This is a genomic window from Ruthenibacterium intestinale (assembly GCF_040096265.1).
In the GTDB taxonomy this organism is placed as follows: Bacteria; Bacillota; Clostridia; order Oscillospirales; family Ruminococcaceae; genus Ruthenibacterium; species Ruthenibacterium komagatae.
Map to the genome: position 1 here is coordinate 1 of NZ_JBBMFA010000082.1, position 44,559 is coordinate 44,559.

The 44,559-nt window shown below is 60.7% G+C and carries 40 protein-coding genes and 1 riboswitch; of the genes, 16 read left to right on the top strand and 24 right to left on the bottom strand.

The window, feature by feature from the left end; translation table 11 throughout:
* Positions 1–28 precede the first annotated feature (28 nt).
* The 4 genes from hemW to WMO24_RS06810 form a co-directional block, all read right to left on the bottom strand.
* The gene (gene hemW, locus WMO24_RS06795) at positions 29–1,114 is read right to left on the bottom strand and encodes a radical SAM family heme chaperone HemW (RefSeq protein ID WP_349215572.1); all 1,086 of its coding nucleotides are present in this window, start codon (positions 1,112–1,114) and stop codon (positions 29–31) included.
* A gap of 36 nt (positions 1,115–1,150) precedes the next feature.
* Positions 1,151–1,777: a type A chloramphenicol O-acetyltransferase gene (gene catA / locus WMO24_RS06800; RefSeq protein WP_349215573.1), complete on the bottom strand. Its 627-nt coding sequence runs from the start codon at positions 1,775–1,777 to the stop codon at positions 1,151–1,153.
* Between the two features lie 72 nt (positions 1,778–1,849).
* Positions 1,850–3,286 carry a proline--tRNA ligase gene (proS, locus tag WMO24_RS06805; protein ID WP_349215575.1) on the bottom strand — a complete coding sequence of 479 codons (1,437 nt, stop codon included), beginning with the start codon at positions 3,284–3,286 and terminating at the stop codon, positions 1,850–1,852.
* A gap of 79 nt (positions 3,287–3,365) precedes the next feature.
* Entirely contained in the window at positions 3,366–3,593 is a 228-nt protein-coding gene (locus WMO24_RS06810) for an acyl carrier protein (protein WP_349215577.1), read from the bottom strand.
* Positions 3,594–3,875: 282 nt separating this feature from the next.
* Here WMO24_RS06810 and WMO24_RS06815 point away from each other — a divergent pair, with 282 nt between their 5' ends.
* The 3 genes from WMO24_RS06815 to WMO24_RS06825 all read left to right on the top strand — a co-directional run bounded on the left by WMO24_RS06815 (position 3,876) and on the right by WMO24_RS06825 (position 7,349).
* Entirely contained in the window at positions 3,876–5,147 is a 1,272-nt protein-coding gene (locus WMO24_RS06815) for an adenylosuccinate synthase (protein WP_349215578.1), read from the top strand.
* A gap of 145 nt (positions 5,148–5,292) precedes the next feature.
* Positions 5,293–6,117, top strand: coding sequence for a diaminopimelate epimerase (gene dapF, locus WMO24_RS06820; RefSeq protein WP_349215579.1), 825 nt, complete (start codon positions 5,293–5,295; stop codon positions 6,115–6,117).
* A gap of 44 nt (positions 6,118–6,161) precedes the next feature.
* Complete coding sequence (locus tag WMO24_RS06825) at positions 6,162–7,349, top strand: LL-diaminopimelate aminotransferase (RefSeq protein ID WP_349215581.1); 1,188 nt, start codon at positions 6,162–6,164, stop codon at positions 7,347–7,349.
* A gap of 42 nt (positions 7,350–7,391) precedes the next feature.
* On the opposite strand, the gene WMO24_RS06830 is transcribed toward WMO24_RS06825, so the two are convergent.
* The gene (locus tag WMO24_RS06830) at positions 7,392–8,024 is read right to left on the bottom strand and encodes a hypothetical protein (protein WP_349215582.1); all 633 of its coding nucleotides are present in this window, start codon (positions 8,022–8,024) and stop codon (positions 7,392–7,394) included.
* A gap of 135 nt (positions 8,025–8,159) precedes the next feature.
* On the opposite strand from WMO24_RS06830, the gene WMO24_RS06835 reads away from it, so the two are divergent.
* The 3 genes from WMO24_RS06835 to WMO24_RS06845 are packed head-to-tail and all read left to right on the top strand — an operon-like array spanning position 8,160 to position 10,832.
* On the top strand, positions 8,160–9,200 hold the full coding sequence (locus tag WMO24_RS06835) for an aldose epimerase family protein (protein WP_349215583.1): 1,041 nt from the start codon (positions 8,160–8,162) through the stop codon (positions 9,198–9,200).
* Positions 9,201–9,209: 9 nt separating this feature from the next.
* Positions 9,210–9,926, top strand: a complete 717-nt coding sequence (locus WMO24_RS06840) for a nuclease-related domain-containing protein (protein WP_349215585.1) — start codon at positions 9,210–9,212, stop codon at positions 9,924–9,926.
* Positions 9,927–9,977: 51 nt separating this feature from the next.
* Complete coding sequence (locus WMO24_RS06845) at positions 9,978–10,832, top strand: AAA family ATPase (RefSeq protein ID WP_349215587.1); 855 nt, start codon at positions 9,978–9,980, stop codon at positions 10,830–10,832.
* Between the two features lie 175 nt (positions 10,833–11,007).
* Here the strand turns inward: WMO24_RS06845 and gpmI are convergent, their stop codons facing one another.
* From gpmI to WMO24_RS06920, 15 genes are all read right to left on the bottom strand, one after another.
* Positions 11,008–12,531, bottom strand: a complete 1,524-nt coding sequence (gpmI, locus tag WMO24_RS06850) for a 2,3-bisphosphoglycerate-independent phosphoglycerate mutase (RefSeq protein WP_349215589.1) — start codon at positions 12,529–12,531, stop codon at positions 11,008–11,010.
* 28 nt (positions 12,532–12,559) lie between these two features.
* On the bottom strand, positions 12,560–13,327 hold the full coding sequence (gene tpiA / locus WMO24_RS06855) for a triose-phosphate isomerase (protein ID WP_349215591.1): 768 nt from the start codon (positions 13,325–13,327) through the stop codon (positions 12,560–12,562).
* An 81-nt stretch (positions 13,328–13,408) separates the two neighbouring features.
* Positions 13,409–14,629 (bottom strand): phosphoglycerate kinase, encoded by a 1,221-nt coding sequence (locus WMO24_RS06860; RefSeq protein ID WP_349215592.1) that lies wholly within the window; start codon positions 14,627–14,629, stop codon positions 13,409–13,411.
* 191 nt (positions 14,630–14,820) lie between these two features.
* Positions 14,821–16,044 (bottom strand): GNAT family N-acetyltransferase, encoded by a 1,224-nt coding sequence (locus WMO24_RS06865; protein ID WP_349215593.1) that lies wholly within the window; start codon positions 16,042–16,044, stop codon positions 14,821–14,823.
* A 46-nt stretch (positions 16,045–16,090) separates the two neighbouring features.
* Complete coding sequence (locus WMO24_RS06870; RefSeq protein ID WP_349215595.1) at positions 16,091–16,798, bottom strand: VanW family protein; 708 nt, start codon at positions 16,796–16,798, stop codon at positions 16,091–16,093.
* A 176-nt stretch (positions 16,799–16,974) separates the two neighbouring features.
* Entirely contained in the window at positions 16,975–18,255 is a 1,281-nt protein-coding gene (locus WMO24_RS06875) for a hypothetical protein (RefSeq protein WP_349215596.1), read from the bottom strand.
* A complete protein-coding gene (locus tag WMO24_RS06880; RefSeq protein WP_349215597.1) occupies positions 18,252–19,484 on the bottom strand; it encodes a hypothetical protein in 1,233 nt (410 codons plus the stop codon). Before WMO24_RS06880 ends, WMO24_RS06875 begins: the two co-directional genes overlap by 4 nt.
* Positions 19,485–19,490: 6 nt before the next feature.
* Positions 19,491–20,702, bottom strand: a complete 1,212-nt coding sequence (locus WMO24_RS06885; protein WP_349215599.1) for a hypothetical protein — start codon at positions 20,700–20,702, stop codon at positions 19,491–19,493.
* 13 nt (positions 20,703–20,715) lie between these two features.
* The gene (locus tag WMO24_RS06890; protein WP_349215600.1) at positions 20,716–21,906 is read right to left on the bottom strand and encodes a hypothetical protein; all 1,191 of its coding nucleotides are present in this window, start codon (positions 21,904–21,906) and stop codon (positions 20,716–20,718) included.
* 15 nt (positions 21,907–21,921) lie between these two features.
* The gene (locus WMO24_RS06895) at positions 21,922–22,683 is read right to left on the bottom strand and encodes a hypothetical protein (protein ID WP_349215602.1); all 762 of its coding nucleotides are present in this window, start codon (positions 22,681–22,683) and stop codon (positions 21,922–21,924) included.
* Complete coding sequence (locus tag WMO24_RS06900; RefSeq protein ID WP_349215603.1) at positions 22,665–24,062, bottom strand: sensor histidine kinase; 1,398 nt, start codon at positions 24,060–24,062, stop codon at positions 22,665–22,667. Before WMO24_RS06900 ends, WMO24_RS06895 begins: the two co-directional genes overlap by 19 nt.
* Positions 24,059–24,718 (bottom strand): response regulator transcription factor, encoded by a 660-nt coding sequence (locus WMO24_RS06905; RefSeq protein ID WP_349215605.1) that lies wholly within the window; start codon positions 24,716–24,718, stop codon positions 24,059–24,061. Before WMO24_RS06905 ends, WMO24_RS06900 begins: the two co-directional genes overlap by 4 nt.
* 117 nt (positions 24,719–24,835) lie before the next feature.
* Positions 24,836–26,200, bottom strand: a complete 1,365-nt coding sequence (locus tag WMO24_RS06910) for an NCS2 family permease (RefSeq protein WP_349215606.1) — start codon at positions 26,198–26,200, stop codon at positions 24,836–24,838.
* A 110-nt stretch (positions 26,201–26,310) separates the two neighbouring features.
* Positions 26,311–26,412: riboswitch (purine riboswitch) on the bottom strand.
* A 140-nt stretch (positions 26,413–26,552) separates the two neighbouring features.
* On the bottom strand, positions 26,553–27,449 hold the full coding sequence (locus WMO24_RS06915; RefSeq protein ID WP_349215608.1) for an SPFH domain-containing protein: 897 nt from the start codon (positions 27,447–27,449) through the stop codon (positions 26,553–26,555).
* Positions 27,450–27,483: 34 nt separating this feature from the next.
* The gene (locus WMO24_RS06920; RefSeq protein ID WP_349215609.1) at positions 27,484–27,930 is read right to left on the bottom strand and encodes an NfeD family protein; all 447 of its coding nucleotides are present in this window, start codon (positions 27,928–27,930) and stop codon (positions 27,484–27,486) included.
* A 329-nt stretch (positions 27,931–28,259) separates the two neighbouring features.
* Between WMO24_RS06920 and WMO24_RS06925 the strand changes: the two genes are divergently transcribed.
* A complete protein-coding gene (locus WMO24_RS06925) occupies positions 28,260–29,594 on the top strand; it encodes a zinc ribbon domain-containing protein (RefSeq protein ID WP_349215611.1) in 1,335 nt (444 codons plus the stop codon).
* Positions 29,595–29,681: 87 nt separating this feature from the next.
* On the opposite strand, the gene WMO24_RS06930 is transcribed toward WMO24_RS06925, so the two are convergent.
* Both WMO24_RS06930 and WMO24_RS06935 read right to left on the bottom strand, forming a co-directional pair.
* Entirely contained in the window at positions 29,682–31,496 is a 1,815-nt protein-coding gene (locus tag WMO24_RS06930; RefSeq protein WP_349215612.1) for a glycoside hydrolase family 13 protein, read from the bottom strand.
* A gap of 89 nt (positions 31,497–31,585) precedes the next feature.
* Positions 31,586–34,000, bottom strand: a complete 2,415-nt coding sequence (locus WMO24_RS06935; protein ID WP_349215613.1) for a glycogen/starch/alpha-glucan phosphorylase — start codon at positions 33,998–34,000, stop codon at positions 31,586–31,588.
* Positions 34,001–34,235: 235 nt separating this feature from the next.
* Between WMO24_RS06935 and WMO24_RS06940 the strand changes: the two genes are divergently transcribed.
* From WMO24_RS06940 to WMO24_RS06975, 8 genes are all read left to right on the top strand, one after another.
* A complete protein-coding gene (locus WMO24_RS06940) occupies positions 34,236–34,577 on the top strand; it encodes a cell division protein ZapA (RefSeq protein ID WP_349215614.1) in 342 nt (113 codons plus the stop codon).
* The gene (locus WMO24_RS06945; RefSeq protein WP_349215616.1) at positions 34,577–36,625 is read left to right on the top strand and encodes a U32 family peptidase; all 2,049 of its coding nucleotides are present in this window, start codon (positions 34,577–34,579) and stop codon (positions 36,623–36,625) included. The genes WMO24_RS06940 and WMO24_RS06945 overlap by 1 nt, the downstream gene beginning before the upstream one ends.
* Before the next feature lie 22 nt (positions 36,626–36,647).
* Positions 36,648–37,091, top strand: a complete 444-nt coding sequence (gene dut / locus WMO24_RS06950; RefSeq protein ID WP_349215617.1) for a dUTP diphosphatase — start codon at positions 36,648–36,650, stop codon at positions 37,089–37,091.
* A 15-nt stretch (positions 37,092–37,106) separates the two neighbouring features.
* Complete coding sequence (locus WMO24_RS06955) at positions 37,107–37,373, top strand: DUF4321 domain-containing protein (RefSeq protein ID WP_349215619.1); 267 nt, start codon at positions 37,107–37,109, stop codon at positions 37,371–37,373.
* A gap of 13 nt (positions 37,374–37,386) precedes the next feature.
* Complete coding sequence (locus WMO24_RS06960; RefSeq protein WP_349215620.1) at positions 37,387–37,974, top strand: Maf family protein; 588 nt, start codon at positions 37,387–37,389, stop codon at positions 37,972–37,974.
* A 120-nt stretch (positions 37,975–38,094) separates the two neighbouring features.
* Positions 38,095–38,826, top strand: coding sequence for a nucleotide-binding protein (locus WMO24_RS06965; protein ID WP_349215621.1), 732 nt, complete (start codon positions 38,095–38,097; stop codon positions 38,824–38,826).
* A 36-nt stretch (positions 38,827–38,862) separates the two neighbouring features.
* Positions 38,863–39,264 (top strand): methylglyoxal synthase, encoded by a 402-nt coding sequence (locus tag WMO24_RS06970; RefSeq protein WP_349215622.1) that lies wholly within the window; start codon positions 38,863–38,865, stop codon positions 39,262–39,264.
* A gap of 125 nt (positions 39,265–39,389) precedes the next feature.
* A complete protein-coding gene (locus WMO24_RS06975) occupies positions 39,390–40,058 on the top strand; it encodes a hypothetical protein (protein ID WP_349215623.1) in 669 nt (222 codons plus the stop codon).
* Between the two features lie 59 nt (positions 40,059–40,117).
* Here WMO24_RS06975 and WMO24_RS06980 read toward each other — a convergent pair whose 3' ends face one another.
* Together WMO24_RS06980 and WMO24_RS06985 are read right to left on the bottom strand one after the other, a co-directional pair.
* On the bottom strand, positions 40,118–40,804 hold the full coding sequence (locus WMO24_RS06980) for a peptidoglycan-binding domain-containing protein (RefSeq protein ID WP_349215624.1): 687 nt from the start codon (positions 40,802–40,804) through the stop codon (positions 40,118–40,120).
* A 3-nt stretch (positions 40,805–40,807) separates the two neighbouring features.
* Positions 40,808–43,447 (bottom strand): peptidoglycan-binding protein, encoded by a 2,640-nt coding sequence (locus WMO24_RS06985; protein ID WP_349215625.1) that lies wholly within the window; start codon positions 43,445–43,447, stop codon positions 40,808–40,810.
* 199 nt (positions 43,448–43,646) lie between these two features.
* Between WMO24_RS06985 and WMO24_RS06990 the strand changes: the two genes are divergently transcribed.
* Positions 43,647–44,528 (top strand): aldose 1-epimerase family protein, encoded by an 882-nt coding sequence (locus WMO24_RS06990; RefSeq protein WP_349215626.1) that lies wholly within the window; start codon positions 43,647–43,649, stop codon positions 44,526–44,528.
* Positions 44,529–44,559: the final 31 nt, after the last annotated feature.

Below are 44,559 nucleotides of genomic sequence, written 5' to 3' on the forward strand. Positions count from 1 at the left end.
GCCCGCTGTGTGCGGGCCGCCCGTTTTCTTAAAGCAGTTCTACCAGAATGCTGTTCTGCACCAGCATGCCCCGGGGCGTCAGGGAAAAGACGTCTCCCTCCAGACGGGCCAGCCCGTTTTGACACAGGCGCGCCGCAAAGGCGCGCTTTTTTGCGTCCCACTCCACGCCCCATTCCCGGCGCAGACGGGCCAGAGACAACCCGGAAGTCAGGCGCAGCTGCAGCATGACAAAGTCCTCGGCCGTGCAGGTCCCGTCGTCGGTGTAGTCCGCCGGCGTCCGGCAGAAGGCGGCCGTGCCCGCAGGTGTGTAAAAGCGCCGGCCCCCCATGCAGCTGTGGGCCGTGGGGCCCAGGCCCAGATAGTCCCCGCACTCCCAGTAGTTGCGGTTGTGGCGGCCCTCAAAGCCGGGCCGGGCGAAGTTGGAGATCTCGTACTGGGCATAGCCCAGCTGCGCCAGCCGTTCCACGGCCGCCAGATAGAAGTCCGCTGCCGCGTCATCGTCGGGCAGGTTCTCCGGCGGTTTGCGGCCGAACACGGTGTTCGGCTCGATTTTTAAAAGATAGCTGCTGATGTGGGTGCAGCCCCCTTCGGCCAGCAGCTCCAGCGTGGCGTTCATCTCGTCCAGGGTGTAGCCGGGCAAAGCCAGCATCACATCGCCGCTGACGTTCTCAAATCCGGCCTCACGGGCCCATTGCAGCGCAAGGCGGCTCTGCGCCGCTGTATGGCGTCTTCCCAGCCGGGCAAGCTGGACGTCGGATGCGCTCTGAACGCCGAAAGAAATGCGGTTTACGCCCGCCTGGCGGTATGCTGCGAGGGTTTGGGGCGAAACGGTCTCCGGATTGGCTTCCAGCGTGATCTCCGCACCGGGCACGGGCCCGGCGGCATCGATCAGCCGGGCTGTCTGGGCGGGCGTCAGCAGCGACGGGGTGCCGCCGCCGAAATACAGCGTGTCGGGCCGCAGGGGGGTGGACCCGCAGGGAGAAAAACGGTCCATCTCCCGGCACAGAGCATCCACGTAGGCGTCGGGCACGCCGCCCCGGCACGCGGCGGAATAAAAATCACAGTACCGACATTTGGCGGCGCAGTAGGGGATGTGAAGATACAGGCCGAACACAGTCAGACCTCCTTTCCGGGTTTTGCAAGCATGTTCTCACAACCGGTCCAGCAGCTCCTGGAGTTCTCCCAAAAACCGGCACAGGTGAAACCCGTCGCACACGGCGTGGTGCACCTGAACGGAAATCGGAAGCCGGAGCACGCCGTCCTGTTCGGTGTGTTTTCCCATGGTGAAGATGGGAAGCAGATAATCGTAGCCCTTCTGCAGATTCAGCTGGAACCCGTCGAAACTCGTCCAGGGGATCATGGACACGGGAAAGGTGTTTTCCGGCGGGTTGGGTTTGCCCAGCATGCGGTGCACCTGTCCGTACCGGCGCAGATCCTCTTCGTATGCGGCGGCAAAGGCGTCGTAGTCGGCAAAATACGGGGTCCACAGGTTGGAAAACGTCTCCGTGTCTTTGTGAAAAACAGTGTAGCAGGGCAGCATGTCGCTGTAGATGCCCGGCTGGCCGTCTGCGCCGATGGCCGTGCGGAATTCCTCGTGCCGGTTGACCACGGTCGTGATGGCGTGCAGCATGGCCGGGTACAGCTTGCGGCCGCTTTTTCGCCATGCGCGGATGTCCAGCTTCGCCGTCATGCTGTACGTGCAGGGGACGGCGGAAAAATAGTGAGCGAAATATTCCGCGCGGGGCCAGTCAGCCTTGCGGATGGTCTGAAACGTCATGGTGCGGATTCTCCTTTCCGGGGTATGAAAAAAGGCGGCAGAACAGGATCTGCCGCCCCAATGGGTTTGTTTTTAATAGGCTTTGCCCCAGACCACCATGGTTTTGGCGGGTTTTCCGCAGCAGGGGCACACGTCGGACAGATGCTCCTGTTCGAAGGGCATGCAGCGGCTGGACAGACCGGCCTTTTCTTTCATCAGTTCCTCGCAGGCCTCGTCGCCGCACCACATGGTTTTGATGTAGCCGCTCTCTTTGTCGGCAATGGCCATCACTTCGTCCATGGTGGTGGCGGTGAAGGTGCGGTTTTTGCGGTTTTCCAGCGCGCGGTCAAACAGCTGTTTGGAGATGTGGACCAGCTGCTCGGGGATGACCGTCTCCAGGTCGGCCAGCGGCGTGAACATCTTTTCCCGGTCGGTGCGGCGCACCAGCACGCACTGCTCTTTTTCCATGTCCTTGGGGCCGATCTCCAGGCGCAGGGGAACGCCCTTCATCTCCCACTGGGCAAACTTCCAGCCCGGGCTGTTATCGCTGGCGTCCAGCTTCACCCGGCAGAATTTGGACAGGCGGGCGCGCAGTTCCTCGGCTTTTTCCATGACGCCGGGCTTGTGGGCCGCCACGGGCACGATGACCACCTGATAGGGAGCCACGGCCGGGGGCAGGATCAGGCCCTCGTCGTCGCCGTGGGTCATGATGATGGCGCCCACCAGGCGGGTGGACACGCCCCAGCTGGTCTGATGCGGATACTGCAGGGTGTTGTCGCGGCCGGTGAAGGTCACGTCAAAGGCGCGGGAGAATCCGTCGCCGAAGTAGTGGCTGGTGCCGGACTGCAGCGCCTTGCCGTCGTGCATCATGGCCTCGATGGTGTATGTGGCCTCGGCACCGGCAAATTTCTCCTTGTCGGTCTTTTTGCCTTTCAATACCGGGATGTTCAGCTCTTCCTCGCAGAATTCCGCGTAGGTGTTCAGCTGCTGCTCGGTCTCGGCAATGGCCTCTTCGGCGGTCTCGTGAATGGTGTGGCCCTCCTGCCACCAGAACTCACGGCTGCGCAGGAAGGGGCGGGTGGTCTTTTCCCAGCGGACCACGCTGCACCACTGGTTGTACTTCATGGGCAGATCGCGCCAGGAATGCAGCACGTGGGCAAAATGGTCGCAGAACAGCGTCTCCGAAGTGGGGCGCACGCACAGCCGGTCCTCCAGCTGCTCGCTGCCGCCCATGGTCACCCAGGCCACTTCCGGGGCAAAGCCCTCCACGTGGTCCTTTTCCTTCTGCAGCAGGCTTTCGGGGATGAAGATGGGCATGGCCACGTTCTCGTGGCCGGTGGCTTTAAAGCGCGCGTCCAGCAGTTTCTGGATGTTCTCCCAAATGGCATAGCCGTAAGGGCGCAGGATAACGCAGCCCTTCACCGCGGAATAATCCACCAGCTCCGCTTTCAGGCAGATGTCGGTGTACCACTGGGCAAAGTCTTCGTTGATGGGGGTGATGGCCTCCACCATTTTCTTGTTGTCTTTCATGTGTTCTCCTCACTCACGCGCCCCCGGAAGGGGGCAAATTCAAAAGCCCCCTGGAAACGGGGGCTGAAGGGTCCGAAAATCAGGTGTTCTCTTCAATGTAACGGACGATGTCGCCAACCGTGTGGAAGTTCTCGGTCTGGTCGTCCGGCACCTCGATGCCGAATTCGTCCTCAAAGCTCATCACCAGGTCCACCAGGTCCAGGCTGTCGGCGTCGAAATCTTCCAGAATGTTGGAATCCATGGTCACGCGGTCTTCATCCAGGTCAAGCTGACTGCAAATGATCTCACGCACGCGCTCAAAAATCATTTTTATTCCCTCCATCGAATTGCCCGCCTGCCCGCAGCAGGATCGGGACGGATAGTCTATAAATTTTATAGCGTGTTTTCCGAGCATTGTCAAGAAGATTCACAAAATATTTTCAAACCCTTCGGCACCCGGAAATCCGGCGTTTTCACCGAAATTTTTTTGCGCAGCCCCCGCGCATTTTTCCAGTGTGCGCATGGTGTTTTCGCACCTTGTGTGGTAATATTAAACACTGTAGAGGTTTTTGGCGGAACGCCGCCGTTTTTAGGAAAAGGAGTAGAAAGTATGCTGACTGCAATCACGGGAATCAACTGGGGCGACGAGGGAAAGGGTCGCATGGTAGACCTGCTCAGCCGGGACTACGACATTGTGGTGCGCTACCAGGGCGGAAACAATGCGGGCCACACGGTGGTCAATGAGCGAGGAAAGTTCATCCTGAACCTGTTGCCTTCGGGCATTTTGCGGGAGACCACGGTCAATGTCATGGGCAACGGCATGGTCATCGATTTGGAGCATCTGGTGCATGAGATCGAAAATCTGCGCAAGGGCGGCATTGCCATCAGCCCGGACAATCTGAAAATTTCCGAGCGCGCCGTCATCTGCATGCCCTATCACAAGCTGCTGGACTGCTATGAAGAGGACCGCCTGGCCGATGCCAAGTACGGTTCCACCCGCCGGGGCATCGCGCCCGTGTACGGGGACAAATATATGAAAAAAGCGCTGCGGATGGGCGATTTGTTCCATCCGGAGACCACGAAAAAGCGCCTGGCGGACATCGTGGCCTACAAAAATCTGACCATCACCGGCGTGTACGGCAAAGAGCCGGTCAGCGTGGACGACATGTGGGCCTGGCTGCAGAAATACGGCGATGTGCTCAAACCGTATGTGTGCGACGCGGGCCTGTATCTGGACACGGCGGCCAAGGCCGGCAAGAACATCCTGTTCGAAGCACAGCTGGGCGCTCTGCGGGATATTGATTTCGGCATCTATCCCTACACGTCCTCTTCCAATGTGATCGGCGCTTATGCGCCGGTGGGAGCGGGCATCCCCAACCACAAAATCGATTTGAACATCGGCATCATGAAGGCCTATTCTTCCTGCGTGGGCGAGGGCCCCTTCACCTGCGAACTGTTCGGGGAAGAGGCCGAGAAGCTGCGCCGGGCCGGCGGCGAATACGGCGCGGCCACGGGCCGTCCCCGCCGTGTGGGTCCCTTTGATGTGGTGGCCAGCCGCTACGGCTGCCGCGCCCAGGGCGCCGACGAGATCGCCCTGACCAAGCTGGACATTCTGGACGATCTGGATCAGATCCCCGTCACCGTTGCTTACGAGCTGGACGGAAAGGAGATCCACGACTTCCCCTACGGGGACGTGCTGGAGCAGGCCAAGCCCATCAACAAGATGATGCCCGGCTGGAAACAGGATATTTCCGGCTGCCGCACCAAGGAAGAGCTGCCCGCACAGGCCATGGAGTACATCCGTTTCCTGGAAGAGGCCGTGGGCGTGAAGATCCGCTATGTATCGGTGGGCGCGGAGCGCGACCAGTATATTACGCTGTGAACCAATACCCCAAAAGCAGGCGGGGAGGAAATTCCCCGCCTGCCCTTTTTTTTGCCATTCACACAAAAAAACGTCCGGCCATACATTGGAAAGAAGGCTTTTTTCGGAAAAAAGCAAAAACCGGCAAGGGAGCGCTGATGGTTTTATGAAGCTGAAATTCACCAAGATGCAGGGGTGCAAAAACGATTATCTGTATGTGCGGCCGTCCGCACCCCTGCCCAACCCGGAACTGGCGGCCGTGCGCCTGTCGGACCGGCACACGGGCGTGGGAGCCGACGGGCTGATTCTGCTGGAGGACTCCGGCAAAGCGGATGTGAAAATGCGCATTTTCAACGCGGACGGCAGCGAGGGGCGGATGTGCGGCAACGGTGTGCGCTGCGCGGCGGAATATCTGTTTCTGAACGGCCTTGTGGAAGGCAACATCGCCCGTGTGGAAACGCTGGCGGGGGTTCGCACCGTAGAGCGGCTGGCCCCGGGCCTTCTGCGGGTGGAGATGGGCCAGCCGGATTTCTCGCCCGCGGCGGTGTTTCTGCGCGGCCGCACCCGGCCCGTGGTGGAGGAGCTGATCGAAGTGAACGGCGGCGCTGTGCGCGCCACCTGTTTGTCTATGGGAAATCCCCACTGTGTGGTGTTCGTGCCGGATGTTTTTCGGGCGGAACTGGACCGAATGGGCCCGGGGTTTGCACGCTGCGGGCTGTTCGGCCAGGGAGTGAACGCGGAGTTTGTTCAGCAGACCGGCCCGCTGAGCCTGCGCATGCGCGTGTGGGAGCGGGGCAGCGGTGAGACCATGGCCTGCGGCAGCGGGGCCTGCGCGGCGGTGGCGGCGGCTGTGCGCACCGGGCGCGTGCCCATGGGCCAGGAGGTGCGCGTGGAACTGCCCGGCGGCGCCCTGAGCGTGTGCTGGACGCAGGAGGGGATGACGCTCACCGGCGACGCGGCCCGGGTGTTCACCGGCGAAATCGAACTGTAAGGGCAGGGCCGGGGCACACCCGGCGCAGAAAGGGGGCGGTCCGGTTGGAATTGAACCGGAATTTCCAGCGCCTTGCGCCCAGCTATCTGTTTTCGGGCGTAGGGCGCAAGGTCGCCGCTTTTGCGGAAAAGCATCCGGATGTGGAATTGACGCGGCTGGGCATCGGAGACGTGACGCTGCCTCTGGCATCGCCCGTGGTGCAGGCTCTGCACCGCGCCGCCGACGAGATGGCCCGGCCGGAAACCTTTCGCGGCTATGGGCCGGAACAGGGGTATCCCTTCGCCCGGCGGGCAGTCCGGGACCAGTACGCCCGCCGGGGCGTACTGGTGGAGGAAGAGGAGATCTTTCTGTCCGACGGAGCCAAAAGCGACCTGGGCGGATGGATGGACCTGTTCGGCCCGGACAACGTCGCGCGGGTGCCGGACCCGGGATATCCGGTGTACGGGGACATCAGCCTCATGGCCGGGCACCCGGTCCGCTTTGTGCAGGGCACCCGGGAGAACGGTTTTTTGCCCGGCCCGGACGGACAGGACGGGGACATCATCTACCTGTGCAGCCCGGGCAATCCCACCGGGGCGGTGTACACCCGGGCGCAGCTGACCGCCTGGGTGGAGTACGCCCTGGAGCGGGGCGCGGTGATCCTGTTCGACGCGGCCTATGAGGCCTTCATCCGGGACGACACCCTTCCGCGCAGTATTTTCGAGATCGAGGGCGCCCGGCGCTGTGCGGTGGAGATCGGTTCGCTGTCCAAATCGGCAGGCTTCACCGGCCTTCGGTTCGGCTACACCGTGGTGCCCCGTCAGCTGGAGTGCCGGGGCGTCCGCCTGCGGGATCTGTGGCTGCGCCGCCAGTCCACCAAATACAACGGCGTGCCTTATCCGGTGCAGCGGGCGGCGCAGGCGGCGCTGTCCGACGCGGGCCGTGCAGCCTGCATGCAGGCGGTTGCCTATTACCGGGCCAACGCCCAAACGCTGCGCAGGGCGCTGAAGGGCACAGGGGTGTTCTGCTGCGGCGGCGAGAACAGCCCCTATGTGTGGATGCAGTGTCCCGGCGGGATGGACTCCTGGCAGTTTTTTGACTATTTGCTGGAGCGCGCCCGCATCGTGGGAACCCCGGGCGCGGGGTTCGGCCCCGGCGGAGAAGGGTACTTCCGGCTGACGGGTTTCGGCGACAAAGAGGCCACCTGTGCAGCCGCACAGCGCCTGCGGGACGCAGTGCTGGCAGCGGGATAAACAAAACGGGCGGGGCTGTGCGGCCCCGCCCGTTTTTGTGCTTCAGGAAAAAGATCCGTCCAGATCCACCGGACAGACCAGCGCATCCTGGGGGCGGGCAGGAAGGCGGAACAGCAGAACATCGCCTTTGTGGCAGATGAAGTTTTGATTGGGCTCATTCAGCAAAGAGCCCAGCACAAAGTCTTCCTGGCGCTCCTGCAGGCGCAGCCAGCAGCCTTCGGGCTGCACGCCATCTCCGGTCAGAAACACCAGAACATCGTCCGGGAAAGCGGGGTGCCGGTGCGGGTCCAGAAGACGCAGATCGCGCAGCGCCTCCAGCTTTTGGTCGGCGTCGTAATCGTGCAGCCTCTCCAGCGCTTGCGCGAAGCGTTCGCGCAGCGCTTTCTCTTCCTGTTCCAACCGCAAAAAGCCGCATTCGCTGACAGCGGAAAAGCGGAAAAACAGGCGGCAGTCGTCCGGAAGATTGAAAAAAGACATGCGCTGCCCGTCCAAGTGGCCGGTGGCCAGCACTTCCAGCGTCAGGCCGGCGCTGCGGTCGATATAGCCGTAGACCAGAACGTGGTCCCCTTCCTGCGCACCGGGAAACGAACGGACTGCCTGCCGCAGTTGCTCGTTCAGCTCCAAAATGCCGAAATGATGATACAAACTCCGAAAAACAGAGGCCTTCTGCTCCATGAAAGGTCACCGTCCCTTCTTTTTTCTTCAATATAGCATAAGCGGGACCCGGGGCACAAGCCGTGCGAAATGCTTGTTTTTTGCACGAAAATGCGTTACCATAATAGAATAAATGCTTTCAGAGGGGGCGCCGCCATGTCGATCACCAGCAAGTATTACGGCCGCACAAAAGCCGGTGCGGAAATTTATCAGTATACCTTGGAAAATGCCAACGGGATGAAAGTGTGCGTCATTGAGTACGGCTGCATTGTCACCAACGTTTGGGTGCCGGACAACGGGGGCGTGCTGCGGGACGTGGTTCTGGGCTACCGGGAGCTGGCCGACTACGAGGCGGGCACTGCGTCGCTGGGATCGTTTGTGGGCCGGTATGCCAACCGCATTGAGAAGGCGCAGTTCACCCTGAACGGAAAAACCTATTATCTGGAGCCCAACGACGGGGCCAACCATCTGCATGGCACTTTCGGCCGGCTGACGTATCAGGGCAGCATTGTGGACGACAGCCTGGTGCTCACAGGCCGCAGCCCCGACGGGGACGACGGGTTCCCCGGCAACATGGACATCACCGTCACCTATAAGCTGACGGATGACAACGCTTTGGTGATGGATTATACCGCCGTCACCGACGCGCCCACCATCATCAACCTGACCAATCACACCTATTTCAATCTGGACGGATGCGACAGCGGCGACGTGCTCCACCAGGAACTCTGGCTGGACGCGGACCGCTTCACCGAGGGCAATGCCGAAACCTGCCCCACCGGCCGCATTCTGCCGGTGCGGGGTACGCCCATGGACTTTACAAAGCCCAAAGCCATCGGCCGGGATATGGACTGCGGCGACGAGCAGCTGCGCATGGCCAGCGGCTACGACCACAACTTTGTGCTGAACAAGGACGGCGGAATGCTGGCGCTGGGCGCCATCGCCAAAAGCCCGGTCAGCGGCATCCGCATGGAGATGTACACCACCCAGCCGGGCGTGCAGCTGTACACCGGAAACTTTTTGGCAAACGACGGTGTCCCCGGCAAAAACGGCAAGCCCCACACAAAACATCAGGGCTTCTGCCTGGAGACCCAGCACTTCCCGTGCACACCCTCTCATCCGGAGTTCCCCTCGGTGACACTTGTGCCGGACGAGGAGTATCACGAGACCACAGTTTATCAATTTAAGACGGAGTAACGAGATTTTATGGCGATTCTTCACAAAAAACACAATGCGAATGCCGGCAAGCGGGCCGGTTTTCTGGCCGGGCAGGCTCTGTGTGTGCTGGTGCCTGCAGCGCTGGCTGTCTGGTATGTGGTCGGCCTGGTTCAGAAACAGCCGCTGCAGCCTGTTTTATATGCGGCGCTGGCCTGTGCCGCTGTGGGTGCGGTGCTGTTTCGGGTGTTCGGCAACCGAAGCGAGATTTTGAAAAGCGGCATCGAAGGGGAAAAGCAGGCGGTGGATGCGCTGAAGGTGCTGCCCTATTCCTATCATGTGGTGTCCAATCCGGTGTATTACATCAACGGCCGCAAGGCGGAACTGGACGCGGTGGTCATCGGCAAAAACGGCGTGTGCATTGTGGAAACCAAAAACCATACGGGCGTGATCACCGGGCGCCCCCAGGACGAATGGTGGAGCCAGACCAAGCGCCGGGGCACCAAGCACATGAAGAACCCGCTGCTTCAGGTGGAGCGGCAGGCGTCCATTCTGGAGCAGGTGCTGCGGGAAGCGGGCTGCAAGTGTCCGGTGCGCCAGATGGTGTATTTTGCCAGCAAAAACGCCCGTGTCAGCGTGCGGGACAGCCGCATTTTTGTGGGCGATGAAGCGCTGCGCAAAGCCATCCGGGCCGAGCGGGAAACGCTTTCGCCCTCTGAGGTCAGCGCCATTGTGGACGCGCTGACCTGGCAGAAGGAAAAAATTTAAAACACAGCGCGCTTGGGTTCGAGCGCGCTTTTTTTCAAAGGAGGCAGCGCGGTGCTGTATCTGGAGCGTTTTTCCTTTCCGGATGAGGACACGGAATGGCATGTTTGTTCAGCGGAAAAGCGAACCTGCTACGACTCTTTTTACCCCTTCGGCGTGCTGGGAAGCAAGGAGCTGGACCGGGTAAGTTTTGAGCCGGTGACCATCTTTTACGGCGGCAACGGAAGCGGAAAGACCACGGCGCTGAACGTCATTGCCGACGTGGTGGGCGCGCAGCGCTCGGCCCCTTACAACCGCACGTCTTTCTGGGGGCAGTATGTGGAGCGGTGCCGGGCGCAGGGCGTCTGGCGGCGCGCGGAGCATGTATGCGTGCTCACCAGCGACGATGTGTTCGACTACATGCTGGACGTGCGCAGCCTGAACGAGGGCATCGATACAAAACGGCAGCAGGTGTTCGAAGAGTATTTGGACGCGAAGCATGCCCGTTTTCAAATGCGTTCGCTGGAAGATTACGACCGCCTCAAACAAATGAACGACGCCCGGCGGCACAGCCAGTCCCGCTATACCCGGACACACCTGATGGGCAACGTGCGCACCCGCTCCAACGGGGAGAGCGCATTCTGGTATTTTACGGAGAAGATCACGGAGAAGGGACTGTACCTGCTGGACGAGCCAGAGAACAGCCTGTCGCCCGCCCGCCAGCGGGAACTGGCTGCGTTTCTGGCGGATTCGGCCCGGTTTTTCGGCTGTCAGTTTGTGCTGGCCACGCATTCGCCCTTCCTTTTGGCACTGCCCGGTGCAAAGATCTACGATTTGGACCGAACTCCCGCAGCCACGGCTCCGTGGACGGAACTGGAGAATGTGCGGGTGTACCGGGACTTTTTCAAGGAGCATGAACCGGATTTCTGACGCACAGGCGCCCGGCCCAGGTGGAGAGTGGCGGTGAAGGCCGCCTGTTTGGAAAAACTGTCCCGTCCGGGACGGAAGTTTTAACGAAAAAAAGGTCCAGGCGCACAGTGCCCGGACCTTTTTCTTTGCCAAACAAGGCGGCGGTCTTTGGTGCCCGCCGCCTTGTAAAAAATGTTTATTCGATGATGCTCTTGCCGGTCATCTCCTGGGGCTGAGGCAGCTCCAGAATTTTCAGCATGGTGGGCGCGATGTCCGCCAGAACGCCGCCCTCACGCAGCTTCACATCACCCAGGCCCGCCACCAGGAAGGGAACGGGGTTGGTGGTGTGTGCGGTAAAGGGATGCTCGGGGTCCTCGTCGTACATCTTGTCCGCGTTGCCGTGGTCAGCGGTCAGCAGAACCGCGCCGCCCTTGGCCAGCACCGCGTCGATCACTTTGCCCGCGCAGGCGTCCACGGCCTCCACAGCCTTGACCGCCGCTTCGAACACGCCGGTGTGACCCACCATGTCGCAGTTGGCAAAGTTCAGAATGATCACGTCGTATTTGTCGCTTTCGATGCGCTTGACGCACTCGTCCGCCACCAGGTAAGCGCTCATCTCCGGCTGCAGGTCGTAGGTGGCCACCTTGGGGCTGTTGATCAGGGCGCGGTCCTCACCCTCGAAGGGAGCTTCCACGCCGCCGTTGAAGAAGAACGTCACATGAGCGTATTTCTCGGTCTCGGCAATGCGCAGCTGGGTCTTGCCGTTTTTGGCCAGATACTCGCCCATCACGTTGGTCAGCACCTGGGGTTTGAAGGCCACGTCCACGTTGGGCATGGTGGCGTCGTACTGGGTGAAGCACACATAATGCACCGGGAAGAAGCCCTTTTTGCGCTCGAAACCGGTGAAATCCGGGTCCACAAAGGTGCGGGTGATCTCACGGGCACGGTCCGGGCGGAAGTTGAAGAACACAATGCTGTCGCCCTCGCTGACGCGGCCGCCCTCGCAGGTCACGGCGGGCACCACAAACTCGTCGGTGACGCCCTCGGCGTAGCTGTTCGTCATCACATCCACGGGCGCGCCCTTCACGCCTTCGCCGTACACCATGGCCGCATAGGCTTTCTCCACGCGGTCCCAGCGGTTGTCACGGTCCATGGCGTAGTAACGGCCGGTGATGGTGGCAATTTTGCCCACGCCGATCTCATCCATCTTGGCCAGCAGCTCTTCAATGAAGCCCTTGCCGGAATCGGGCGGAACGTCGCGGCCGTCCATGATGGCATGGACATATACCTCGGTCAGGCCGGCGCGTTTGGCCAGCTCCAGCAGGCCGTACAGGTGTTCGTTGTGGCTGTGAACGCCGCCGTTGGACACCAGGCCGATCAGGTGCAGCGCCTTGCCGGAAGCCTTGGCGCTGTCCACTGCGCCGCACAGGGCCTCGTTTTTGAAGAAGTCGCCGTCCTGAATGGATTTGGTGATGCGGGTCAGCTCCTGATAAACGATGCGGCCCGCACCGATGTTGGTGTGGCCCACCTCGCTGTTGCCCATCTGGCCGTCGGGCAGGCCCACGTTCATGCCGGAGGCGCCGATGGTGGTGTGGGGGCAGCTGGCGAACAGCTTATCCAGGTTGGGGGTTTTGGCGGCTACGATGGCGTTGCCGTAGGTCTCGTTGGGGACCCAGCCGAAGCCGTCCAGAATGCAGAGAAGCAAAGGTCTTTTAGCCATAGGTATTGCAGATTCCTTTCTGAATTGTTTATTTGCTGGCCGCAGCCACAATGGCGCCGAAGGCGTCCGCTTTCAGGGAAGCGCCGCCGATCAGGCCGCCGTCCACGTCTTTTTTGCTCAGCAGTTCGTCTGCGTTGCCGGCGTTCATGCTGCCGCCGTACTGCACCGTGGTAGCCTCGGCCACTTCTTCACCGTACAGTTCACCCAGCACTTTGCGGATGGCCGCGCACACTTCCTGCGCCTGGTCGGCGGTGGCGGTGCGGCCGGTGCCGATGGCCCAAACCGGCTCATAGGCGATGACCACGCGCTTCATCTCTTCGGCGCTGACGCCGCCCAGAGCGATCTTGGTCTGCATGCGGACCAGCTCTTCGGTGACGCCCTGCTCGCGCTGCGCCAGGCTCTCGCCCACGCACACGATGACTTTCAGGCCGGCTTCCAGAGCGGCTTTGGTGCGCTTGTTCACGGTCTCGTCGGTCTCGGCAAAGTACTGACGGCGCTCGGAGTGACCGGTGATCACATACTCCACACCCAGGTCCACCAGCATGTCGGCAGAGATCTCGCCGGTGAAAGCACCGGATTTCTCGAAGTGCACGTTCTCGGCGCCCACATGGATGTTGGTGCCCTTGCATTTTTCCACCGCCGTCACCAGGCTGGTGAAGGGCGTGCAGATGACCACTTCACAGTCCGCGTCTTTCACGGCGGGGATCAGCGCGTCGATCAGTTCGGCCGCCTCGGTGGCGGTCTTGTTCATTTTCCAGTTGCCGGCAATGATGGCCTTACGGGTCGCTTTATTCATACTTGTTTCCTCTTTCCCTTGTATTTTTTACACTGAAAAGAGGCTGCCGCGTGCGGCAGGCAGCCTCTTTTTGAAAGAACGTTATGCGTTGGCGATGCAGTCGATGCCGGGCAGAACTTTGCCCTCCAGATACTCCAGGGAAGCGCCGCCGCCCGTGGAGATGTGGGTCATCTTGTCCGCATAGCCCAGCTGCATCACAGCCGCGGCAGAGTCGCCGCCGCCGATGACCGTGGTCGCGTCGGTCTCGGCCAGAGCCTTGGCCACCGCTTTGGTGCCCGCGGCCAGAACCGGGTTCTCGAACACGCCCATGGGGCCGTTCCAGACAACGGTCTTGGCAGCCTTGACCGCCTGGCTGAACAGCTCCTGCGTCTTGGGACCGATGTCCAGACCCATCATGTCTGCGGGGATCTTGTCCGCATCCACATAGCTCACAGCAATTTCGGCGTCAATGGGGTCGGGGAAGGCGGGCGCCACGGTGGTGTCCACCGGCAGCAGCAGCTGCACGCCCTTCTCCTGGGCTTTTTTCAGCATCTCTTTGCAGTAGTCCAGCTTCTCGTCGTCCACCAGGCTCTTGCCCACTTCGTTGCCCTGGGCTTTCAGGAAGGTGTAAGCCATGCCGCCGCCGATGATCAGCGTGTCCACCTTGTTCAGCAGGTTCTCGATCACGCTCAGCTTGTCCGCCACTTTTGCGCCGCCCAGAATGGCCACGAAGGGACGCACGGGGTCATTGACCGCGTTGCCCAGGTAACGGATCTCTTTTTCCATCAGGTAGCCCACAGCGGTGGTCTTGATATAGTCGGTCACGCCGGCGGTGGAGCAGTGCGCACGGTGCGCGGAGCCGAAGGCATCGTTCACGTAAGCGCTGTTCTCGCCCACCAGGTCCGCCAGGTCTTTGGAGAACTCCGGCAGGTTCTTGGTCTCTTCTTTGCGGAAACGGGTGTTCTGCAGCAGGACCACGTCGCCGTCCTTCATGGCGGCCACAGCGGCCTTGGCGTTTTCGCCGGTCACGTTGTCATCGTTGGCGAACACAACTTCTTTGCCCAGCAGTTCGCTCAGGCGCACAGCCACAGGCGCCAGGCTGAATTTCTCTTCCGGTCCGTTCTTGGGTTTGCCCAGATGGCTGCACAGAACCAGACGGCCGCCGTTCTCGATCAGTTTTTTAATGGTGGGCAGAGCCGCCACGATGCGGTTGTCGTTGGTGATCACGCCGTCCTTCATGGGAACGTTGAAGTCGCAGCGGACCAGTACGTTTTTGCCCTTTACGTCAATATCTTCTACGGTTTTTTTGCCAAGAGTGCTCATTGGTTTAACTCCCTTTCTCGCAAAAATTTGGGTGAGCAGCATTTCTGATGCTCATACATCTTATATTATAGTGCTTTGGGGGATTTTTAGCAAGTGTCGGCATGACAAATTTTTCACAAATCACGGGGCCCGGCTGGGCATTTTGGCAACAAAAATCCGGCTCTGCAAAAGCTGTGCAGAGCCGGGCAAAATCAGAAATAGTCGGAGAAGAAGGGGGTCTGCTGTTCGATGGCGTCTTCCAGCATGTGCACCGTGTCCGGCGCGCACACCAGCCGGCCGATCTTGTGCAGGTAATCCGGCCGCTTGTAGCCCAGGAGCATGGTGGTCAGCGTCTGAATATTGGTGCGGTCGGCACACTTGCAGCTGACCCGGCGGATGCTGCCCCGGCCGTCGGCGCCGATCTCCAGTTCAAAGGTCCCCTGGTTCCAGCTCAGCAGCGGGTCCTCCAGCTGGAACACCCACCGGCGGTCGGCGGTGTCGGGTTTGAAGGGGTACTGACGGATGAACCCTTCCACGTCCACGATGCGGGCCATGTAGTAAGGAGAGATGGTCTCCTTGATGTCTGCATCCTCCAGCAAAAAGGCCAGGGGCTCATCGGTGAAAATGTCGCCCTCCACCTTGGAGATCATGGAGAAGTGCGCGCCGATGAAGTTCCACAGCCCGCTGCGGGCCTCTTCGTTCATGAACACCATGTCCTTGACGTGGAACACATCGTCCACAATGCGGTACATCACGTACCCGGTGGAAATTCCCTCGTCGTTGTAATACACAGCGGCCATCATATCGTCGGGGTCCCACAGGAAGTACTCGTTCCAGGCCAGATCGTCCCGAATCAGAGCGCCGTGGGTCTGCAGGGCAAAGCGGTGGTAGGTGTCCCGCACTTCCGGTCCGTCCACGTCCACGCGCACCACTTCGCCGGATACCGGCCGGCTTTTGGGAAGCTGATAATCGTTGATCTCGAAGGAGATCTTGTCGGAGATGATCTCCCAGCCCTTGCGGCGGTAATAGGGGATGGAATAGGGGAACAGGTAGGAGATGGTCTGCCCCCGCCCGCGCATGTTGGTCAGCGCCTGATACAGCAGCTTGTGCATCAGCCCCTGGCCGGAGTACTCGGGATAGGTGCCCACGCCCGTCAGGCCGCCCATGTCGTAGGTGTGGCCGAAAATGCGCACTTTCATGGGGTATACGGCCACCTGAGAGATCAGCTTGTCACCGTCGAACCAGCCCAGCACGTCCGCCCGTTCCAGCGTGGGGGACTTGGCGCGCATCATGTCTTTTTCTTCCCAGCCGATCTCCTTCAGCTCCTGGTCGGTGACCTGAAACACATAGCGGAGAAGCTGGTTATATTGGGTGAGGTGTTCCAGCCCCACCGGCTGCATTTTGAATTGCCGTTTCCGGCCGAATTTTCTGCCCATTGGCATTTCCTTCTTTCACGGCCGCTGTGCCGCGGCCCTGAAAATATTATACCCCGGCGGAAAAATCCTGTCCAGCGGGCTGCAGATCCAGGGCGGACACATCGTACTGCACGCGGGCGTGGTTGTGTTTGAGAAGCTGCCGGTCCAATGTGTTGCCCGTGCGCTTGTCCACGCAGGTGCGCACAATGTCGTTCACCCGGTACACGCCGTCCGCCTCCTGCACGAAGGCTTCGTTTTGGGCGCGCACATGATACTTCACCGGCTGGGCTGCGCTGCACCGGATCTCGCCGCACAGATAGCCGCCCTCCAACCACACGCACAGCTGCCAGGTGTCGGGGGTGTCGTTGCGCACCCGGTAGTCCAGATAATTGTACAAAATGGAGGTCCCGGTGCCGAAGGGTACCTTGCGGCCGAAGTCCGGGAACAGGTCCACTCCGTCGTGATGATGGTACTCGGTCACGGTCAAAGGCGTGTGCAGCACCATCCAGTGCAAAAGGTTGGTAAACTGGCACATGCCGCCGCCGATGTCCCGGTCCGGCCGTCCCTGCTTGATGATCAGCCCTGTGCGGTAGCCCCGCCGCGCGGTGCACGGCCCCACCAGGCGCCAGAAAGAAAAGGTCTCGCCCGGGCGCAGCAGAATGCCGTCCACCCGGGGCGCGGCCAGGGCCAGGTTCACCGCTTTGTTTTTCTGCAGCACCGGATCCACCTGGCCCAGCGTGCGGCAGATCAGCGACGAGTGGCGGTACACCACCACGGGAAGGCGGCTGTCAGAGTGCGTGAGGGCAAAAGGAATGCGCCGCAGAAAGTCGGCGGCGCGGCGCTGGGCCCGGCACCGCCAGGTGGACAGCGCATAGGCCCAGGGGCCCAGCTGGCAAAACAGCGGGCGGCTTATACCGCCCCATTCAGAAAATTCATGAACGGTTACACCTCTCAGTTGTTTGAAATGGGGGAAAATTCCCGGTACACAGGGCGGGACGCGAAGTAATCCTCCGGGTCCATCAGAGCGTAGATGGAAAAATGGTCTTCATAAGATGCAGTCGTGCCGTCCGAAGAGGTGAAGGGCCGCTGAAAAAATTGATAGGCATTGAGCACCAGAAATTGTCCGTTGATTTGGGCCAGAGGCTGAATCAATTCGGGTTCCCAAATCGGTCCTTCTTCCGGCGCGGGTGTTTCGATGTGCTCTCGAAATTCTTCCATCAACGTCAGCTCGGTCAGAGGTCCGTCCGGCGGAGACAAGGCGAAAAGATGCCGGGAAGCGTATTTGGAGCCCTCCGGCCTGATGAATGCGGACACAACCAAACGATCCCCAAGGGCATACAGCATCCAAGTGTCAGCAGAACTATTTTTCGCGCACGTGTGCAGGATGCTGCTTTTCTCCCTGTGCTCACCTTTGGACAGATCGTAACACAGCAGCATACCATCATTAGAAACGTAATAGACTTTGTCCTCAAACAGTGCGCAGACATTGGGGTAAACAATGCCTTCATAGATGGAAATTTCGTCCAGCTGTGTCAGCGGTGTCTCAATCCCCTCGGGGGACAGAAGGCTCAAATTCACGCCTTGGGTGGGATTTTCATCCCAATGGATTACGACGAATTGACCGTTCCAAACGCCGAGAATTTCTCCGTAAACATAATAGCGGCTTTTGCCGTCGTGAAGCAGCAGAGTCTCTGTGCCGTTTGTTCGGTCCACGCGACCATAGGCTTCCTCACAAAAACCGTACAGGTAATGTTCGTCAGTGGCGAAAAAATTCCAGTTCCCAATGGATGCCACCGGCGTGGGATGCATGCCGTCCGCATCCCGGCGCATCAAGGTCTGGGTGCCGGTGAAGGTCTCACCATCCTCTGCGTAATTGTAGTTCACGGTATACACCGCATCGGACATGGCAATCACCTGCCAGCCCGGAGCATAGGCGTCGCAGGTCTCGTCGGCGTGAAGACATCCGTCCTTGTCGCACAGAATGTGCTGGGTCATGTCCGCAAAATCGTAACGGGTTAAAAAGCCGATGTTTTTTTCATAGTCGGAAAAATAATCAAAAAAGCCGTTTTCAGACACTTGGCCTGCAAGTTTGTACCCCTCAAGAGGCAGACCGAAGTAGAGAAGGTCTGAGGAGATGGGTTGCGGCGCAGACGGCGCGTCAGAGGACGCAGGCGGGGCCGCGGCGCAGCCTGTCAGCAGCACTGCCGCCAGAAGCAAGGCAAGCCGTTTCATGAAAAACCTCCTTTGTCTTCAAACCGGCGGTAGTTGGGGACGCCGGCCAGAAAATCCTGCGGGTCGATCAGCGCATAGACGTTCCCATAACTGGTCCAGGTTTGAAAGCTGCCGTCTTTCCCCATCGTTTCACGCACGGAGGATGGATTGTCACAGCAGACCAGCAGGCCCCGGTCCGTCTCGGCATAGATACGGATGGGGCGGGATACGCCGTTGATAAAGGTGGAGAGGGGACAAAGGATGACGCTGCCGCTCTCCGGGTCCACCGCCGCGCGCAGATAGGTATTCATCTGGTCCGGTGACGGCGCGCCCAACTCCACCACAAGGACGCCGGCGATGAGGCGGCCCGTCCAGTTTTCACAGGCCCAGTGTGTTTCCCAGCGGTTCGGCGCACCGGCTTCATCCCAGCCCGCCACCTGCTGTCGGCTCCAGTTATAATCGGCAAGCCCGCGGCTCATTTCCCGGGTCTGCCCCGTGGACGCATCCTGACAGAAGATCCATCCGGTGGCAGGGTCCGCGTAATACAAGGCGGTGCCCGAACGGGCCAGCCGGTGGCCGGGTGACGCGTCCAGAGCAGGGTCCCATCCAAGGCGGTACACCTGCCCGTCGGGGGCGGTCATGGTCAAACGGGAAGTGAGATCAGAGCCCTTATCCGGGTTTGCGCGCTCCACCATGGTCACGTGACAGTCCGGCAGATCGATGCGGACAAAATCCGGACCGCGATAGGTGAACAGGGACGCGCCGTCGGTGTACATTCCGGCGCTGAAAAACCATTCGCCGCCGATTTGGCCCAGTTGTTCGGAGTTTTGACCGTGCAGGTCCCGCCGGCTGACCAGAAACCCCTGGGCGAAATCATCGGGGTCTGCGTTTTCAAAAAAATACAGCCTGTCGCCCAGCCGCAGAGGGTCGGACGGCACCGCGGCGGGGCAGGCGCCGCTGTCATGCGTGCAGCCCGGCACGTCGCATACCACCCGACGGGTCACGGTTTCAAAATCATAAAAGGTCAGCAGCCTGGGGCCGCCCTCGCGCAGGATCTCAGCCAGAAAAAAGCCGTCTTCGGTCATGGCGGCAGCGGGATTGCCCAGCGCGGGCAGCTCTTCCAGAAAGACCGGGTTGTCCGTCTGCCCCGGGTCCTCTGAGGTGCTCCGGACCGCAGAGACCGGGGAGGGGGCGTCTGTGCAGCCCGCCAGCAGCGCCAGAAGGTATACCGCGCACAGCAATTTGCGCATGAACACTCACTCCTCACTGGAAAATTCCCGGTAATTTTCTCGGCCCGCCAGGTAGTCCTCCACACTGGTCAGGGCGTATACATTTTGAGTGGCCCAAAAGGTGCCGTCCTCATTTTCATACGTAAAGCACTGCACCGCGCAGCACACCATCAGCTCCTCGCCCCACTGGTCCATCACGGTCACCGGTTCGGGCTGGCTGTTGTAACCGCTTCCCAGTTCCGGGTCATAATCCCGAAATTCCTGACACTGGGGCAGCTGGGACACCGTGCCGTCTTCGTTCACCCGAAAGACCGCCTGCTCCAGATGGTCGTCCACGAGGTCCACTACCCGGACGATGGGGGTGTCCTCCACCTTCAAAAGATACCAGCGCTGGCATTTGTAAAAATCATCGCCTTCCAGCGCGTTGTAAGGTCGCAGTGCCTGGCTGACGGTGCGAACCTCGCCGGTTTCCACATGCACGGCCATTACGTCCCCGGTGGGCCGGTCCAGATACAGTATCTCGTTTTGAATCAGCACGCAGTTGTAATCGGAAAAGCGCACGGGGTCGATCCGGGCCACTTCGGTCACGGCCCCATCCCGGTCCAACAGGCACAGGCGAGCGGGCTCTTCCCGGCTCCAGTCCCAGCTCACGGCCACAAAACGGTCCTGCCAGACCCCCAGCACACGCCCGTAGTCGGAAAAATCCACCCCGAGGCCGTGGACCAGAAAGGTCTCGGTGCCGTCCGCCCGGCTCACCCGGCCGTAGGCACCCTCGCAGAAGCCGTACAGAAATTCTTCGTCCGCCCCCACAAAATTCCAGTATCCCAACGTGCCCACCAGCCGGGGATGGGTGCCGTCCGCATCCCGGACGGACAGCTCGTAAAGCCCCCGGCTGTCGTCCAGTTCCAGCGTGTACACCGCGTCCTCCAGCACCACCAGAGGATAGCCGCTCAGCCGCGCCTCGCACTTTGCGCCGGTGTGGTCGCAGTCCGGCACCGTGCAGGGAATGTGCATGGTCCCGTCCCGGAAATCCCACCGGCCCAGCCGGGTGCCGGCCTCGCTGTTGGCCGGGTCGTAGTAATAGGAAAAAAAGCCGGTTTCATTGACGGATGAAAGGGCCGACGTCAGGGCGCTGGCCGCGGCGGCCGGCTCCGAATCCGGAAGGCTGGCCACGCCGGAGGAAGCCGGCGCGCAGGCTGCCAGCGTCAGCGCCAGCAAAACACAGAACAGACGTTTCATAAAATCCTCCTGTTCAGATGGAAAGCGACGTCATCATCCGGTATTTTGGCCGCCCGGCGAAAAAGTCCTCCGGGGTCAAAAAACCGTACAGAGTGCGGTCGCTTTCATAAGTGACAAAGCCGCCGTCCTGCCCCATGGTGGTGCGCATCACACGCTCGTGCTGGCTGACCAGCAGGCCGTGTTCGGTCTCAGCCCACACCGCCACCGGATGAGAGTAGCCGTTCCAGTAATCGGTCAGGGGGCAGGGGCTGATCTCCCCGCTGGAGAGGTCCACCGCATAGCAGGTCGAGGACAGCAGATCCGGCTCAGTCACATCCACCAGCAGCTTGCCGTCCACCACCTGGCCGCCCCAGCTTTGCACGCTGCTCCAGTCGTCCTCGGTCCGCACCCAGCGATACGAGGTCAGTGCGTCGGTCACGGGTTGGGACTCGCCCGAGGAATTGCCGGCGTACACGATGCCGGTTTTGGTGTCGGCCCAGTACAGGGTGTCCTGCTCCAGACACAAAAGTTTGACGCTGCCCTGGGCAAAGCGGAAGAGGGGCTGCAGGGAGTAGTCGTCCTGCATCAGGCTCAGTACCCGCGTGGTGGGATCGTCTGTCTCGGTGGTGTCCCAGAGCACACGGTCCCCTAGGATTCCCAGCGGGGAGCGGCTCTCCGTGAGAAAACGCCGTTTCAGCACGGTTTCCAGCCCGGTGGAAACATCCAGCCGGACCAGATCTCCGTTCAGGCAGGCGTACAGCGCGCTTCCGTCGGTGTAGGGCGTGACGCTCTGCCAGCCATACAGCACCAGACGCTGGTCCAGCAGACGGCCGTCCTGCGCGCTGCGCCTCTCCAGACGGGTGTAATTGCAGTAAGAGGTGCTGGTGTCTGCGGTCATCGCCAGCAGCGTATCCCCCACCAGATAGATGGCCCCGGAGCAGGCCGCAGGGCAGGCGTCGCTGTCGTGGGTGCAGTCCGGCGCGTCGCACAGCACCCGCTGGCCCATTTCCTCAAAGTCATAGAAGGTCAGTACGCTGGGCCCCTCCTCGGACAGCGTGTCCACCGCAAAAAAGCCCTGTTCGTTCAGGGCGGACCCGGGTCCGGGCGCCAGAAGCCGCAGCTCGCTTTGCGGGACAGCGGGGGCCGGATCCGTGGCCTGTGCAGGGGCGGTGCAGCCGGTCAGCAGTGCCAGCGCAGTCAGCACCGCAATTGGACGCAGTTTCACAATCCGTTCCTCCTCTCATTCCGGCGGCATCATAGTCAGCGTGATGCTCAGAGAATAGCTTCCGTCGGGTTCATACGTCTGCGCATGCACCACAAGGCGCAGGTTCGCCTGATTGCTGCGGATGCACCAGTAACCATCCGAACTGGCCAGCTGAACGGGTTCCCAGTCCAGTTCCTCCAGGCCCAGCACCAGGGTGATATCCTCCAAAACGCCGTAGGGGTCTTCCAGTGCGGGCGTGATTTCCAAATCGTAAAAACCGTTGACAAACAGGTTCATCTGCACAGGGGTGACTTTGTCCGGCGCCGTGACCACCGTCAGCGTGCCGAAGGGGGTGAACACGTTCTGGTCATAGAAACGAAGTTCCAGCGAGGAAAAGGCCTTGTGCAGCGCATAGCCCACCGGAATCACCCGGGCCGCCCGCAACTCCATCTGTTCCAGCAGGTCGGTCCAGCCGTCGGGCAGGGCGGGAGCCAGCTTTTCCATGGGCTTGCGAATGTCTTTCTTGGAGCAGTTCAACTGGATCTCCTCGTCCAGGGTATAGGGGGAGTAATCGTCCGGGTCCTGCATCAGAGCCAGCTGATACAGCCACGCCACCAGAGGGATCTCCATGGCTTCGGGCGAGGGTGCCCCAATGTCCGGCGAGGCCAGCGGATGCACGGCCTCCAGACGGTCGCGGTCCGCCTGTTCCATGGCGGCCAGCGGTCCCAGCGCCGCGGCGGCCAGAAGCACGGGCATGCACAAAACGGCCAGAAGGCCGGTCAGTCCTGCACGTCGCATGGCGCCGCCTCCTTTTCCAGAGAAAACCGCACGGTGGTTCCCTCGCCCAGGGTGCTTTCAAAGTGCAGGCTGCCTCCGTGCAGCTCGGCGATGCGGTTGCACAGCGCCAGACCCAGTCCGCTGCCGTTCTCCGAGCGGGAACGGCTTTTGTCCACCATGTAGAACGGCTCGATGATGCGGGGCAGTTCCTCAGGCGGGATGCCCCGCCCTGTGTCCGAAACAGCCAGTTCCACCCGGCCGGGCTGTTCGGTGACCGTGATGCGCACGCACCCGTCCTTGGGAGCGGCGTGGGCCGCGTTTTCCACCAGGTTCCACAAAAGGTCCGCGGCCAGACTTCGGTCAGCCCGCACATACAGCCCGCCGCTTTCGGGCATCAGCACCCGCACCCCGGGCAGACCTGCCGCAGCGGCCCGCACGTCGTTTAAAATGCCGCTCAGCGGCGTAGGGACCAGTTGAAGCTTTTCCTCGCCCAGACGCATCAGCGCCATCAGCCGGCGGGACAGCGTCTCCAGCCGTTTGGACTCGTGATAAATGTAATCGGCGGCTTTCTGGCGTGTGGCCAGGTCCACTTCCCGGGTGCGCAGCATGGAGGCGTAGCCCAGCATGGCCGTCATGGGGGTTTTCACTTCGTGGGTGAAGGCGGACACAAAATCGTCCCGCTGGCGGATGCTCTCCCGCAGGGCCTGATCCCGGGCCTCAATGGCCTCGGCCATGCGGTCGAACTCCCGGCTCAGGGAGCCCACCTCGTCCCGGCTCACAAAGCCGGTGCGCTCGTCGTACACGCCGCCCGCAATGCGCTGCGCCGCGGCCTGCAGACGCCGCAGCGGGCGCAAAACCGCCCCGGACACCAGCGCGGTCAAAAGCGCCACGGCGGCCAAAAGAACGGCGGCGATGCGCCAGAACCGGTGCAGCTGTTCCGTGCGCTCGGTGTACAGTGCGGTCACTTCAAAGGCGCTGATCAAATGCAGATCCGTCTGCGCGGGCAGGGCGCTGGCTTCAAGAAACCAGATGCGGTCCCCGTGCTGGCGGTACACAAAGCCCGTGTCGGCTGCCTCCACCGCATCGTACAGGTCCATTTTATCCAGTTCTTCGGGCAGGTTGGAAAAGAGCAGGGCATACCCCGCGTCCGCCAGCGCCAGCGCTCCGTCGGGCACACCGGCGGCCGCCTCGGCACCTGCCTGGCTGGGGCTGGGGTCGTCCTGCCGGGCCAAAAACGTGGTCACCAGGTCCAGCTGGCTGGCGTGTGATGCGGTGTATCGCCGGGCGGCGTCGTCCATGGATGACATGAAATTCTGATGGATCATCCAGTAGCCGCCCAAAAGGAACAATGAGCCGGTCACGGCCAGAAGGCTCAGGCTCAGCTTCCATTTCAGTTTCAAGGCGCTCCCTCCTCCAGAAGGTAACCGATTTTATAAAGGGTGCGGATCTCACTGTGCCAGCCCAGTTTTTTGCGCAGGCGCTGCACGTGCAGATCCAGTGTGCGGCTGCCCTCTTCGGGCATTTCGCCCCAGATGCGTTCAAACAGCGCGTCCCGGTACAGCGTCACGCCCCGGTTGCGCAGAAACACTTCCAGCAGATCGTATTCCCGGGGCGTCAGGGACACATCCTCGCCGTTTTTGCGCACCCGGCGGGCCGTGGGGTCCAGCACCACGCCAAAGGCATGCAGCACCGTGTTGCCCCGCCCGGTGCGGCGCAGAACCGCTTCCACCCGGGCGGCCAGCTCCTCCGGTTCAAAGGGCTTGCAGATATAGTCCTGCGCGCCCATGCGCAGCCCCTTCACCCGGTCCGCCACGGCGATGCGCGCGGTGAGAAAGATGACCGGGGTCTCATCTGCAATGTACTGTTTCAATTCATAACCGTCAAAGCCGGGCAGCATAATGTCCAGCAGAATCAGCGACCAGCGGCCTGTTTCGATGCAGTCGGCCGCGGCGCGCCCGTCGCGCACCACGTGGCAGGGCCAGCCGGCGTGTTCCAGCGTCAGGGCGATCAGGTCCGCAATGGCTGCCTGGTCTTCTACGATCAAAATCGGGTCCATATGCTCCGCTCCTTGTCTCGTTCTGCCCTCATTGTAGCACGGTTTGTATCAAAAGTGCATCCGGGCGTAAAAAAAGGCGCCCGGCCAAAAGGCCGGACGCCGGAAAACGCCCAAAACTCAGCTGGAAACACCCAGGATGATGGTCACGATGCGCAGCACGAACAGCGCGCCCACGATCCACATAACCGGATGAATGTCCTTGATTTTGCCGCGGACCACTTTCAGCACCAGCCAGGCCAGAACGCCGAACATGATGCCGTTGGCGATGGAGTAGGTGAAGGGCATCATGATAATGGCCACAAACGCACCCAGAACATCGGCCGTGTCGCCCTCGAACTTCACCTTGGAAACGCTGCTCATCATCAGCATGCCCACGATCACCAGCGCCGGAGCGGTGGCAAAGCCGGGGATGGCCAGGAAGATGGGAGCCAGGAAGATGGACAGAATGAACAGAACCGCAGTGGTCAGCGCGGTCAGACCGGTGCGGCCGCCCTCGGCCACGCCGGCGGAAGATTCCACGTAGCTGGTAACGGTGGAGGTGCCCATGCAGGCGCCGGCCACGGTGCCGATGGCGTCGGACATCAGAGCGCGGCCCACGCGGGGCAGCTTGCCCTCTTTGTCCAGCATGTCGCCCTTGGCGGCCACGCCGATCAGGGTGCCGACGGTGTCAAACAGGTCCACGAACAGGAACGCGAACACGATGACCGCGAAGTCCACCACGTTGGAAGCCACATAGCTGAAATCGAACTTGAAGGCGATCTCGCCCATGCCCGCGAAGCCGGCCATAAAGCTGTTGTTGGCAAAGTCGGGCAGAACGGAAACGCCGGTGTACCAGCCGGACAGCTGAGCGAAGATGCCCAGGATCCAGGTGATCAGGATGCCCCACAGGATGGCGCCCTTGATGTTGTAATACAGCATGATGCCGATGAGGGCGATGCCGATCAGAGCCAGCGCCACGCTGGCGTCGCCCACATTGCCCAGAGCAACCAGGGTGCTCTCGTTGGCAACGATGACGCCCGCGCCCTTCAGGCCCACGATGGAGATGAACAGGCCGATGCCGGCGGTGATGCCGTATTTCAGGTTTTCAGGGATGGAGTTCACCAGCGTCTCGCGGAATTTGAACGCGGACAGGATGATGAAGATGATGCCTTCCACCAGGATGGCGGTCAAAGCGATGCGCCAGGGGTCCTCAAAACCCTGTGCGGACAGGCTGCCGCAAACAGTGTAGGCGAAATAGGCGTTCAGGCCCATGCCGGAAGCCAGCGCGATGGGGTAGTTGGCCCAGAAAGCCATGATGACGGTGGCAAACGCAGCAGAGAGCGCCGTGGCCACAAACACGCCCGCCGTGTTCATGCCGGCCGCGCCCAGCATGCTGGGGTTGACAGCCAGAATGTAGGCCATCGCAAGGAAGGTGGTGATACCGGCGATGATTTCGGTCTTCACCGTGGTACCATGTTCTTTCAGACGAAAGAATTTTTCCATGATTGTTCCTCCTGTAAAAAGAAAAAATAGATCGTATATCGAAAGGGGACACGCCCCGTTTCGCAAAAAGAAGGCGCGGGCCTCTCACCGGGACCCGCGCCTTCGAAACGGCATAACAACGCCGCTTCGATAGCCGGGTGATTTACGGCCGCCCGCTAGAAACTGCCGGCCCCTATCGCCGGCGATATATCGAAGTCAATTGTGAACAATTTATGAAAAATACACTTTTATTCTACCGAATCCCATTCGGTTTGGCAATGCACGTTTGCTACAATTTTTCGCTGTACAAGGCGCGCGAAAACAGACGAAAAAGCAAAGCCAGACCGGCGTGCCGGTCTGGCTTTTGGAAAAATCAGCGTTTCGTTTCGTCCATGGTCATCATTTCCTTGGCGCTGGCCACAAGGCCGGCCAGGTTCTGCAGCTCGCTGGGCACGATCAGCTTGGTTGCTTTGCCGTCGGCCACTTTCTGCAGCGCCTCCAGGCTTTTCAGCGTCAGCACCTTCTGAGAGGGATCGGCCTCGTTGAGCATCTTGATGGAGTCGGCCAGGGCCTTCTGCACCGTCATCAGAGCCTCGGCCTCGCCCTGCGCCTCACGGATGCGCTGCTCGCGCACAGCGTCGGCCCGCAGGATGGCACTTTCTTTTTCGCCTTCGGCCACCAGAATGGCGCTGCGTTTTTCGCCTTCGGCGCGCAGAATGCTCTCGCGGCGCTCGCGCTCGGCCTTCATCTGTTTCTCCATGGAATCCTGAATTTCAGAGGGAGGCATGATGTTCTTGACTTCCACGCGGTTGACCTTGATGCCCCACTTGTCCGTGGCTTCGTCCAGAATGGCGGTGATCTTGGTGTTGATGATGTCGCGGCTGGTCAGGGTGTGGTCCAGCTCCATTTCACCGATGATGTTGCGCAGCGTGGTGGCGCACAGGTTTTCAATGGCGGCCAGCGGGCGCTCGATGTTGTAGGTGAACAGCTTGGAGTCCGTGATCTGGAAGAAGATGACCGTGTCGATCTGCATGGTCACGTTGTCCCGGGTGATAACGGGCTGAGGCGGAAAATCCACCACCTGCTCTTTCAAAGAGACCTTTTTGGCCACCCGGTCCATGAAGGGAATCAGAAATTTGACGCCTGCGTCCCAGGTGGTTTTGTACCGGCCCAGGTGCTCCACCACGTACTGGTAGGACTGGGGAACGATGCGGATGTTCATAATGAGCAGAACGATGATGAGAACGATCAGAATCAGAATGATGGGCATACAGTATTCCTCCTTTTAAATGAGATCCTTATTGTTATACGGCGGCGGTGCCGGGCATGGGTTCCACCGTCAGTGTGGCGCCGTCCACAGAGATCACGGTGCACAGCTGCCCTTTTTCCAGGGCAACCGAGGACCTGGCGGTCCAGTCCACGCCGTCCAGACGGGCGCGGCCCGGCTGGTTGGGGGTCACGGGTTCAATGATGGTGGCGGTGCGCCCCACGTTCAGGTCTGCGTTGGTGGGCACGGGCCGCGCGTTGCGGCGTTTTTTCATCAAAGGCCAGCTGACGGCCAGCGCCGCGCCGCTGACCAGGACAAACACAAAGAACTGGGCCAGAAACGATGATGTGAACAGAGAGGCGATCAGCGCGGCCACGGCACCCAGCACGAACCAGATGCTCACCAGGGCCACGGTCACGGCCTCCAGCACGCCGAACACAATGGCCAGGCCGAGCCAAAGAAGCGACAGGGGGGAAAAAACCATACGAATCCTCTTCCTTTCTGCCGCGTTGTGCGCGGCGTTTTCCTGCGTTGCAGGTTACTCGACTGCGTCGCTGCCGAAGTTTGTCGACAGCCTTATTGTACCAAATGCGGCGCGAAAACACAAAGCTCAAAAAATCCCTTTTTAGGCCCTGTTTGGCGGAAAACGGCATTTTTTTGAGTACAACCCCCTCAATCAACGCCGGGATATGTGCGGCGTGACCGGGCGAGCCGGGGCGTTTTGCGCACCCGTTTATCCATATGCGCCGCCGTTTCTTGCAAACACCCGGCACCAACGCTATAATGAAAGAAAAACAATGAGGAGGACGGCGTATGGTTTGCCGGAATTGTGGGAGAGAGCTTCCTCAGGGGGCGTTGTTCTGCCCCCGCTGCGGGGCGCGGACGGATGCGCCGGTGTATTCCGTGGCGGATGTGCCGGACCCGTATTACGCACGCGAGTTTGCGTCCATCGCGGCCGGAAATCCCGGCCGGTTCAATTTTGCAGCCTTTTTCCTGGGACCGTTTCATGCGCTGTATCGGGGCTTTTTCAGCTGTTTCTGGAAATTGTACTTTCCGCTGCTGCTGGTGCAGTGTGTGGGCGAACTGTTCGCCTGCCTGTATGCGGGCAACATTGCGCTGTCCCAGCTGAACACCGGAGGCACAGGAACCCTTTTCGGTCCGCCGGTGCTGGTGTCCTGGCTGTTCAGTGTGGTGTGCGGCGTGTGGGGGCTGACCGTCGCCATTTACAACGGTGCGACCTTTAACCGCCGTTACTGCGCTTATGTGCAGGGGGACGCCACCCGCAAACCCCATGTGGGCGCGCTGATCGGGCTGATCGCGGGCTATCTGGTCTGGATTGTGGCTTTGGTGGCGCTGATTTTCAGCATGGCGTTCCGCGCGTTTCAAACCAGCTCCGACTGGGACCTGCCCGAGTGGGATGACTACAACTCCTATTACGAGGACGAATGGGCAGGCGATGAATTCTACAACGGTTCCTACGGCAGCCAGGTGGATGACATTTTCCAGCAGTATCTGGATTACGATCAGGCTTATATCAACGGCTACCTGCTGGAAGCCGAGCGCACCGGCAGCTATCTGGAGCAGTTCCAGCGGGCGCATATGTTCTACAGCGATGAGATCCCCGTGTATCAGGCGATGTCTGCCGGGTTCGACCAGCTGAGCGTGACCGAGGACGTGGTGGAAAACGAAGAGCTGGGTGTGGACGCTTATCTGGACATCACCGCTGTGCTGGGGGACACCACCTTTCAGCTGACCGTGCAGCAGTGGGACAGCTACGTCTGGTTTGTAGGCCAGAGCTGCTACCTCACAGATTCGCCGGACGATGTCTATTACATGAGCGTGGAAGAATTGGAATCGGTTCTGGCCTATTGCTACGAACAGGTGGACGGATCGGACACCTCTTCCATGGCCCGGGCCGTGCGCGGCAGCTGGAGCGAGGAAAACGGCTCCACCTTTAAAATCACCGCGGACACGCTGGCCGGTGAGTACTACGGTCTGGGTACCATGATCGACGGAAAGGTACAGGGCTGGAATACGGACGGCGGCTATGTGCTGATGAGCGTGGATGAAAGCGGCGAGAACCTGACGCTGGAATACTACGATGCCGAGGGAAATCTGACGCAGACCAAACAGTGCGCACGGGCCTGAGGCCGGCTGTCAAAATATAAATAAAAAACGCCGTTCGGAAGAACTTTTCCGAACGGCGTTTTGTTTTGCATTTTTTAAGAAAGAAGGTCAGAGCGTGCGGGTGATGGCCGCAAAGTCGTAAGGGTTCACGGTCACGGTCTGGTCCAGCAGGCGGGTAGTCAGCGTGCTGGCGGTGCGGTTCAGGCACACCGCTGCCACGGCGGAAGCGCCCCGGCGCTCAAACTCCAGCACGCCGTCCTCCGCGCGCAGAAGATGAAAGTCGCCGTCCGCGAAGGCGGAGCAGTTTTTGCGAAGCGCGGCCAGCCGCTTCAGCGCCGGCCGAATGCGGGTCTCGGTGCTGTCCCAGTCGAAAAAGGCACGGTTGAAGGGATCTTTGTATCCCTGCATGCCGATCTCGTCTCCGTAGTAGATGCTGGGAATGCCCGGCAGCGTGAAAATCAGCGCGTAGCCCATCACCAGCATGCGGCGGCCCCGTTCGTACTGGTCGGGGGTCAGGCGGCGGCCGCTCTGCCAATAGCGGTCCCGGCCCTCGCAGCTTTCACCGGCCAGTGCCGTAATGGCGCGCACCGTGTCGTGCGTGGACAGAAAGTTCATGGCGGCATTCAGAGCGGGCGCGGGGTAGTTTTCGCAGATGCGCACGATGCGGTCCGCGATGCCGCGGGTGTCTTCGCCCTTCACAAAGCCCAGCGCGGCCTCTTTGAAGGGGTAGTTCATCACGCCGTCCAGCCCTTTGCCCAGCAGATAGGTGCGGCGGCGGCCGTAACTCCATTTGTTGGTGGCGTCCTCCCACACTTCCCCCAGCAGATATTTGTCCTCGCCGTGGCGCTTGACCGCCCGGCGGATCTCCACGATGAAATCGTCCGGCAGCTCATCCGCCACGTCCAGGCGGAAGCCGGAGGCGCCCAGGTCCATCCAGTAGTCGATCACGCCGCCCTTGCCGCAGATGAAGCTGCGGTAGGCGGGGTCGTGCTCGTTCACCTCGGGCAGCGTCTCAAAGCCCCACCAGGACCGGTAGCCGCACTTGTAGGAGGGGGAAAAGTCATACCAGGAGCGGAAGGGACTGCCCTCGCCCTGCCACGCGCCGAAGGAATTGTACCGGCATTCCCGGTTGAAATAGATGGAATCGGAACCGGTGTGGCTGAACACGCCGTCCAGAATGATGCCGATACCGTGGCGCTTTGCCTCCCAGCACAACTCCTCAAAGGCCTCGTTGGTGCCCAGCAGCGGGTCGATCTTCCGGTAATCGGCGGTGTTGTACCGGTGGTTGGAATGGGCCTCAAACACCGGGTTCAGATACACAAGCGTCACGCCCAGCTCTTCCAGATAGGGCAGCTTTTGGCGAATGCCCTCCAAATCGCCGCCGAAGTAGTCCTTGTTCAGGTAACCGTCCGCCTGCTCGGTGGGCCAGAAATAGGGCTCGCCGTGTTTGTTGGGCCGGTAGATGCGGTCCGCAAAGGGCATCACCTTGTTTTTTACGCCCTCGCAGAACCGGTCGGGAAAAATCTGGTACATTACACCGCCGGCCACCGCCCGGGGCGTTTCGAAATCCGCCTCGAACACGGTCAGCTGATAGCTCTCTCCGGTGCCGGTGGTCATGGTGCACTCACCCAGGGGGCCGCGGTACAGTTTGCGGTATCCGGTGTACAAATCGAAGTAGTAGAAATACAGCCCGGCCTCGCCGAAGGCCAGCGCGCAGGAAAACAGGTCCCGGCCGTCGCGGGTCTGCTCTTTGCTCAGCGGCTGCATCACCGGCTCACCGCCGTCCCGATTCCAGATCAGGTACGGGGTGGTGCAGCCGTATTCGCAGGGCACGGCCAGCCGGAACGTGACGGTCTGACCGGCACGCACGGCTCCGTAGGGGGTTTTGTAAAAGCTGTCCTGGCTGTTGTAAATCGACGTCATACGATGAAGTGGCTCCCTTTTGGATTTTGTCGCCGCAGACAACTGCCGCACACGGGGCGCGTGTGCGGCAGAACGTTTCCGGCAGTGTTTTATTTAACGGGTTTCGCGTGCCAGATGTTGCGCGCGTAGTCGTAGATGGAACGGTCGGCCGAGAAGATGCCGCTGTTGGCGATGTTCATCAGGCTCATGCGGTTCCAGGTCTCCCGGTCGTTGTACAGGCGGGTCACGTCCTTCTGTGCCCGCAGGTAGTCGGCAAAGTCTGCCATGACCATGTACGGGTCCGAAGTGCGCAGGTTGGATGAGATCTCATGGAAGCTGTCGCCGTTCCAGCCGCGCTCCAAAAAGTCCAGCACTTCCGCGGCCTGCGGGCAGGCGTTGATGAAGCTGGAGGGGTGATAGCCGAAGGCTTTCAGCTCGTTGACCTCCGGGGTCAGCATACCGAAGATGATCTCGTTTTCCTTGCCGGCCGCCTGGGCGATCTCCACGTTGGCGCCGTCCAGGGTGCCCAGGGTCACAGCGCCGTTCAGCATGAACTTCATGTTGCCGGTGCCGGAGGCCTCAGTGCCGGCCAGACTGATCTGCTCGGACACCTCGCTGGCGGGCATCAGCCGCTCGCTGGTGGTCACGCAGTAGTCCTGAAGATAGACCACACGCAGCTTTTCGCGCACGGTGGGGTCCGCGTCGATCAGCGCGCCCAGCTTGCAGATCAGGCGGATCATCTGTTTGGCCATGTAATAGCCCGGCGCGGCCTTGGCGCCGAAGATGTAGGTTTTGGGCGTAAAGTCGGCGTTGGGGTTGTTTTTCAGGTACAGGTACTGGGCCGCGATGTTCAGCGCGTTCAGGTGCTGGCGCTTGTACTCATGCATGCGCTTGACCTGCACGTCGAAGATGCTGTGGGGGTCGATCACCTGCCCGGTCACTTTTTCCAGATGCTGGGCGAAAATCACCTTGTTCTGATCCTTGACCTGGCCCAGTTTCTCCAGAACGGTCTTGTCCTTGGCGAAAGCCGCAAAATCCTTCAGCTTGCTGGCGTCCTTTTTGAATCCGTCGCCGATGGTCTCGCTCAGCAGGTTGGTCAGGCCCGGGTTGGAGGCCAGCAGCCAGCGGCGGTAGGCAATGCCGTTGGTCACGTTGGTGAACTTCTTGGGCGCATACAGGTAGTAGTCGTGGAACACGCTCTGCTTGATGATCTCGCTGTGCAGCTTGGAAACACCGTTGATGGTGTGGCACACATAGCAGCAGATGTTGGCCATGCGCACCTGGTTGTCACCCAGAATGGCCATGTAGTTGATTTTGCCCCAGTCGTCGTGGAACACCTGCTGCAGGTCCGCGCGGCAGCGGCGGTCCATTTCCTCGCAGATCTGATAGATGCGGGGCAGGGTCTTTTTGAAGATGTCGATGTTCCACTTCTCCAGCGCCTCGCTCATCACGGTGTGGTTGGTGTAGGCGAAGGTGCGGCGGGTGATGTCAAAGGCGTGCTCCCAGGTGAAGCCGCACTCGTCCAGCAGAATGCGCATCAGCTCGGGAATGGCCAGGGTGGGATGAGTATCGTTGATATGAATGGCGATCTGGTCGGGCAGATTGTCCAGCGTGGCGTACTGGGACAGGTGGTTCTTCACAATGTCGCCGATGGATGCGGCGCTGAGGAAATACTGCTGGCGCAGACGCAGGATCTTGCCTTCCACATGGTTGTCGTTGGGGTACAGCACCTTGCTGATCAGCTCGGCGTTGGCGCTTTTGTTGATGGCGTTGCCGTACTGGCCGGCGTTGAAGCTGCTCATGTCAAAGCCGGGGGATTTGGCCTTCCACAGACGCAGCTGAGACACGCCCTTGGAATCATAGCCCGCCACATACATGTCGTAGGGCACGGCGATGACGCTGGAATAGTTCTTGTGGGTCACGCTGTGATAGGTGCCCTCCCAGCTCTCTTCGATCTCGCCGTCGAACTTGACTTCCACCGCCTGGTCAGGATGGCTCTTCAGCCAGACGCTGCCGCCGGGCAGCCAGTTGTCGGCGTGCTCTTCCTGCCAGCCGTCCACGATCTTCTGCTTGAAGATGCCGTACTCGTACAGGATGGAATAACCCGTGCCGGGAATGCAGTCCGTGGCAAGACCGTCCAGATAGCAGGCGGCCAGGCGGCCCAGACCGCCGTTGCCCAGGCCGGCGTCCGGCTCCTGGTCATAGATGTTTTCCAGTTTGATGTCGTGCTTTTTCAAAACGGCCTCCGCCGCCTCGTTCAGCCCCAGGTTGAACAGGCTGGTCTTCAGGCTGCGGCCCATCAGAAACTCCATGCACAGATAGTACACCTGTTTGCTGCCGGTGCCGTAAGTGCGGGCCATAAACTCCTTGCGCTTGCGGCTGAGCATGCCGCGCACGATCAGGGCAAGAGCACGGTACAGCTGCTCGTCGGTGGCAGAGGCAATGTCAATGGCGAATTCGCTGAAAAGCTTATCCTCCAGCATCTTTTCAAAAGACTTGGCGGTGATCTTGGTCTCCAACTTCATCTACTCCCACTTTGTATAATTTCAAAAAAATCATCGTTTGAGTGCATCAAAGCACTTTTATTATAGTATTTTAGACGGCCGGATTCAATAAAAACACTTTTTTTATGACCTTTTTTCAAAAATCCACTTTTTATCTTTGAAGATTTCGTATATAATAGGGAAGAAACGACGGCAGAATGGGCGAGGTGTCCCCATTGGCCGCCCGACTACTTATTTTTAGAAAAGGGGTTTTCACATGCCTGCCAATAAAATCAAATTGGAGATCTGCGGTTCGAGCTATGTGATCGCTACCACTGATACGGAGGAATACGTCTTAAGTCTTGCGGAAAAACTGGACGCCGACATGAACCAGATGATGGTCAACAACCCGACGGCCTCCGTGGCGACGGCCGCGGTCATCACCGCTTTGGGATATTTGGACGAATTGAAAAAAAGCACCAGCGGCGCCGACAACATGCGCGCCCAGATCAAGGACTATCTGGAGGACGCGGCCAAGGCCAAGCTGGCAGCCGAAGAGGCGCGGCGTGAGGTGGAGCGCCTGCGCCGTGAGCTGGGCTACTTGAAAGAGCAGAAGTAATGCCGTTTCAGAGGAACAACCGGCCTGAGATTCTGGCGCCTGCCGGCAATGCCGACATGCTCCGCGCGGCAGTGTGCGCGGGAGCGGACGCTGTGTATCTCGGGCTGTTGCATTTTAACGCCCGCCGGTCCGCCGGCAACTTTTCCGCCGCAGCCTTGTGCGAGGCCGCGGCTTTTTGTCATGCCCGAAATGTGAAAGTATACGTCACGCTGAACACCACCCTGTATCCCGCCGAGCTGCCCGGCCTGGAGCAGGCTGTGCGGGACGTGGCCGCCGCCGGGGCCGATGCGCTAATCGTGCAGGACCTGGCCGTGGCGCAGCTGGCAAAGCGGGTGGCGCCGGGTCTGGCGCTGCACGGCTCCACTCAGATGAGCGTGCACAGCCTGGCCGGTGCGCTTCAGCTGCGGGACATGGGCTTTTCCCGGGTCATTCTCTCCCGGGAGCTGACGCTGGAGGAGATCCGCCACATCGCCGCAGAATGCGGCATTGAGGTGGAATGTTTTGTCCACGGCGCTTTGTGCATGAGCGTCAGCGGTCAGTGTTATATGAGCGCTTTCCTGGGCGGCCGCTCCGGCAACCGGGGCGCCTGCGCGGGCCCCTGCCGCCTTCCGTTCAGCGCCGGGCAGCCCGGGGCGTGCCATCTCAGCCTCAAGGATATGAGTCACATCGCTCACCTTCCGGCCATGGCACAGGCGGGCGTGGCCAGCGCGAAGATTGAAGGCCGTCTGCGCACGCCCGAGTATGTGGCCGCCGCTGTCAACGCCTGCGTGCAGGCACGGGACGGACAGGCCTATGACAAAGAATTACTACAAGATGTATTTTCTCGCTCCGGGTTTACAGATGGTTATCTCATCGGACGCCGGGACGGACAGATGTTCGGGGTGCGTACTGCTGAGGATGCGGCCGCAGCCCGGCAGGCCATTCCCCGTCTGCGGGAGCTGTTCCGCAGAGAACGTTCCTCTGTGCCGGTGCACCTGCGGCTGACACTGGAAGAGGACGGGGCCCGGCTGACCGTTCGGGACGAGGACGGTCATGTGGTGGAGAAAAAAGGAAACACACCGCCTGTCCCGGCACAGAAAGATCCGGCCGAGGCCTATCGCCGCGCGCTGGAAAAAACCGGCGGCAAACCTTTTTATGCCGCGGAAATGGAACTGGAAAACGCCGGGGCCTTTGTGCCCGCGGGCGAAGTGAACGGGCTGCGCCGGGACGCGCTGGAGCAGCTTCTTCAGATGCGGCAGGCGCCGTGCCCGCTGCCCTGCACGCAGGAGCACGTGTCGGTGCAGCCGCCGCGCCCGGCGGACAGCCGGGGGCTGGTGCTGCGGCTGGAGAGCACCGGGCAGCTGCCGGATGCGCTGCCGGAGCAGGTGGCGTGGATTTCCGTGCCGCTGGACCAGTGGCAGCAGGTGCCGGAGCCGCTGCGCGCAAAAACCTGGCTGGAGATTCCCCGGGTGCTGTTCGGCCCGGCGGAAGAGCGGGCGGCCCGGCAGCTGCAGGCTTGTGCGGAGCAGGGATTTGCCGGCTGTGTGGCGCAGAATATCGCCCATTTCCGCCTTGCACAGGGAATGCCTGTGGCGGGCGGCTTCGGGCTGAATGTGACCAACCAGCTGGCGGCCCGGGCCTATGAGGCTTTGGGGGCGCAGGCCCTGACGCTCAGTCCGGAACTGACCGCGTCGGAGATGGCGCGGGCCGGAGGCGACCGGCCGCGGATGGCGTTGGCCTATGGCCACATGCCGCTGATGCTCACGCGGGCCTGCCCGCTGCACAATGTGCACACCTGTGCGGGCTGCTCGCGCAAAGGGGAGCTGGAAGACCGCAAGGGCGTCCGCTTCCCGGTGCGCTGTTCTGGTCCGGACGGCGCGCGCACGGTGTACAACCCCGTGCCCATTTATATGGGAGATAAGCCCGGCGCGCTGCCGGTGGAGTGGGAAGTTCTCTACTTTACCACGGAAGAGCCGGAACGGGTGCGCCAGGTGCTGGATTTGTTCTGCAGCCGTCGCCCCTTTGATGGGGCCTTCACCCGGGGACTGTACTTCAAGGGTACGCAGTAACGCCGGAGAAAAGGAGAGGAAAATGGTTTTAAAGTTAAAAAAAGTGCGTCCGGGCGCTGTTCTTCCCGGAAGAGCTACTCCGGGAAGCGCCGCGGTGGACTTGCGTGCCGTGTGCGGGGACGAGGGCGTGCACCTGGAACCTCTGGGCCGTGCCGTCATTCCCACGGGCATCGCCATCGAACTGCCCGGCCCCGAGACCGTGGCGCTGGTCTTTGCCCGCAGCGGCCTGGCTGTGCGGGAGGGCCTGGCGCTTTCCAACGGTGTGGGCGTCATTGATTCCGATTATCGGGGCGAGATCTGCGTGGGGCTGGTCAACCTGTCGGACAAGCCGTACACGGTGCAGAACGGCGAGCGCATTGCACAGCTGGCCGTGATGCCTGTTCTGATCCCGCAGATGCTGGAAGTGGAGCAGCTGGGCGAGACACAGCGGGGCCAGGGCGGCTTCGGCTCCACGGGAAAACAGTAAAAGGGGAGACAAACAATGAAGTTGAAACGCACGTTTCTGTTGTGGTTTTTCATTTTGGCGGGGATCGTGCTGGGCGCCATGCTGGCGGCGGTGTGTAAAAACGTGTCGTTTTTGAGCTGGCTGTCCTATTATCAGTCCATCGGGTTTAATGCCGACGCGCCCTTTGTGCTGGACCTGTCCGTCATCAAGCTGTCCTTTGGTTTCTCCATGGGCATCAGCGTTGCGCAGATCTTTACCATTGCGGCGGCCATTTTCCTTTACAATAAGACCAATCTGCGCTGAGGAGGGACCGTGGATGAAGCTTGTGCTGGCTTCGGCCTCGCCCCGGCGGCGGGAACTGATGGCGCTGGCCGCACCCGCGTATGAGGTGTGCGTCAGCGATGTGGACGAAAGCGCGCTGACCGCGCCGGACCCGGCCGCCCTGGCGCAGGTGCTGGCCGATGCAAAATGCGCGGCGGCCGCGGCTTTGCGCCCCGGTGATGTGGTGGTGGGCTGCGACACGGTGGTGGATGTGGACGGCCAGGTGCTGGGCAAACCCCGGGACCGGGAAGACGCCCGCCGCATGCTGGACAGCCTCAGCGGCCGGACGCATCGGGTGCACACGGGGGTGTGCATTCAGGCACCGGGCGAGCAGCGGCGTTTCTGCGTCACCACCGAGGTGGAATTCTGGCCGCTGGATGCGGCTGAGCGGGATGCCTATCTGGACAGCGGCGAGCCTTACGACAAGGCGGGCGGATACGGCATCCAGGGCGGCGCGGCCAAATTTGTGCGCGGCATTCGGGGCTGCTACTTCAATGTGGTGGGGCTGCCGGTGTCTCAGGTGCACCGCGCTTTGCGGAGTATGGCCTGCTGGCAGGCCCTCGGGTTTGACGAATCCGATTGAATTTGTATGATTTTGTGTGAAGTGCTGAAAAAAAGTGTTGTGCAGTTCTCTTTTTTGTGATATGCTGTAAAAGTAGGCATGATAGGAGGTACTGTCACTTCTTGTCATGGAGGGGAAAGCATGGGTGCGAGAGTCATCATGGTGGCGTCCGGCAAAGGCGGTACCGGAAAAAGCACTGTGGCGGTGCTCACTGCCGGCCGGCTGGCTGCCCGCGGGCGGCGGGTGCTGCTGGTGGAACTGGACTCCGGCCTGCGCAGCGTGGACTATATTGCAGGGGTGTACGGCAAAACGGTCTACGATGTGGAAGATGTATTCTCCGGGCGGTGCGCCGCAGGCAAGGCCATTGTGGAAAGCCCGCTGTATCCGGATCTGTATGTGATCTCTGCGCCCTATTCGGGCGGCCGCGTGCGCGCCGCGGCACTGCAGGTTTTTGCAGAGCGCGCAAAACCGGTGTTTGACGATATCGTGCTGGACACGGCCGCAGGCATGGGCGCGCCTTTTGAGGCAGCCGCCGCTGTGGCGGACCGTGCGCTGCTGGTCATTACGCCCGACCCCGTTGCTCTGCGGGACGGGCACATTGTTTGTGATGCGCTGGCGGCCGGCGGGCTTCAGGATATCCGGCTGGTCATCAACCGGGTGCCGCCCCGGCTGGACGGGTGCGGCATACGCGATTTGGACGAGTGCATCGACACCGTGGGCGCGCAGCTGATCGGCGTGGTGCCCGAGAGTGCCGAGGTGCGTGCCGCAGGGGCAACGGGAACAGCCCTTGCACAGAAAAGTACGGCTTACCGCGTGTTTGACGCCATTGCAGCGCGTCTTTGCGGCGAGCAGGTTCCCTTGATCGTGCGTTGACGTTTTCCACTATACATTCAGAGGGGATTGATCCACATGAACATTGCACTGATCGCACATGATGCGAAAAAAGAACTGATGGTCCAGTTCTGCATTGCGTACTGCCCGGTGCTGGCGCAGCATAATCTGACGGCGACGGGCACCACAGGCAAACTGGTCAGCGAAGCTACAGGTCTGCCCATTCAGCGCTGCCTGTCCGGCACGCACGGAGGCGACCAGCAGATTGCGGCGCGCATTGCCTGCAACGAGATTGACCTGCTGTTGTTTTTCCGTGACCCGATCACGGCAAAGCCTCATGAACCAAACGAGATGAACCTTCTGCGCCTGTGTGATGTGCACAACATCCCCATGGCGACCAACATCGCCACGGCAGAGGTTTTGATCCATGGTCTGGAGCGCGGCGATCTGGATTGGCGCAACATTGTCAATCCCCGTTGATCGTTTTAAAAAGGGAAAGTATGCGGTTGTGCCCTGTCCGTCGGGACAGGGCTTTTTTGTGAAGAAATTGCTTTTTCAGACCGTCCGTGTTACACTGAAACAAAGAATGGGGAGAGGTGAGAAACATGAAGTGTCCGGTTTGCTGCGAGAATTTTTCAGGGGAGCGGTGCCCGCATTGCGGCATGCGCATCAGCGGGTCACAGCAGCCGTTGTTCTCCGGTGAGGATGCCGGCCCGGTGGTTCGAAACGGAAAGGTTTCGCTGGCCGCGCTGGAGCGCAGGCAGGAGTCCGGCCGCAGAACCCGGCGGGTGCTGCTGACGATCGTAGGCGTTTTTGTGGTGATCGTGCTTCTCAGTTTCCTTCCTCTGCTTTTGAATACAGCTTCGCCGGTGCCGGAACCGGTGCGGGCGGAAGACCAGGCAGACGCCTGGATCACAAACCTGGAACTGGATCTGGAGCAGTGGGCGCAGGACTCCGGCAAAAATGCGATTTTCTTCTACATGGAAGATCCGGAGTGCATCAACGGCGTGCTGGATCAGGAAGGTCTGCTGCACCTGGCCGAGCAGGCGGCTGCGGGGGATACCGATGCGCTGGCGGCCTGGTACGAAGCGGAAGATCTGTGCCGGAATTTCTACGACGAGTGCCGGGTACAGCTGGACGGTATGGGGCAGGCGGAGCTGCCGCTGACGGCCTGGCTGGCGGATGCGGACAGCGGAGAATTGCTGCTGGGCGTGGATTCGTACGACATTTGGTACAGCTATTACGAGGAACTTTTGAACGAACCGGTGGAATGAGAACGGAAAAAGAACGACCCCGGACGCAATCTGCGTCCGGGGCTGTTTTTCTTTGCCGGTCAGTCGATGACCGTCCGGGTGCGGCCGATGCCCACCACGGCAGCGGTCAGCTTTTTCCAGGACTGGCAGCCGCAGATGCCGTCGGCCGTCAGCCCTACAGCGCGCTGGAAGCCTTTCAGGGCGTTTTCGGTATTGGCGCCGAAAATGCCGTCCAGCGTGCGCGTGGAATATCCCAGGGCGTTCAGACCGTCCTGCAAAATCAGCACGTAGGTGTTGCGGCTGCCCCGGCGTACGGTGGGGTAGCCTGCGGTGGTGCCCGAACAGGCGGGCTTGCCGTACCGGCGGTCAAAATGGACCCAGCGGGGGGTCATGCTCAGCGGTTCCACATAGCCCCAGGCGCCGGTGGCCACCGCGGTGTTGTAAATTTTCTGGCGCTCGGCGCTGGACACATTCTGGCCCACGTCGAAGCTTACGCCGGCATAATGCTGGCTGGCCGTGCCGTGGCCGCCTTCCCAGATGCGCTTGAAGGCGTAGCCGATGTAAATGCCCTTGCCGTAGCTGCGCCGGGTCAGGTTCCATGCCTCCATGGCCGTGGTGGTGGTCCACAGCGTGGGGCTGTTGGACGAGCCGCGGAACTCACGCACACGCATGGTGTTGCCGTAGGCGTAGGGCATGGCGTCGTTTTCCGACAGGTTGTAAATCAGAAATTTGTTGTTGTACGCGTCATAGACAAAGATTTTGGCCATGGTTCATTCCTCCATCAAATAATAGTCGTAAATGGTGTCCCAGGTCAGGCGGTCCACAAGCCCCGTGACCGGCAGGCCGAACCCTTTCTGGAACTCCTTGACGGCGTTGTAGGTGGTTTCGCCCACAATGCCGTTTTCCGGCACAAACCAGCCGGCGCAGAACCGGGACGCGATCTCGTTCATGAACTGCTGCAGCTCCAGCACGGCGGAACCGGCGCTGCCGAAGGCCAGCACGTAGCCCGGATATTCGCCCACGGGGCGGTCCACACCGGTGGGGTCGGCCGCCAGGCTGAGATAAATGATCACCATGGTGTTCCAGGTGGTCTCATCCATCACGCCGGTCTGCGGCAGGCTGAACTCCTGCTGGAAACTGCGCACCGAGGCGGCGGTCTCGGGGCCGTAGACGCCGGTCAGCCCGTCAATGGGCAGGATGGGGTCATAGAATACGCCGATATATGCCAGCATGAACTGTACAAATTTGACAATCTCGCCCTGGGACCCCTCCTGCAGATCATAGCCGGGATAGGCCAGCACACGCAGGTTCAGCATGGGGCCGTCCACGTTGCGCAGGGTGGTGAAGCGCTGGTAGATGCTGTCCCAGGTGGCACGGCCCACAATGCCGTCCACCGTCAGGCCAAACAGCTGCTGATAGGCGCGCACGGCTTTTTCTGTGGCAGCGCCGAAAACGCCGTCGTAAGCGATGACGGGAATCTCGGGGAAATAGGCGCTGAGCAGATACAGATAATACTGCACTTCCTTGACCGCCCGCCCGGTGCTGCCCACGCGCAGCGGCGTGCCGGGATACACGCCCGGCCGCTGGTCCGAAGTCAGCAGGCCATTGATCAAATCGGTGTACACTTCATAGATTTTGTTCCAGGTCAGCGGCCCCACCACGCCGTCCACGGACAGACCATAGGCGCTCTGGAAGGCGCGCACAGCCGCCTGGGTGGCCGCACCGAAGATGCCGTCCGCATTGATGGACGGGATGTTTTTGTTGGACCGGGCGATGATGCGCAGATAGAACTGCATCTGTTTGACCTCATTGCCGCGAGACCCTGTGCGCAGCGGTGTGCCGGGATACTGGCCGGGCTGCGTTACGCCCGGAGGCGCGACATCCTCCTGAATGGACCGGTACTCCCCGTACAGGGTGTCCCAGGTGGCGCGGCCCACAATGCCGTCCACGGTCAGACCGTAGTGCGTCTGGAAGGCGCGCACGGCCGCCTGGGTGGCCGCGCCGAAGATGCCGTCCACATTTACCTTGGGAATGCTGGGCACATAGTCGGCGACCGTGTTCAGCCAGAACTGTACCTGTTCCACCGTATCACCGGTGCTGCCCACGCGCAGCGTACCGGGGAAGGTGCCGCTGACCAGACCGCCGGTGGGCTGTTCGCCTTCGCTGGTCAGTTCCGCCAGCTTTTTCACCGCCACGTAAATGTAGCTGATCTGGTACCAGGTGCTGCGGCCCACCACGCCGTCCTGCGTCAGACCGAACTGCTTTTGAAATTTTTTCACCACATCTGCGGTGCTTTGACCGTATACGCCGTCCACTTCCAGGGTGCCGAAGGATGGATAGTCCTTGGAAATGCGGTTCAGCTGCCGCTGGATCGTGCGCACGGTGTCGCCGGTGGAGCCGATGCGCAGGGGCGTGCCGGGATAGCTTTCGGGAATGTCGGCAATGTTGTCGGTGCGCACGATCTCCAGATTGTTGCCGTAGTAATATTTCAAAATTTCCAAAGCGGTTTTGCCGCTTTCCGCCAGGGTCACGGTGCCCCACTGTTTCATGCCGCGGCATGTGACGGATTTTCCGTCGCAGTACTCGGTGAAATAGGGGTCGATGGTGCCGGGGCGCCGCACGTACGTGTTGAAAATTTCATCCACAATGCGGTCCATGGGCTCAAAGATGTCCCGGCCGTGCACATAGTACTGGTCGTAGCTGGTGGAGTTGGTGATCTGGAAATTGTATCCCTTGCTTTTGTACCATTCGGTAAAGACGCGGTTCAGCGCCAGGCTGATTTGAGCGTGGATGTTGGCGCGCAGCGCCTGTTCCGGCCAGGTGGGATAGATCTCGCTGGAGGCCACGTTTTTGATGTAGTCCCGGAAAGATACGGTCACGTTCTGGGCGCTGGCGGCAGGCCGGCCCAGGTGAACGGTGATCTTGTTGGGGATGACCGGGGTGGACAAGACCCGCGCGCGGCACTCCGTGATGGGGCTCTGACCCGACGAAGGACCGCCCGCGAACAGCTTGTGAACGGGGACGAGCGTGTCCTCCAGCGGTTCGGTGAGCAGGCGTGCGCCGTTCTGGTCCACCGAGGGAATCATATCCAGCGGCTGAAGACTGGTGATGGTGTCGAAAATCTGCACGCCTTTCACATCCACGGGAAGATAGCCCTGCTTTTCCGCGTGAATGTCGCAGGTGGCATAGGGAAGCGTTGTACTCTGCGGTTCCAGCGAGAGCGCTTTGGGCGGGCAGGAAATGGAAATCGCCTGGCTCAGGGCGGTGGAACCGGTGGAAAGCTGGGTTCGGGTGCCGTCGGAAAAGGTGACGGTCACCTGAACGTCCGGGACGGGATACGCCTCGGAAGCGGTGTAGCTTCGGAACTGGAGCATCCCGGTGCCGGTGTTTTGAATGGTGGCTTGCTCCATAAAAAAACTCCTTTCTGAAACGGGCGGCAAAGGGCGGAAGGGCAGCGCCCGGACGTGTCGCCCGAAATCGTCGCGGAGGCCCTGTACCTCAACCTATTCCGAAATTTGTCTGCCTGACACTGGCGCGGCCTCTTCCTTTTTCGGCGTTTTTGCGCTATACTGAAACAAATACGAAAAAGCTTGCATACAGGAGGCTTTTATGGAATTTATTTTGGAAAATGAAAATTTGCGCGTAACGGTGGAAAGCCACGGGGCGGAGCTTGTCAGCGTGGTGAACAAGCAGACCGGCGCGGAAATGCTCTGGCAGGCGGACCCTGCTGTCTGGGCGCGGCATGCGCCGGTCCTCTTCCCTTACTGCGGGCGCCTGAAGGACGGGGCGTTCACCTGCAAGGGCGTTCGGTATGAGGGTGGCCAGCACGGCTTTGCCCGGGACATGGAGCACACTCTGCGTCAGCAGGACGCGGACAGTGTCACCCTGTGTCTGGAAGCCAATGCCCTGACCATGAAGAAGTTTCCCTTCGCGTTCCAGTTCATCACCACGTACACGCTTGAGGGAAACACTGTTTCCCACCGCGTAGAGGTCATCAACGACAGCGATGAAGTCATGCCTTTTGGACTGGGATTCCACCCGGCGTTCCTGTGCCCCTTTGAAGAGGGAAAGGCCACCGGCGATTATGTGCTGCGGTTTGATGCGCCCCAGTCGCCTGTGGTGGTGGAGACCGGAGAGAAGGACGGCCTTGTGACCGGTCAGCGCCGTCCGCTGTTCCAGAACCAGACCGACATTCCCCTGACCGATACGCTGTTTGCTCATGACAGCATCTGCATGACGCAGCTGACCGCCCGCACGCTCTCCCTGGTGGAAAAGGCCACGGACCGCAGCGTGGATGTTCAGATCGAGGGATTCCCCTATGTGCTGGTCTGGAGCGTGCCCGGCCCGGTGAAGTTTGTGTGCATCGAGCCCTGGCACTCGCTGCCCGATGCCCGGGATACCGACGGCCGCTGGGAGGACAAGCCCGCCGCCGCCCGGCTGAATCCGGGTCAGCGGTTTGCCACAACCCTGAAGATGCGCTTCAACCGATAAACAAGAAACGCGCCCTGTTCCCGCGGGAACA

Excerpts from the sequence above, each read along its gene's own strand:
- catA (WP_349215573.1), bottom strand. The coding sequence starts at position 1,777 with ATGACGTTTCAGACCATCCGCAAGGCTGACTGGCCCCGCGCGGAATAT.
- proS (WP_349215575.1), bottom strand. The coding sequence starts at position 3,286 with ATGAAAGACAACAAGAAAATGGTGGAGGCCATCACCCCCATCAACGAA.
- WMO24_RS06810 (WP_349215577.1), bottom strand. The coding sequence starts at position 3,593 with ATGATTTTTGAGCGCGTGCGTGAGATCATTTGCAGTCAGCTTGACCTG.
- WMO24_RS06815 (WP_349215578.1), top strand. The coding sequence starts at position 3,876 with ATGCTGACTGCAATCACGGGAATCAACTGGGGCGACGAGGGAAAGGGT.
- dapF (WP_349215579.1), top strand. The coding sequence starts at position 5,293 with ATGAAGCTGAAATTCACCAAGATGCAGGGGTGCAAAAACGATTATCTG.
- WMO24_RS06830 (WP_349215582.1), bottom strand. The coding sequence starts at position 8,024 with ATGGAGCAGAAGGCCTCTGTTTTTCGGAGTTTGTATCATCATTTCGGC.
- WMO24_RS06835 (WP_349215583.1), top strand. The coding sequence starts at position 8,160 with ATGTCGATCACCAGCAAGTATTACGGCCGCACAAAAGCCGGTGCGGAA.
- WMO24_RS06840 (WP_349215585.1), top strand. The coding sequence starts at position 9,210 with ATGGCGATTCTTCACAAAAAACACAATGCGAATGCCGGCAAGCGGGCC.
- gpmI (WP_349215589.1), bottom strand. The coding sequence starts at position 12,531 with ATGGCTAAAAGACCTTTGCTTCTCTGCATTCTGGACGGCTTCGGCTGG.
- tpiA (WP_349215591.1), bottom strand. The coding sequence starts at position 13,327 with ATGAATAAAGCGACCCGTAAGGCCATCATTGCCGGCAACTGGAAAATG.
- WMO24_RS06860 (WP_349215592.1), bottom strand. The coding sequence starts at position 14,629 with ATGAGCACTCTTGGCAAAAAAACCGTAGAAGATATTGACGTAAAGGGC.
- WMO24_RS06865 (WP_349215593.1), bottom strand. The coding sequence starts at position 16,044 with ATGGGCAGAAAATTCGGCCGGAAACGGCAATTCAAAATGCAGCCGGTG.
- WMO24_RS06875 (WP_349215596.1), bottom strand. The coding sequence starts at position 18,255 with ATGAAACGGCTTGCCTTGCTTCTGGCGGCAGTGCTGCTGACAGGCTGC.
- WMO24_RS06880 (WP_349215597.1), bottom strand. The coding sequence starts at position 19,484 with ATGCGCAAATTGCTGTGCGCGGTATACCTTCTGGCGCTGCTGGCGGGC.
- WMO24_RS06885 (WP_349215599.1), bottom strand. The coding sequence starts at position 20,702 with ATGAAACGTCTGTTCTGTGTTTTGCTGGCGCTGACGCTGGCAGCCTGC.
- WMO24_RS06895 (WP_349215602.1), bottom strand. The coding sequence starts at position 22,683 with ATGCGACGTGCAGGACTGACCGGCCTTCTGGCCGTTTTGTGCATGCCC.
- WMO24_RS06905 (WP_349215605.1), bottom strand. The coding sequence starts at position 24,718 with ATGGACCCGATTTTGATCGTAGAAGACCAGGCAGCCATTGCGGACCTG.
- WMO24_RS06910 (WP_349215606.1), bottom strand. The coding sequence starts at position 26,200 with ATGGAAAAATTCTTTCGTCTGAAAGAACATGGTACCACGGTGAAGACC.
- WMO24_RS06915 (WP_349215608.1), bottom strand. The coding sequence starts at position 27,449 with ATGCCCATCATTCTGATTCTGATCGTTCTCATCATCGTTCTGCTCATT.
- WMO24_RS06920 (WP_349215609.1), bottom strand. The coding sequence starts at position 27,930 with ATGGTTTTTTCCCCCCTGTCGCTTCTTTGGCTCGGCCTGGCCATTGTG.
- WMO24_RS06925 (WP_349215611.1), top strand. The coding sequence starts at position 28,260 with ATGGTTTGCCGGAATTGTGGGAGAGAGCTTCCTCAGGGGGCGTTGTTC.
- WMO24_RS06930 (WP_349215612.1), bottom strand. The coding sequence starts at position 31,496 with ATGACGTCGATTTACAACAGCCAGGACAGCTTTTACAAAACCCCCTAC.
- WMO24_RS06935 (WP_349215613.1), bottom strand. The coding sequence starts at position 34,000 with ATGAAGTTGGAGACCAAGATCACCGCCAAGTCTTTTGAAAAGATGCTG.
- WMO24_RS06940 (WP_349215614.1), top strand. The coding sequence starts at position 34,236 with ATGCCTGCCAATAAAATCAAATTGGAGATCTGCGGTTCGAGCTATGTG.
- WMO24_RS06945 (WP_349215616.1), top strand. The coding sequence starts at position 34,577 with ATGCCGTTTCAGAGGAACAACCGGCCTGAGATTCTGGCGCCTGCCGGC.
- dut (WP_349215617.1), top strand. The coding sequence starts at position 36,648 with ATGGTTTTAAAGTTAAAAAAAGTGCGTCCGGGCGCTGTTCTTCCCGGA.
- WMO24_RS06955 (WP_349215619.1), top strand. The coding sequence starts at position 37,107 with ATGAAGTTGAAACGCACGTTTCTGTTGTGGTTTTTCATTTTGGCGGGG.
- WMO24_RS06960 (WP_349215620.1), top strand. The coding sequence starts at position 37,387 with ATGAAGCTTGTGCTGGCTTCGGCCTCGCCCCGGCGGCGGGAACTGATG.
- WMO24_RS06965 (WP_349215621.1), top strand. The coding sequence starts at position 38,095 with ATGGGTGCGAGAGTCATCATGGTGGCGTCCGGCAAAGGCGGTACCGGA.
- WMO24_RS06970 (WP_349215622.1), top strand. The coding sequence starts at position 38,863 with ATGAACATTGCACTGATCGCACATGATGCGAAAAAAGAACTGATGGTC.
- WMO24_RS06975 (WP_349215623.1), top strand. The coding sequence starts at position 39,390 with ATGAAGTGTCCGGTTTGCTGCGAGAATTTTTCAGGGGAGCGGTGCCCG.
- WMO24_RS06980 (WP_349215624.1), bottom strand. The coding sequence starts at position 40,804 with ATGGCCAAAATCTTTGTCTATGACGCGTACAACAACAAATTTCTGATT.
- WMO24_RS06985 (WP_349215625.1), bottom strand. The coding sequence starts at position 43,447 with ATGGAGCAAGCCACCATTCAAAACACCGGCACCGGGATGCTCCAGTTC.
- WMO24_RS06990 (WP_349215626.1), top strand. The coding sequence starts at position 43,647 with ATGGAATTTATTTTGGAAAATGAAAATTTGCGCGTAACGGTGGAAAGC.